Origin of the sequence: Chryseobacterium polytrichastri, assembly GCF_900142445.1 — a bacterium.
GTDB lineage: Bacteria > Bacteroidota > Bacteroidia > Flavobacteriales > Weeksellaceae > Chryseobacterium > Chryseobacterium polytrichastri.
On sequence record NZ_FRAV01000038.1, the window covers coordinates 1 to 49,709 of the forward strand.

A 49,709-nucleotide genomic window follows, 5' to 3' on the forward strand; every position below is an offset into this window, starting at 1 on the left:
TACAAAACAAAAAACCAAAGCAAAAACATTTTTGCTTTGGTTTAATTAATTATTTTTATCCTATAATCTGTATCGAATTTTTAGGACCAGACAATTTATATAGAAGTGTGTTTTCTAAGATTCTGCAAATCCGTTTTTAATGGCAAAGACTGCCAAGCCAACTCTGGTTTTTAAGTCTAATTTTTCACAAAGTTGATCTCTGTAGCTTTCTACAGTTCTTGGGCTGCAGCACATTCTGTCTGCAATTTCTTTATAGCTTAATTCTGTAACAGTGTATCGCAAAAATTCTTTTTCACGATCAGAAATTCTCACACCGAATTCATTCTTATCATTATTCATGTTAGAAAAAATGATCTTTGAAGCCCATTCTGGATAGAAAAACCCTTCTGAGTTTAACTTTGTAAGTGCTTCTTCTAGGTCTTTTGGGTGGGTGTTTTTTAGCAGATAACCTTTTGCTCCGTTTTTAACCATTTTGATGACGCTTTTATCATCACCTTGCATGCTGAGTGCCATAACTTTGATATTCGGATGATTTTGTTTCAACCAAAGTACAGTTTCAAAACCATCCATAATAGGCATACTGATGTCTAATAGAATGATATCTGGAATGGGGTTATTATCTTCAAACTTTTGAATCAGATCTTTTCCATTTTCGGCAACGTAAATAACTTCAAAATCTTTGAAATTACCTATAATTCCTTCTAAAGCTTTTGCGATAAGCAAATGGTCATCAACAATAACTATAGTTTTTTTCATGCTTTCTTTTTTAAAATAATAGTAAGGGTAGTACCGATGTTCTTTTTACTTTCAAGGCTGAATTTTGCCCCGATAATTTCGGCTCTATTTTTCATATTCGTTAATCCTATTCCGTTTGAAGTAATCTTTGATCTGTCAAATCCTACACCATCATCTTTGATTTTTAATTCCCAAAAGGATTCATCAGATATATTCAGATCAATGAAAATGTTTTTACAACGGGAATGTTTTATGCTGTTTTGTATAAATTCCTGAGTGATTCTTAAAAGCATATTTTTCTGAACGAAATCTAAATCCAGGTTTTCAAAATTATGCTTAAAACTCACATTGCACTTTTTAAAAGAGTTGGTATTGTCCACTTCTTCCTGAATTAAAGTTACAATTTCTTTTTGACTGATATTATCATCCGTTAAGGTCTTAGATAAGCTTCTTAAATCTTGTAAAGATTGATTGATGATTTGTGAAACCTGATCTATTCTTTCGCTTACTTCCGGAACTTTATTTTCGTACAAAAGTTGTTGTGTGTAAAGACTTACCAAGGTTAATTTTTGTCCAATATTATCATGAAGTTCACGACCAATTTGCTGCATTGTAGCATGTTGGATTTCCAATTGGGTAGCCAGAAGTTCTTTCTGGTGAATTTCATTTTTTATTTCCATTTCATTGATATATTCTTTTTTGCGCTGTTTGTATTTTCGGATATAAATCATCACGGCCACCACAAACAGCACAAAGAATATATTGAATAAAATAATCGTTATTAAGAGCTCTGTTTTCCCCATATGAATGATACTGAAAATAGAATATACATAATAATTCCTGAGATTAAGAAGTAATTAAAATAAATGTTCCAAAGTTCCATATATTTAGTCAGGAGGCTAAAGAATGCCCAAAATGGAAGGGTTCCTATATAAAATAAAGTAACTCCTAAATTAATATAGAACATTTTATTTTTACTAAAATTGAGAATGTCTGAAGAATTAACTTGTCTATAATACTCCATAATCACAAGGATCATAAGCATTAGGCAGCCCAGCGTATAATTAAATGAAAGAATTATTTTTCTTGGTACAAAATAAAATTCGTTGGGAATAAAGGAGAGCAGATATATGGAGGACATTATATAAAATAATTTGGGCCTTTTTAATGATTTTGCAGCATAAAGCCAATAGAAAAATAAAAATTCAATTGGAATTACAAAATAGTTGAAAAATTTTGGTTTATTATATTCTACAAAATTCCCTCCCCATTTCCCAAATAACTCACAGAAAAACATAAGTATAAGATAAAACGAAAAGTACTTCCAGTAATGGTCTTTGGCTCGTCTATAATACAATATAGAGATAAAAGCGGCAAGCCCTTCCACCAAAAATAAAGAATTCTGTAGTACTTTTTGAAATTCAGTCATTGTATATGCTCCTGTAAATATATTTAAATTTTAAAATGATTCTCCTATTTGAATTTCTGGCGGAGCAAGCGATCCGTGGTTCTGAGAAAAGACAGGACCTACTGGTTTTTTAGCCAATGCCATTACCTTTTCTTCTTCTCCAATATTGTTATTTTGATTGTAACTGGTAGCATCCAAAGGATTAAAGTCATAATTTAAAAGCTCTCCTTCTTCGCTTTTTCTTTTTAAAGTAGGAATCATTACAAGAGTGTGCTTTCCTGCATAGGTTTTTTCAATGGCAGTATTTTCCATTATATCCCAGTTTTTTAGTTCCGGATAGGCAGCGTAGTAAAATCTAACCCCTAAATTATTTACTGTAATTGTTGTATCTACTTTTTGAACTTCGTTTTCAATATCAGAAATGAATTTTTTCAATGTTGCCAAATCGAAACAGATAGAATGTGCATCCTCCATTTCCAGTTTAGTGTTGATGACACCGAGTTGGTTGTTTCGGTAATTGTCCACTAATTTTTGAACGAAATCTGAAGACATCGTGTTTGGGCCTGGAGCACGCTTGCCAGCCTCCTCATTAAAATCAGGTGTTGTTTCCATAATGTTAGCTTTTGTAGTATAATAATAGTTAGTAATGCAAATTTCGCATTTTTTTTAGGTTAAATAGCACGTATTTTTCCTATTTATTTTCCGTGTTTTCACGGATTGTTATTTTTGGTTTAAATTTTTATGTATTTGAGTGTTTTTAGTGAAAATAAAAAAGCGATGGAAAAAATTCCATCGCTTGATTTTCTTAAAGTTAACTTGTGTTAAATACATGGGTATTTCCTAAAATCTCTGCATGTGTAATCTACTGTACAGCAAAGACCTGGTGGGCATGACCAATCAATTGCACATTTAGGAGGGTACTCAATGGATCCCATGATTTTGCTTAAATCATTTCTCTTTAATTTTTTCATAGTAATACTTGTTTTGATTAATAAATTGTTTTGGTACGTAAATATAAGTAACTGTTTCTATTATTATGCCTCACGACTTGTGTTTTTATTGGCGCAAAAAAAATAAGTGCCGTAGATTGGGTCTACAGCACTTATTACAAAAATAATATATATGAAAAAAAACTATTTATTTTTCTGCAGGTCTGAAAACTAAACCTGTTTCCTCAAAATAATCTAACGTGATTCTATCGCCTTCATTTACCGTTCCCGCTAGAATTTCTCTAGATAATTTGTTTAATACTTCCTGTTGAATAACTCTTTTCAATGGTCTTGCACCAAATGCAGGATCATATCCTTTATTCATCAGATAATCTACAGCGTCTTGAGTGGTTGTCATGATAATGTTTCGTTTTGCTAGCATATCATTGTATCCTCTCAATTGATACTGAACGATTTTTCCAATTTCTTTTTTTCTTAAAGGTTGGAACAATACAGTCTCATCAATTCTGTTTAGGAATTCCGGACGTAAAGTTTGTTTCAACAGATCAAAAACTTCAATTTTAGTTTTATCAACAATTTGATCTTGGTTTTCTTCTGTAATGTTTTCAAAATTCTCCTGAATGATGTGCGAACCTAAGTTCGATGTCATAATGATAATTGAGTTTTTGAAATTCACAACTCTACCTTTATTATCTGTCAAACGACCGTCATCCAAAACTTGTAACAAGGTGTTGAATACATCTGGATGCGCTTTTTCAATCTCATCTAGAAGTACAACAGAATAAGGTCTTCTTCTCACAGCTTCCGTCAATTGCCCACCTTCATCATATCCAACATATCCCGGAGGAGCACCAACAAGTCTAGACACGCTGTGTCTTTCCTGATATTCACTCATATCAATTCTTGTCATATTGTTTTCATCGTCGAATAAGAACTCGGCCAACGCTTTTGCCAGCTCGGTTTTACCAACACCGGTTGTTCCTAAGAATAAGAATGAACCAATTGGCTTTTTATCATCACTTAATCCCGCTCTGTTTCTTCTGATAGCATCTGCAACTGCAGTAATTGCTTCCTCTTGTCCAACAACTCTGTGATGAAGTTCGGTTTCAAGGTGTAATAGCTTTTCTCTTTCAGACTGTATTAATTTGGTTACAGGAATTCCTGTCCATTTTCCAATCACTTCAGAGATGTTATCTGCGGTTACTTCTTCTTTAATTAATTCGTTCTGATGGTTTTGCATTTCCAATTCAAGTTTCTGCAAAGCATCTTCTTTTTCTTTTATTTTTCCATATTGTATCTCAGCTACTTTTGCGTAGTCACCTGCTCTAGAGGCTCTTTCCGCTTCGTGTTTCAGAGATTCAATATCTTTTTTGATCTGGGTTAAATCCTCAGATTTTTGTTTTTCTTTTAACCATTTAGCATTAATTTCGTTTCTTTCCTCAGAAATTTTTGAAATATCTTCTTTTAAATGGTCTATTTTTGTTTGATTGCCTTCTCTTGAAATAGCGGCCAATTCAATTTCCATCTGCATCAGTTTTCTGTCTAAAACATCCAGTTCTTCAGGTTTTGAATTGATTTCCATTCTCAATTTAGCAGAAGCTTCGTCAATAAGGTCAATTGCTTTATCCGGTAAGAATCGGTCTGAAATATATCGTTGAGACATTTCTACTGCTGCAATAATCGCTTCATCTTTGATTCTTACTTTGTGGTGAGCTTCATATTTATCTTTGATACCACGAAGAATAGAAATTGCCGATTCAGTATCTGGTTCTTCCACCATAACTTTTTGGAAACGTCTTTCAAGCGCTTTATCTTTTTCAAAATATTTTTGATATTCATTTAAAGTGGTTGCACCAATTGCTCTTAATTCTCCTCTTGCTAAAGCAGGTTTCAGAATATTCGCAGCATCCATTGCACCTTCACCACCTCCGGCTCCAACCAATGTGTGGATCTCATCGATGAAAAGAATGATCTGTCCGTCTGATTTAATCACTTCATTGACCACAGATTTCAAGCGTTCTTCAAATTCACCTTTGTATTTTGCACCGGCAATTAAGGCTCCCATATCCAATGAATATAAGGTTTTGTCCTGTAAGTTTTCAGGAATATCACCTGAAATGATACGGTGAGCAATTCCTTCAGCGATAGCCGTTTTCCCAACACCCGGTTCACCAATTAGGATTGGGTTGTTCTTTGTTCTTCTTGATAGAATTTGCAACACTCTCCTGATTTCTTCATCACGACCAATCACAGGATCAAGTTTTCCTTCCGCTGCGAGTTCGTTGAAGTTTTTAGCGTATTTATTTAAGGATTGATACGTTTCTTCTGAACTTGCAGAAGTAGCCTTGCTTCCTTTTCTTAATTCTTTAATGGCGCCTTCCAAAAGACTTTTGGTGACACCCATATCTTTCAACATTTTAGAAACTTCTGAACTTGTTTCTAAAAGAGATAACCATAAATGCTCAATCGTTACATATTCATCGTCCATTTTTTTGGCGATGTTCGGGGCGTCCAATAAAACTTTATTGGCAGATTGTGAAAGATAAATGTTTCCTCCTTCAACTTTAGGAAGTTTTTCTAAATTCTCACGATTGCGCTCTCTTACCAAATTGGCATCTGCTTCAGATTTTTTTAATAAGAAAGGCGAAATATTTTCATCCGTCTGGAAAATTCCTTCCAAAAGATGTTGAGGTTCTATGCTTTGATTACCAAACTCCATAGCAACTTGTTGTGCTGCCTGGATGGCTTCTTGTGATTTTACTGTATATTGATTTAAGTTCATATTTTTATATTTTTTGTAATGGTTAAGTTCGGATTAATTTTTCTAAAAACATCAAGAAACTAAATTTTAAGGCTCAGTTTCTTAATGTTATCAATTATTTATCATTTAATTCGATTAACTTATCGCAAAAAGTATTCTATTATTGAATTTTTAAATATTTAGGACATAATTTCCGAATTGTGTATTTTTAAGGCGAAAGCAGAAAGACAAAATTTCCGATTCGCAATAATTTGGAGTAGATTGATGGAAAAATCGTCATATTGAGTTGAAACTATAAAACTGTAAATGGTAAATAAGTATAAATGAAGGTTATTATTTTGAACGAAATGAGGTGAAATGAAGAATTATTTTAAATAAAACCTAGCGTCAAAAATCATAACATGAAAATCAACATATTAAAATCAAAATAATTACTTTTGCGTTTACCTGATGGAGTTAAAAGAAAAACAAAGAAAAATATTAGACGTTGCTGTAGAACTTTTCAAAGAGAAAGGGTATATGGGCAGCTCTGTGAGAGACTTAGCAACAAAGCTTAATATTAAAGCGGCTTCTTTATATGGCCACATTCGTTCTAAAGAAGAAATTCTGGAATGGATTTGTTTTGGTATTGCTCAGGAATTCTTTGATGAGCTTCAAGTGGTAAAAAGTACAAACATTCCTCCAAAAGAGAAATTGAATTTATTTATTGATAAACATTTATCGGTCGTACTAGAAAACCGTGATGTTACTCATATTTACTCTAATGAATGGAAGCATTTGGAAGAGAGGCTTCCTGAGTTCATCGAATTAAGAAAAAATTACCAACAAGAAGTTGAACAATTAATTTCTGAGATCTATAAAGCTGAAAAGTGGGAACTCAAATCTCCTAATTTTACCACAAGATTTATTCTTCATACCCTAAATACTTCTTATTTCTGGTTCAAAAGAAATATAGACTCCACGACTGAAATTACTGAAGAAATTAGAGAAAAAATTCTTTTCGGACTTTTAGGAAATCATAAAAAGTAATTTTTAATTCTAAATAAGCTTTGCATAAAAGTTTAAGCAAAATCTTTTTAATCTCAACCGTTATTGTCAAACTATACTTAGATTCCACGCTTCCCTGCGTTTCGCTTTGAATGAAAACCCCAACATAAATTTTTTATTAATCTAAACTCCAATATTTAACCTTTTTATTTAACCACAAAAGGAATAAAAGATTAGATGATATAATATAAAACTTATCATTAAACTGAAAAAAAGAAAACATTAGCCTTTAAAAATCTTTGCCTATTGAGCGGAGTCGAAATATTATTCTTTTGAGAACTTTTTAGCCATCTATTAACAATTGTAAAATTAAATTTAAAATTAGTTTAAACAGATTTTTAGGGTGGAAATTATTTAGAATCATTCAAAATATGACGAAAGTCATAAAAATTTTGTCAGCTCCCAAATTCTTTTTAAATTTACACCTAACAAATGTTAGTTAGTTATGGATGTGGATTTTTCAGTTGAATACTTAGAGCTCGACCAATTGAGACAGCTACAGTCGGAAAGACTGGTAGATTTGGTGGGCTATCTTGAGGAGAAGTCGGATTTTTATAAAAGAAAATTTGATGAATTAGGAATATCGCCACAGGAAATAAGGACAATTGAAGATGTTTCAAAACTACCGATTACCTACAAACAAGATTTAAGAGATCATTATCCGTTTGGATTATTTACCGTTCCCAAAAATGAATTGCAAAGAATTCACTGTTCAAGCGGAACAACAGGAAAACCAACGGTAGTAGGATATACGAAAGAAGATGTTGATTTATTCAGCGAAGTGGTGGCAAGATCATTAAATGCAGCCGGAGCAAAACCAGGAATGCAATTACATAATGCTTATGGATACGGAATTTTCACGGGTGGACTTGGACTTCATTATGGAGCTGAAAAACTAGGAATGAGCGTTCTTCCAATTTCTGGAGGAATGACCACGAGACAGGTAGATTTAATTATGGATTTTAAACCTGAAGTGATTTGTTGTTCGCCCTCTTATGCATTAACAATTGCTGATGAATTTGCGAACAGAGGAATTTCTGCAGATGAGATCAGTTTAAAATATGCTGTTTTAGGTTCAGAACCATGGACGGAAATTATCAGACATCATATTGAAGAAAGGCTTGGCGTTCACGCTACCAACATTTATGGATTGAGTGAAATTATTGGTCCCGGAGTTTCAATGGAGGATTTTGAGGAAAAAGGAGGTTCTTATATTTGGGAAGATCACTTTTATCCTGAAATTTTAGACCCGATTACCAAACAGCCCGTTCCTTTCGGGGAAGAAGGAGTTTTGGTGATTACGACTTTAACCAAAAAAGCAATGCCGCTTTTACGATATTGGACGAACGACATCACAAGTCTTTATTATGAAGAAAACTCAAAAAGAACAATGGTGAAGATGAAGCCCATTCTTGGGAGAGCTGATGATATGCTGATCGTACGAGGCGTAAATGTTTACCCGAGTCAGGTTGAAGAAGCTTTTTCTCATGTAAAAGGAGTAGTTCCCAATTATTATTTAACACCCATTGAGAAAGAACAAATGTGTGTGGCATTGGATATTGATTTGGAAATTGACGATGAATTTGTGAAAGCGCAACAAATTGAAATAAATACCGATGATTATGCTATTTTTGTCGGAAACTTTGGAAAAAGTATAGAAAACGAAATAAAAAAACGAGTAGGGATCACCACGAAAGTGAAGGTTCATGCTCAGGATAGTTTGCCTAAGTGCGAAGGTGGAAAAATTAATAGAATACTAAAAACAAAATGAATTCATTTTATAAATTAAAAACGGTAAGGGTTCAGAAAGATACCAACGATGCTGTAAATGTAGCCGTTGAAATTCCTGATGAATTGAAAGATAAATTCAGATTCAAACAAGGGCAGTATCTTAACTTCCGAATGATGATCAACGGAAACGAAGAGAGACGTTCTTATTCTATCTGCAATGCTCCGAGTGAAAAAAGCAACACGTTGGAAGTATTGGTTAAGCTTTTAGAAAATGGAAAAGTTTCAGGTTATTTCAACGAACATCTTCACATGGATGAAGTTCTTGAAGTGATGCCCCCGATGGGCGGTTTTAATACGTCTTATCACCCGACAAACGTAAAAACATACGTTGGTTTGGCGGCAGGAAGCGGAATTTCTCCGGTGTTATCAAACATTAAAGAAAGTCTTTACCAGGAACCGAATTCAAATGCCTATTTATTCTACAGCAACAGAAGCATGAATCATGTGATGAAAAAGGCTGAGATTGATAAGTTGGTTGAAACTTTTAATGGAAGACTGAAAGTTGTTTATTTAGTAAGCCGTGAGCAACATGAAGATCCGATTTTTGAAGGAAGAATTTCTCCTGAAAAACTAGATCAGTTGTTTGAAAGATATGTAGATATTGATGTTAAAGAATCTACATTCTTCATTTGCGGACCTTCAGAAATGATTAAAGGCATTGCTGATTATTTAAAGAAAGATAAAAAAGTACCTGCTATTCAGGTTTTGTTTGAATATTTCACCGCTCCGGACGAAGAAAATTCTGAGGAAATGAGCGATGAATTCAAAGCTATTGCCAATTTAGAAAGTATGGTAACGGTTATTATCGATGATGATGAATATTCGTTCCACCTTAATTCTAAAAAAGAGAGTATCTTAGATAAAGCATTGAAAGACAATCTTCCTGTACCTTTTGCTTGCAAAGGAGGAGTTTGTTGTACGTGTAAAGCGCAAGTATTGGAAGGAGAAGTTTTCATGGAGAAAAATTTCGCGCTTACCGAAGACGAAGTAGCAAGAGGATTTGTTCTTACTTGTCAATGTCACCCAACAACCAATGTGGTGATGCTTAATTATGATGTTTAATTTTTAATGAATTTTTTTCATTATTAAAACTAAAAAAAGATGGACTTAGAAAAATTTGTTCAATACGTTCACGACGAAAATAAAGTAGAGCCAAAAGATGTAATGCCCGATGATTACAGAAAATTATTGGTTCGTCAGATTTCACAGCACGCCCATTCTGAGATTGTCGGAATGTTGCCGGAAGCTAACTGGGTTTCAAGAGCGCCTTCATTGAGAAGAAAAATGGCTCTTTTAGCTAAAGTTCAGGATGAGGCAGGTCACGGTTTATATTTATATTCTGCAACCGAAACTCTAGGAAACGGAACCATTAGAGCTGACAGAGATGCTACTTACGATGATATGTTGGAAGGAAAAGCAAAATACTCAAGTATTTTTAATTATCCAACATTAAGCTGGGCAGATATCGGAGCGATCGGTTGGTTGGTTGATGGTGCTGCAATTATGAATCAGGTAATGTTGATGGGGAATTCTTACGGTCCTTATTCAAGAGCGATGGTGAAAATCTGTAAAGAAGAGTCTTTCCACCAAAGACAAGGTTACGAGATTTTAATGGCACTTTGTCGTGGTACAAAACAGCAGAAAGAAATGGCTCAGGCTTCGTTAAATCGTTTCTGGTGGCCGGCTTTAATGATGTTTGGTCCAAATGACGACAGTTCGCCAAACTCTAAAATATCTATGAATTATAGAGTGAAAAGAGAAAGCAACGACAGTCTTCGTCAGAGATTTATCGACGTTACGGTTTCTCAGGCTGAATTTTTAGGATTAACCATGCCGGATAAAGATCTTAAATGGAATGAGGAAAGACAACATTATGATTTCGGAGAACTTCCTTGGGATGAATTCATGGAAATCTTAAAAGGAAACGGACCTTGTAACAAAAAGAGATTACAGACAAAAGTGAAAGCGCAACAAGAAAACCTTTGGGTAAAAGAAGCAGCGATTGCTTTTGCGGAAAAACAACAAAAAGAAGTAATATAATATTTAATTTAAACCATTAAGATTTGTTTAGGAGTTTAATTAAGATAAATCATTCTGATTTTAAATCTAAATGCGAAGCTAAACTTAATATTCTTAACAACTTAATTGTCCTTAATGGTTCAAAAATTAAAGTTTAAAATAATTCAAAACTTAGAATTTAAAATTTGACTATGGCAAATTTAGATATGTGGGAAGTGTTTATTCAAACTAAACCGGGATTGTCTCACAAACACGTTGGAATAGTACAGGCGCCAACAGCAGAAATGGCTTTGCAAAATGCAAGAGACGTTTATACAAGAAGAAAAGAAGGGACTTCCGTTTGGGTAGTGCCAAGTAAATATATTGTGACTTCAGAAGGAGTAGATAAAGAGGCATTCTTTGATCCGGCTGATGATAAATTGTACCGTCACCCGACGTTCTACGATATTCCTAATGATGTAAAAAACATGTAATGAGCGCACTATTCAATTATTTATTAAAGTTTGCAGACGACAGTTTCATCATGGGACAAAGGTTGTCTGCGTGGTGTGGTGAAGGTCCTTACTTAGAGGAGGATATTGCATTGACAAACATTGCATTGGACGAACTTGGACAGGCCAATAACTTTTATGTGTATGCTTCAAGAGTTGCAGATAACGGTAAAAGTGAAGATGATTTGGCATTTTTAAGATACGAGCATGAATATGTAAACGCACATTGGGTTGAACTTCCGAATGAAGATTACGCGCAGACCATTCTTAAAGTATATGTTTTCTCGGTATATCAGAAGTTGATGTACGAAGCGTTGTCAAATTCGGCAGATGAAGAACTTTCTGCTCTTGCTCAAAAATCATTGAAAGAAGTAAGATACCACTATACGCACGCTGCATCTTGGATGAAAATTTTCGCTCAGGGAACAGAAGAAAGTAAAGCTCGTTTAGTGAAATCTCTTGAAAATATTTGGGAATATACAAAAGGTTTATTTGCAAAAGTGGAAGGAGAAGATGATTTAATTGCTTTAAACATCGCTCCAAATGTGGATGCTCTTTATGAAGATTTTCTTGCAATTACCCAAAAAGATTTTGGAGATTTCGGTTTAGAATATCCGGCTAATCCTTTTATGCAGCCAAAATCCAGAACAGGATATCATACAGAATACTTTGGATTTATGCTTTGTGAATTGCAGTATATGCAGAGAGCGTATCCGGGTTGTACTTGGTAGATTTTTGAATTTATATGAAGAAGTTTATAATTTTTTTATTGTTTAGCCTTGTTATTATATCTTGCCAAAAGAAGAATGAAAAGATTAAAGTAATTAAAAATATTAGAGATGTTGAGGAAATGTTTCAATTGAAAAATTATAAGACTCAGGTCAGAATGGCAAGTAATGATTCTACTGATCATATAACTGCTCAGCTAGGGGATTTTACTTTGTCAGGTGACATTGATACTAAATTGAATTGCAAAACTGGAATTTGGAGTTTGAAGAATCGAACTGATTCGAAAGAAATTCAAATAGATTATATAGCTTTTGATAAAAATGATGTCTTTAAAAATCAAATCGTTTTTAAAGAACATAATAAAATTGATTCTTCTGCGAGTAAATTTTATATAACAAAAGACAAAAATCCCAAAGAATTGGTGCTAAAGTTTTTCTCACCCAAAATGCAAGATGAGCTTTCAAAGGAAGCAAAAGTTGGGTATAGAATTTATAGAGGTTCAAAAAGGATTAAAGATGATTCTATTACCTATAAAGATGTTAAGGAAGGAAAATATCTTTCTAAGATAAATTTTACCTTTAAAAAAGGTGATAAAATAGTAGGATCTTTTAGTGAGTTTGTAACATCAAAAAACTCTAGAAGTAAGGATAGCCTTATTATGGGAAATAATACAATATATTTTATAGAAAAGATTGAATAATTTATTAAACATATTAACACAAGTTCCCGATCCGGAAATTCCGGTAATCAATATCGTGGAATTAGGTATCGTAAGAGAAGCGAAAATTACGAGCGAGAATTCTTGTGAAGTAACAATTACGCCCACTTATTCTGCCTGTCCCGCTATGTTTACCATTGAGGAAGACATCATGAAGATCATGAAAGAAAACGGTTGGGATGCGAAAGTAGTCACCAAAATGTTTCCGATTTGGACAACAGATTGGTTGACAGATGAAGCGAGAGAAAAACTTCGGGTGTACGGAATCTCACCTCCTGAAAAAGGAGCCGACGAACATCATATCGGGAAACCGAAAAAATGTCCACGTTGTGGTTCTATGCATTCAAAACAAATCAGCAGATTTGGGTCTACATTATGCAAGGCTTCGTATCAGTGTTTAGACTGTTTAGAGCCTTTTGACTATTTTAAATGTCATTAAAATGATACATTGCTACGTTATTTAATATTGTTAAATTAGAGCAGTGTAATTTTTTAATTCTTTAATCATTAAATTTAAAACCATGTATACACAACTTGATATTGAAACGCATTTTGATGGAAAACTTAAAATTGCTTATCTCAATCAACCAGAATCTTTAAACGCCCTTACAAAACCATCTTTAGCAGATCTAAAAGATTTTATTAAAGAATGCAGTGATGATGATACCGTAAGATGTGTCGCAATTTCGGGGAGAGGAAGAGCTTTTTGTTCCGGTCAAAACTTAGATGATGCTTTCGTACAAGGTAGCGAACACCATGATCATGATATCATCAGAAAAATTGTGGTAGATTATTACAACCCTTTGGTTACAGAAATTACACGTTGCAGAAAACCTGTGGTAGCATTGGTAAACGGTCCTGCAGTAGGAGCAGGTGCTATGTTGGCACTGATCTGTGATTTCGTTCTTGCGGTTGATAAATCATATTTTGCTCAGGCATTTTCAAATATTGGTTTAATTCCTGATACAGGCGGAACATATTTCTTACCAAAATTATTGGGAAGACAATTGGCTAATTATTTGGCTTTTACAGGGAAGAGACTATATGCTGACGAAGCTAAATCTTATGGATTGGTGGCTGAAGTTTTCAATGAAGAAGAGTTTTCTCCAAAATCAATGGAAATTCTTGAGAAAATGTCAAACATGCCAACTGCAGCTATTAAATTAACCAAAAAAGCATTTGCTCACTCGTATACCAATACATTGAAAGAGCAATTGGAATTAGAAGGTGATTTACAGCAGGAAGCTGCTGAAACAGAGGATTTCAAAGAAGGAGTAAGTGCCTTTTTAGAAAAAAGAAAGCCTAATTATAAAGGAAAGTAAAAAATTAATATAACAATGTACCAATGTAGCAGTTTAACAGTGATTGTTACATTGTTGCATTGATACACTGTTACATATGGAAGTAGGAATTATCGGTGCCGGAACGATGGGAATCGGCATTGCACAAGTAGCCGCAGCGAATGGATGCAAAGTTTGGGTCTATGACGCCAATGCAAAACAAGTAGAAATGGCAACCTTAGGTTTGGAAAAAACATTAACCAAATTGGTTGATAAACAGAGAATTTCGGCAGAAAAAATGACTGAAATTTTGGCTAATATTTCCACCGCTACGGAATTGAAGGACTTTAAAGATTGCGAATTAGTAATCGAAGCTATCATCGAAAACAAAGAGATTAAAACCAAAGTGTTCACAGAATTAGAGAAACACGTTTCAGAAAGCTGTGTCATTGGTTCCAATACATCATCTATTTCCATTACCTCTCTTGGTGCGGAACTACAAAAACCGGAGCGTTTCATCGGAATTCACTTCTTTAATCCGGCTCCTTTGATGCCTTTAGTTGAGGTTATTCCATCTTTACTTACAGAAAAATCATTAGCCGAAAAAATCTATAACCTCATGAAAGATTGGGGAAAAACCCCTGTTATTGCTAAAGATATTCCTGGTTTTATCGTCAACAGGATTGCCCGTCCTTACTATGGGGAAGGATTGAGAATTGTTGAAGAAAATATTGCAACGATAGAGCAGGTTGATGAAGCGATGAAAACAATCGGAAACTTCAAAATGGGTCCTTTTGAATTGATGGATCTGATTGGGGTGGATGTAAATTTCTCGGTAACTACAACGGTTTACAAAGAGTATTTCTACGATCCGAAATACAAACCTTCTCTTCTTCAACAAAGAATGTCTGAAGCGAAACTTCACGGCAGAAAAACAGGAAAAGGCTTCTACGATTACAGTGAAGGTGCTGAAAAACCTATTCCTCAAAAAGATGATGCATTGTATCAGCAAATATTTTTAAGAATTATTTCAATGTTAATCAATGAAGCGGTTGAAGCCAAAAGATTAGGTATTGCCAACGATGAAGATATTGAACTGGCAATGCAGAAAGGCGTAAACTATCCAAAAGGATTATTGGCTTGGGGAAAAGAAATTGGTTATTCTAAAATTTCTGAAACCTTACAAAATCTTTACGAAGAATATCAGGAAGAGAGATACAGACAAAGTCCGTTACTGCGTAAAATGTAACAATATACCAATCTAACGATGTAGCAATTGTGCTGTCATGCTGAGCGTGTCGAAGTATTTTATTGGTAAACTGTTACATTGTTAAATTATTAAATTATTACAATAAAAGATGGATATAGACGGATTCAGAGCCGAATTAGAAACAAGGCTTTTCATTGAAAAAGAATATATAGTTCAGGAGTTTTCTATGATTGATGATGATCAGGAAAAGTTTGAGTTATTGGGCAGATTTAATGATAAATACAAAGAGCTGATTAAACGGTTGGCTCTTGAAAATGGTATTGATTTAAATGCTTCTTATCAAAATGAACCTAATCCGTCAAACTCAGAGAACCTTTCATATGAGCAAATAATTCTAGGCAAAACCATGAGTATTTATGAAAAGTTGGCTGAAGAATTATATGACAAAATAACAAGCATAGATTAGAAATGAATCCAAGACAAGTTGCAGATTATATGTTCGAGCAGGATTATTTTTCCCAGTGGATGAATATCAAAATGATCGAAGTAAAAGAAAATTATTGTTTACTAGAAATGCCCATTAAAAAAGAAATGTTGAATGGGTTAAAAACGGTTCACGGAGGTGTAACGTTTGCTTTTGCAGATTCTGCATTGGCATTTTCATCCAACAGTTCTGGAGATGCGGCGGTTGCTTTAAACTGTATCATCAATTTTACCAAAGCCGGTAAAGAAGGAGACGTTTTCAGAGCAGAAAGTATCTTAGAAAACAATACCAGAAAAACAGCTGTTTACGATATTAAAATTACCAATCAAAACAACGAACTGGTTGCTAAATTTGTCGGAACAGTCTACAAAATTGGAAAAAAAGTAACAGAATTGTAATACACCAAATTAAAACTCACAAATCAATTAAATGAAGCAGTTTTTTTTATTATTTTTTGGTTTATCAACACTTTTAATAAGTGCCCAAAAGCAAAAAATGAACGAAGGTTTAAAAAAAGAACTTGATGAAATCATGAGATTAGATCAAGGCTACAGAATGCTTTTTGATACAGAAATCACTCCTGAAAAAAAAGATGAAATACTGAAAGATCTTCATATTGATAAGGAGGAGTTCAGAAAAAAGGATTGGCAACTTGTTGCAGAACAAGATAGTATAAACCTACATAAAATTGAAAATATCATTTCAAAATACGGGTACCCTGGTAAAAGTTTGGTAGGAGAACCTACCAATCGAGCGGTGTGGTATGTTATTCAGCATTCTAAAAAGATAGGAAAATACCTACCCATAATAAAAGAAGCCGGGGAAAAGAAGGAAATACCATTTACGTGGGTTGCTATGATGGAAGATCGGTTTTTGATGCATGAAAATAAAGAACAAATTTATGGAACTCAGGGTGCTGGAGAAATGAAATTAGATAAAAGTGGGAAAGAAGTATTTTTCAATTTTGTTTGGCCCGTGAAAGATATCAAAGATGTTAATAAAAGAAGAAAAGAGGCTGGTTTTGACTCTACTTTTGAAGAAAATATAAAAAGAATGTTTGGTCAAGATTTCAAATATGAACCCTATACCATACAACAAGTGCTACAACTGAGAGAAGATTTCAAAAAATCATCACCAAAAAATAAATAAAAGTAATTGAACTATAAAGAATTTGAGAACCATTTTTAATGCTGTATTTTCTTCTCAAATTGGACACATTTTCAAATTAAAAATATTATGAACAACGTATATATCATAGATTACATCAGAACTCCTATTTCAAAGTTACAGGGAGGTTTATCAGAAGTTAGAGCCGATGATTTGGCAGCAGTTGTCCTTAAAGAAATTGTTGCAAGAAACCCTGAGGTTCCTGTTAATGAAATCGAGGATGTTATTTTCGGATGTGCTAACCAAGCGGGTGAAGATAACAGAAACGTAGCAAGAATGGGACTTTTATTGGCTGGACTTCCCTATAAAATTGGAGGAGAAACGGTAAATAGATTATGCGCTTCTGGAATGTCAGCGGTAGCAAATGCTTTCCGTTCAATTGCTTCAGGAGAAGGTGAAATTTACATTGCGGGTGGAGTAGAGCATATGACACGTTCACCTTATGTAATGTCAAAACCGAGCGCAGCTTTTGGTAGAGATAGCCAGATGTTTGATACCACTTTCGGATGGAGATTTGTTAATCCAAAAATGAAAGAATTATACGGAGTTGACGGAATGGGAGATACTGCTGAAAACTTAGCAGATATGCATAACATCAGCCGTGAAGATCAGGATAAATTTGCTCTTTGGTCTCAGCAAAAAGCAACCAAAGCCCAAGAGAGCGGAAGATTAGCGGAAGAAATTGTAAAAGTTGAAATTCCACAAAAGAAAGGCGATCCAAAAATTTTCGATAAAGACGAATTCATCAAACCAACTTCTTCAATTGAAGGACTGGGGAAACTTCGTCCGGCTTTCAGAAAAGAAGGAACGGTAACGGCAGGAAATGCTTCAGGAATGAATGACGGAGCAGCAGCTCTTATTTTAGCAAGTGAAGAGGCTGTAAAGAAATATGGATTGAAGCCAAAAGCTAAAATTTTAGGATCTTCCGTTGCAGGTGTTGAACCAAGAATTATGGGAATCGGACCTGTTGAAGCGACTCAGAAATTATTGAAAAGATTAAACCTTTCTTTAGACGATATAGATGTTATTGAACTGAATGAAGCGTTTGCCGCTCAATCTTTAGCGGTAACTAGAAGTTTAGGTTTACAGGATGATGACGCAAGAGTAAATCCTAACGGAGGCGCTATTGCGATTGGTCACCCCCTTGGAGTTTCGGGAGCAAGAATCATCGGTTCTGCAGCAATTGAACTTCAAAAGCAAGATAAAAAATATGCATTATGTACGCTTTGTATCGGTGTCGGACAAGGTTATGCAATGGTGATTGAGCGTGTCTAAAACGATATCTAAATTTTTAGCGTTAAGCAAATTTTTCAATTTGTAGCATAAAAGTTTACAGTCTTGAATTTTTGTTTCTTTTGTTTCAAGACAAAAGAAATTAATAATAAAACTAAATAAAATGAATATCTACTCATATCACGGCATTCGCCCTATCATAAAGCCTTCTGCATATATTCACCCTCAGGCGGTGATTATTGGAAATGTGGAAATTGGCGAAGAAGTTTATATCGGTCCCAATGCGGTAATCCGTGGCGACTGGGGTAAAATTATTATTAAAGACGGAGCCAATGTTCAGGAAAACTGTACGCTTCATGTTTTTCCGGGGATTGAAACCATTTTAGAAGAAGGTGCGCACATCGGTCACGGTGCAATTATTCATTCAGGACACATCGGTAAAAACTGTTTGGTGGGAATGAATTCAGTAGTGATGGACAAAGCCGTAATTGGTGATGAATGTATTATCGGAGCGTTGGCTTTTGTTCCTGCGAACTTCAGATGTGATGCAAGAAAATTAATTGTGGGAAGTCCTGCAAAAATCATTCGTGATGTTTCTGATGAAATGATTAAATGGAAAACAGAAGGAACAAGATTATATCAGGAGTTGGCTAGAGAAGGAAAAGAAGCTATTCTACCTTGTGAGCCATTTACAGAATATGTTGAGCAGATTCCGACAAAAATTGTTGATTACAGCATTTGGGATGATGTGAAATAATTACCTATAACTAAACCTCATAGGTTTTCAAAACCTATGAGGTTTGAATAATAAAACGCACAAATGAAGAAAAAAAATGTCAAATACAGAAAGTTTTGAATATGGCTATGTGTATCATATTTATACTCATGCAAACGGCAAAGATTTAATTTTTCGAGAAGATGAAAATTATAAATATTTTTTAAGCAAGCTTTTAAAATATATTATTCCAATAGCTGAAATATATGTGTATTGCTTAATGCCAAATCACTTTCATTTATTAATAAGGTTTAAAGATTCAGACCAAGTGTCAAATGAGGATGAGCATAAATATTTAATGAGGCAGTTTAGTAATTTATTAAATGGTTATGCAAAAGCATATAATAAGAAATACAATAGAAAAGGATCACTTTTTCTTGATTTTTTAAGACGTAAAAGAGTAGATGATGAAAAGTATTTGATTAAATTATTACATTATATTCACAATAACCCGGTCAATCATGGGTTTGTTGAAAATATTAATGAATGGAAATATTCATCTTATCATTCTTACATTAATTTCACTAAAGAAAGTAAAATTGAAAGAGAAGAAATGATGCAATATTTTGAGACAATAAAAGATTTTGTAGAATACCATAAATCAAATGTTGAGTATGATTTTCTAACAATTGAATAAAATAGAGTTCAACTCAAACCTCATAGGTTTTTTAAAACCTATGAGGTTTTGAAAGGACAATTAACAAATAAATAAAGTATGATAAAAAAGCTTCTAATTTTCTGCAGTATTATATTTATATCCCAATCTCTGGTTTTAGCCCAAAATGGAAATGTAAAACCCTTAACTATTGGAGAAATCAGAACCATAAAGTCTAAAGTTTTAAACGAAGAAAGAACATTAAATATTTATCTTCCGCTAGGATTTGATAAAACGAAATCTTATCCGATCATCTATCTTTTGGATGGAAGCATGAATGAAGATTTTATTCACGTTACAGGATTGGTGCAGTTCTTTAATCAAATGTATGCAATGCCGGAAACGATTGTGGTGGGAATTGCCAATATCGATAGAAAAAGAGACTTTACTTTTCACACCGATTTAAAAGATTTACAGAAAGATTATCCTACGACGGGGCATTCAGATAAGTTCATCAATTTCCTTGAAAAAGAATTAAAACCTTATATCGAAAGTCAGTTTAAAACAACGGATAAATACTTATTCGGTCAATCTCTTGGCGGACTTTTAGCAACAGAAATTTTGTTAAAAAAGCCTGAAATGTTTAATAACTATTTTATCATCAGTCCGAGCTTGTGGTGGGATGATGAAAGTCTTTTGAAACAGGCTCCTCAATTATTATCCAAAATTCCGGATACTAAAAAATTCGTTTATGTTTCTGTGGGAAAAGGCGAACATCCGGTGATGGTAAAAGACGCAGAAGATTTCTATGATGTTCTAAAGAAATCAAATAAGAAAAACTGGACGGTAGAATATAAAATGATGGAAGGCGATAATCACGCAACGATTCTTCACAGAAGTTTGTATGAAGGGTTGGTGAAAATGTTTCCGTATCAGGAACCGAAATAAATCAATGCTGAAATGATAAATGTTTTAAAGAAATATTGGTTTTTAATATTGATCATTTTAATCATAGTTAATGTTTTTGGATTTCATTTGTTAGGAGAATCACTGGGAATTTCAGATGCTTTGGAACATCTTGAATCAGATGAAGTAATTAAAAATCTTAAGCGCAAAGATTTCTTTTACACGGTATTTATTGATTTCTTTTTAATAATAGATTTTTGGATAATTCTTTTTGTGCCTTATCTGGTTATTAGAAATATTGTTGGAAAAATTAAATGTAAGTAAAAAGTAAAAAACTATATGGAAAAGTTAAAAAACTATATTCACGGAGAATGGATTGAAGGTACCGGAAACGGAATTCCTTTATACAATGCCGTGACGGGAGAGCAAGTTGCTGTTTCAGATACTGAAGGGCTGAATTTTGAACAAGCACTTGATTATGGTAGAACGGTAGGGTACAAAAATTTGTCTTCAATGACTTTCTACGATCGTGGAGAAATGTTGAAAAAAGTGGCGCTTTACCTTTTAGAAAGAAAGAAAAAATATTACGAATTATCATATAAAACAGGAGCGACTCACGCAGATTCTTGGGTTGATATTGAAGGAGGTTTTGGTACGTTCTTTACGTATTCAGGATTGGCAAAGAGAATGCTTCCCAACACTCCGTTTTGGGTAGATGGGGAAACTCAGAAAATTTCGGCAAACGGAACTTTCTTAGGAACTCACATTTTAACGCCAAGTGAAGGTGTTTCTGTACAAATCAATGCATATAACTTTCCTGTTTGGGGAATGTTGGAGAAATTATCAACTTCATTGTTGGCGGGTGTTCCATCTATTGTGAAGCCATCTCCTTTTGGTTCTTATTTGACCAATGCAGTTTTTCAGGATATGATTGAAAGTGGAGTTCTTCCTGAAGGGGCCCTTCAATTGGTTTGCGGGGAGCCGGGAAATATTTTGGATTATGTTCAGGATGGAGATTCTGTATTGTTTACAGGTTCTGCAATAACAGGTAGAAAATTAAAATCTTTGCCGTCTGTTTCAGGGAATTCTGTTCGTTTCAATATGGAAGCAGATTCCTTGAACTGTTCAATTCTTGGATTGGATGCAAAACCGGGAACTCCTGAATTTGATTTGTTCATTAAAGAAGTTCGTACAGAAATGACAACAAAAGCGGGTCAGAAATGTACAGCCATTAGAAGAATCATAGTTCCTGAAAAACTAATTGGGGATGTTCAGAATGCTTTGTCTAAAGCTTTAGATCAAACTAAAATCGGAAACCCATTAAGTAAAGATACAAGAATGGGCTCTTTGGTTGGGAAACAGCAATATGACGAAGTTGTAAGAAAAATAAATATCTTAAAAACTGAAAATGAACTCGTTTATGATGGGAAGCATGAGCTTGTAGACGCAGACTATGAAAATGGGGCATTTATGAGTCCTAAATTGTTCTTAAACGATTCTCCATTTACAAAAAACATCTCTCATGATGTTGAAGCTTTCGGTCCGGTTTCTACTTTGATGCCTTACAAAGATGCTGAAGAAGCTGCAGCGTTGGCAAAAAGAGGAAAAGGAAGTTTGGTAGGTTCTATTGTTTCTCATGATGAGAAATTTGTGGCAGAAACTTCTTGGAAAATGGCTTCTCAACACGGTAGAATTTTCGTGTTAAACAGAGATAATGCAAAAGAAAGTACTGGTCATGGTTCTCCACTTCCGACATTAATGCACGGAGGTCCTGGTAGAGCAGGAGGAGGCGAGGAAATGGGTGGATTGAATGGTCTTCATTTCTTCCTTCAAAAAACAGCAATTCAAGGTTCTCCGGATATTTTGACGGCGATCACAAAAGTATATCAGCAAGGAGCAGAGAAAAAATATGCAGACAAACATCCTTTCCAGAAATATTTTGAAGATGTTGAGGTTGGAGATTCGTTGGAAACAGCAGGAAGAACGGTTACTGATGCAGACATTGTGAATTTCTCTAATGTTTCTTGGGATCATTTCTACGCACATACAGATGCTACGAGCTTAACAGGAACTATTTTTGATAAAACGGTAGCGCATGGATATTTCATCCTTTCTGCAGCGGCTGGATTATTTGTTTCAGGGAAAAAAGGACCAGTTATCGCGAACTACGGATTAGAAAATTGTTCATTCTTCAAACCTGTTTATGCGGGAGATACGATTACGGTTTATTTAACAGCTAAAGAAAAAATCAACAGAGGAGTAAAAGGAAGAAATATTCCTTCCGGTGTGGTAAAATGGCTGGTTGAAGTGGTGAATCAAAGAGAGGAAGTAGTTTGTGTAGCGACCATTTTAACGTTGGTAGCAAAACATTCTCCTTTTATTGATCTTAAAAATGTTCAGAAAATTGTAAAAGGTTTAACTGAGTCAACTCAACCAACCTGGGGTAAAATGTCTCCTCAACAAATGATAGAACATTTGGAACATGGTATTTTGGTAAGTTTAGGCGAGCCTGAAGCTGATAAATGTTTCACTCCTGAAGAACAATTAGAAAAATGGCAGGATTCTCTTTATAATCACAGAAAGATGCCGAAGGATTTCCCAGCGCCATTCTTAGCTGAAGATGAAAAGTTACTGGAATTAAGACATAAAAACCTAGATGTTGCAAAACAGTCTTTCCTAGATAATTTGAAGAAATTCTCAGTGTATTATAAAGAAAACCCACAAGCTGAACACATGAATTTTGTATTCGGAAAACTAAACAAAGAAATGTGGGAACTGATGCACAAAAAACATTTTACCCATCATTTTGAGCAATTTGGATTGATTTAATTCAATATAAAATATAGATTTATAATCCCTTTTGGTTTTTACTGAAAGGGATTTTTTTAATACTTTTAATCCTTGTCAAGGTTCCAAACCTTGACAAGGATTAAAACAAAACACACAAATGACAGACATTAGAACTACTCCCATTGAAGCAGATCGTTTTTACCATATTTATAATCGTGGAATTAACGGTGAAAATATTTTTAAATCCGATCGGAATTATTTATTCTTTCTTAGTAAAATTTCTGAATTTCTTACTCCGGTTTGCGATGTTTATTCTTATTGTCTTATGTCTAATCATTTTCATCTTTTAATTAAGATAAAATCTGATTTTGAATTGGAGAGCCTTGTCAAGGTTCCAAACCTTGACAAGGCTTCTGTAGGGCTTCATTCACCACAAAATATTTTTTCAAAACAATTTGCTAGAATTTTTAATTCTTATTCACAAGCTTTTAATAAAGAAAACAATAGACATGGAGCTTTGATAGAATCTCCATTTAAAAGAAAATTGATTACTTCAGATGAATATTTAATTAATACAATTATTTATATTCATCAAAATCCACAGAATCATTTTATTACGAGTGATTTTTCAATATATAATTTTTCTTCTTATCAATCCATTTTAAGTCATTCTAAAACTTTATTGAAAAGAGATGAGGTTATTGAGTTGTTCGATGATAGAGAAAATTTTATAGCATCGCATAAAAAAATGATTGATTTTGAGTTTTAATTTTGCTTCTGCTTCTGAAGTCAATTGCAAGTTTCCATCCTTGTCAAGGTTCAAAACCTTGACAAGGATTGTTAGTGCTCAGTACAAAATATTAGTTAAAGAAATGTTTTTAATTAAAAATGATAATTACTTTTACAGTAAAATCAGAATCTCATTTATTTAAAACAAAATATGGAACTACAATTTTTCAAAGACTTTGACTTTACCGATTTCTGGAGTGAAAGCAGTTATTCAGTAAGAGATTATATCGAAGAATTTCCCGATGATGAAATGATTACATCAATTGAAAATGAATTAGGCTATAAACTTCCTGCTTCTTATATCGAATTGATGAGAATTCAGAACGGAGGATTAGTAGACAAAAGCTGCTTTCCTACAACAGAAGAGAATTCTTGGGCAGATGATCATATTGCAATTACCGGAATTATGGGAATCGGAAGAGAGAAAACATATTCTGTTTGCGGAGAACTCGGAAGCCAGTTTATGATTGATGAATGGGGATATCCTGCAATCGGAGTCTATATTGCAGATTGCCCTTCTGCAGGGCATGATATGATCTTACTTGATTATTCGAAGTGTGGAAAAGACGGCGAGCCGGAAGTGGTGCATGTAGATCAGGAAGCTGATTATAAGAAAATTTTTCTGGCAAAGGATTTTGAAACATTTATTAAAGGATTAAAAGACGAAGACGAGTTTGATGCCGAGTAAATAAGCTGTATTTTTAAAACTTACAATTAAATCATAAATAGTGAAAATAATGAACGAAAACTGGATGCAAAAGTGGGAAGAAGTGAAAAATATTATGGTTTGTCCTACAGACCTGGAGACCTATTTTACTTCCGATGAAATTCTGGGACAGAAAATGGAGACGATGGAAATCGGAAATGTTTCTCTTCCTTCCGGAAAAGTGGTGGTGAGAGATCCGTTGGTTTCTCTGAATGCGAATCAATCACCTTATTTTATTCAGGCTCCGAAAGGAAACTTTCCTGTGACGATTGCTGTGGTGAAATCTGAAGATTGGGGAGACAGATATGCTGTTGTGAAAGTGGAGTTTACCAAAGAAAAGCCTGTTGTTTACAGAGAAGCCTTAGTTGGAATTGAAGAATTGGAAGGCGTAACCGAAGATGATTATTTTGGTTTCGGAGTGGATGCTGGTTTAGGTTGTATTACCGATAAAGAAGTACTTCCTTTTGTAGATGAATTTATAGATGCAACAGATGTAGACAACGTTTACGATGATTATTTTGCCGAAATTTTTGCACAAAGCTATAAAGATCATCCGAACAATCAGAGAGAAGCAGGAGACTGGATTAATTGGACGGTTCCCAATACAAATTATCAGATTCCGATGTTTGCAAGTGGTTTTGGTGACGGTAGCTATCCTGTTTACTTTGCTTATGATGCCAATGAAGAAATTTGTGGTTTATACATTCAATTTATTGATGTTGAATTGGCTTTAAGTGATGAAGGAGACGAGGACGATGTAGACTATGTAGACGGCGATGATGATGATCAACCTGAAAATTTCGTTTTTCTTAAAAACTAAATATGAATAAAACTTTTGCTGATCAAGTTGTTCACTTCAATAAAAATCTGGAATATGCAGGAAATCTTCCTGAAGGTTTTCAAGTATTGAATCCGTATTTAGATAATCCGGAAACGATGGAAGTCATGCAAAAGTTTTATCAAAAATATTATAACGATTCCAACAAAAGAAAATTCATTATTGGGATCAATCCAAGTCGTCATGGAGCAGGAGTGACGGGCGTTCCGTTTACCGATACCAAAAGGTTGGAAAGTATCTGTGGAATTACAATGCAGTCTGCTCATACGCATGAGATTTCGTCTGTTTTTATGTATGATATGATTACAGCATACGGCGGTGTAGAAGAATTCTACAAAGATTTTTATATCAATTCTCCATTTCCTCTAGCCATTGTAAGAAAAGCAAAAACCGGTTGGTTGAATGCTAATTATTATGATGATAAAAAGCTATTCGAAGACGTGAAAGATTTTATGATTGATTCTTTAAGGAAACACATCAACCTAAATCTAGATACTTCGGAAGTTTTTATTTTAGGAAAGAAAAATGCAGACTTTATTTCCAAACTCAATAAAGAAGCAAAGCTTTTTGATAGAATGACGGTGTTGGAACATCCCAGATATATTCAGCAATATAAATTGAAAGAAAAAGAGATGTATATTGATAAGTATATTGTAGCATTAAAAAATGAGGTGGAATGAATTCGTTTCCGGAAAATCTAAAATTTAAATATAATTGGAGAAAATATCAGAAAAATTTTCTGGATAATGTTGACGAATATCTTACAGATAACCATCTTCATATTGTAGCTCCTCCAGGCTCTGGGAAAACGGTTTTGGGATTAGAGGTAATGATAAGACTTAATAAACCCACATTGATTGTTGCGCCAACTTTAGCCATCAGAAATCAGTGGATTCAAAGATTTGGAGAGCTTTTTCTCAATACAGAAATTATTCCTGATTGGATTTCTACTGATATCAAAAATCCCGGTTTTATTACCGTTACTACTTATCAGGGAATTCATGCTGCTTGCAATACTATAAAAGACAACATTAATGAAGAGGCTGATGAAATTTCTTCTCATTATACAATTTCAGAACTTGTAAAGAAATTAAAAAAACAGAAAGTGGGAACCTTTATTTTAGACGAAGCCCATCATCTTAAAAATGTATGGTGGAGAAGTTTAATAGATCTAAAGGCTGAAATTAATCCGACGATTGTTGCGCTTACTGCAACGCCTCCTTTTGATGTTTCAGGTGCGGAATGGCAAAAATACATTCAGTTGAATGGCGCTGTGGACGTAGAAATTTCAGTTCCGGAATTAATGATAGAAGGAGATTTATGTCCGCATCAGGATTTGGTCTATTTTACGTTACCGACGCAAAAGGAACAATTGAAAATTGAACAGTACCATATTCAGGCGAATGAATTTTTTGAAGAAATTAGAAATGATGATGTTCTTTTAGGAACCATCGAAAATCATTCTGTATATCAAGATCCCCAACTGCATTTAGAATGGATCTATGAGAATGTTTCTTCTTATACTTCAGGCTTGGTTTACATGAACTTCAGAGGGAAGGAAATTTCGGAACTTCATTTTGAAATCATCGGCGATGAACAAAAATTTATCCCCGAATTTGATTTCTTTTGGTTTGAAGAGTTACTTGATTTTTATTTATTTGTTGACGGAATCAATTTTAAAGATTCCGAGGAATATCGCACGGATCTTGAAAATAGATTAAGGAGACATGGTTTTCTAGACAAAAAAAGAGTTGGTTTTTTTGATAATAAAAATGTATCACAGATTCTTAATTCCAGTATAGGAAAACTTCAGGGAATAAAAGATATCGCCGACTTTGAATATTCTGTTTTGAAGGAAGATTTGAAAATGGTGATTCTTACAGATTTCATCAAAAAAGAATACCTAAGTACTGAAAGAGAAAATACCTTCGATCTTGATAAGATGGGAGCTATTTCTATTTTCGAAAAATTAAGAAGAGAAAATTCCCAACAAAAAAAGGTTGGTGTTTTAACGGGAAGTATAGTAATTATTCCTAAAACCTCTCTTGGATTATTTAATGATCTTTGCCTTAAAAAAGGGATTTCAAAAGTTTCTGTTTCTGAGCTTTCTTATGATGGCGAATACTTTTTAGTAAATCTTTCAGAGTCTGTAAAACATGATATTGTGCACATTGTTACAGAAATTTTTCAGAGCGGTGAAATTCAAATTTTAATAGGTACAAAATCGCTGTTAGGGGAAGGTTGGGATGCTCCTAAAATGAACACTCTCATCTTGGCAAGTTTCGTAAGCTCATTCGTTCTCTCTAACCAAATGAGAGGTAGAGTAATAAGAACACAGAAAGATAATCCTGAGAAAACCGGAAATATTTGGCACCTGATATGTTTTGATGAGCATAGCGAAAATGGTGGGCAAGATTTTGATATTGTAAGAAAACGATTTAAAACATTCGTTGGTATTTCAAGTAAAGACAATCCTACCATTGAAAATAATTTTGAAAGATTACATATCAAGACTATTGAGAATAACCGTGGAATTTCTTTAATTAATCAAAATACATTTGTTTCTGCCGGGGATAGGAAAAATCTTTCTAAACGATGGAAAATAGCCCTAGATAAAGGAGATATCCTTGTGGAAGAAATACAGATTCCTTTTGAAGAGCTGAAAGATAATGAGAAAATTAAGATGAAGTCTCTTGGCAAAATGATCACAAACCTATCAGGAGCTGCTGTTTCTGCTTTTGTGATGTTTTGGTGGGATTTGTTGATGGGAATGTTTCGATCTGCTAAATCTATTAGTTCTGTAACGAGCTTTTCATGGTTTGCATTTTTGTTCGGAGCCGCTGGATTCTTGATATATGGAGGGAAGTTTTACAGGGCAACAAAGCAATATCTTAAATACAGAAACATAGCAAAGCATATTGAATTAATAGGAAATATTGTAGTAAAGGGATTAATCAATGAAAGAATTATAAGAACACCTCTTGAAAAACTGAAGGTCGTAAGTTCTGCGGATCATTACAAAAATACAGTTTGTCATTTGGAAGGTGGAAGTAATTATGAGAAGTCTCAATTTATTCAGACGTTACAGGAATTAGTTTCTCCTGTTGATAATCCCAGATATTTGTTGGAGAAAAAAGAAAGTTTCTTGTTTGTAAAGAAAAATAGCTATTATCCACTACCTGAAGTCTTTGCTAAAAATAAAAGAAGTGCAGAGTTTTTCAGTAAAACTTGGAGTGAAATGATGGAAGCTTCTGATTTAATTTTTACCAGAACAATTGAAGGTAGAAAGATACTGCTTACATTAAGATTTCAATCATTAATGAAAAGAAACGTAAGAATTGAACATCTTCATAAATGGACCAGATAAAATGAGAATCTCCTGAAATATTAGAATCACAAGATGGCACATGAATTTTGTATTCGGAAAATGAAATAACGAAATGCAGAAAGTGATACATGAAAAAATGATACATCAGTTTGAGTATTTTAGATTATTCTAGTGAAATAAATTAACAATATAAATACGGAGGTTTGATAAAAAAAATTGCATTTTTTTATTATTGATAAGAAAATTTCATACTATTTGTAAACTGAATTAGAATGTTATACGTTTTAATATTTAGTTCAAAATAAATGGTATTTTTAAACTAAAAACATGGATGAAAATTGGCTTAAGAAATATGAAGAAATAAAAGATCTTCTTGTTTCCCCTAAAGACTTAGAATTGTATTTTACTTCCACGCAGATAGGTTCTGTAGAAATGGAAGTGATGGATGTCGGAAATGTTTCTTTGCCCTCAGGAAAAATAATAATCAGAGATCCAAATGTCCTTTTAGAAGAAAATGAACGTCCTTTTTTGATACAAGCTCCAAAGGGAAATTTTCCTGTAAAATTGGCAGTTATAAAAACAGAAAATTCCGGAAGCAGATATGCTGCGGCTAAAATTCAGTTTACGGATAATCAACCAATGATTTACCGTGAAGCATTAAAGGGCGATGAAGATATTGAAAATTATGAAAAAGGTAATTTTTTCGGATTCGGAGTAGATACTGGGCTGGCTTTTATTACAGATGCAGAAGTGTTTGCTCATTTTTTTACATTTAGAGGTGGTGATATTCCGGATGATAAATTCTTTGATTATACAACGGAGCTATTTGAAAATAGTTATCAAAAAAATCCACAAAACCAAAGGGAAATTGGAGATTGGATCAATATGAATATTCCCGAAACACCTTATCATATTCCAGTATTTGCAACTGGTTTTGGAGATGGTGGCTATCCTGTATATTTTGGATATGATTCGCAAGATCAAATCACCGGATTGTATATTTATTTTATTGATGTTGAATCACTTTTTTAGTCTTAAAAAATAAAGATCCCTTGAAGTAATCAAGGGATTTTATCACAATTGTGTAATTAGAATCTTCGTGGTACAACATGCTTATGTTAAAATTTTCATGGTTATTAGTTTTTTAACTATACTATAAGCTATTTTTTTATGATCTTATAAGATTCTGAGGGTGTTTTTATGATATAAACTCCACTTGGAAGTTCGGCAATGTTTGTTTCATTGATTCCTTTTTTAAGGTCTAGACTTTTTACAAGTTTGCCTTCTTGGTTATAAACTTGAGCTTTAGTATTTTCTTCAGTTGTCATCGAGAATTCACCACTTGTAGGGTTTGGATAGATGCTGGTCTTATCTTTTACTTTAGCATCATTTGTTCCTAAGACAATACCGGAATCTTTTACCCAAGTAAAGGCATCAAATCCAAGATAGCGATAGTCTCCACCGATGGTAAGTCGAAGCTCATCCACAATAATATTGGAATAGTTTTGTCCATTCAGATTAGTAAGATCAATTAGGGTATATCCATTTGTCGTTCCCAAAGATGTTGCAAAACCTGTACTTTTAGTTTGGGTAAATTTGGTTATACCATTTAATCTTCCGGTAACTGTAAGAGTTCCTGAAGCATTTTGATTGATAAGATAATTAGCTAGAAATACCCAAAATCTATTTACTTTAAACAAGTTTGAAGTTGTTTTTATACTAAAAGAAACATTCGCATTCGCATCTGTTGCATATCCTGTATTATCAATGTACCTATTGTCATTTGATGTGCCATTCCAACCAGTATTGGGATAGTTAGCAATATCAAAAATGGAGGCAGGAGCATTATGCGAGATAATATTGAAAATTACTCCATTATCCGTAAAACTTGTACTTCCACTGGATTCAGTTTCGAAAACTTCTGTACTTGTCTGCGCAAAGGTAAAAAGGGAAATGAGCAGACTACAGATCGTGAAAAAAGTAGTGCTTTTCATGATGTTAATTGTTTAGGTTGTTTATAAATTTAACTTTATGGTCTTGAAGGGTAAATACCTTCAACACAAATGATATAGTTTAATCCTAAGTAAGGAGGCATATTGTTAATAGGCAAATTCTGACCAATAAATGAAACAGATTTTGCATTAATAACAGTATCAGGGTCACCGTCTACATAGCTTGGTATTGGATGAAATTCTCTTCCGTTTGGTGTTCCGGTAATTGCTAACGAAGAACCAGAAGAAGGTGTTATAGAATTTGCATTCGCATTTGCTACTTTTACTTGGCTTATAAAGCTTGGTAAGTTTGAACTCAAAAGAGTAGTTTGTGCAGAACCCGACATCTCACCAAGGTCATATGTTTTTCCTGTGTTTGAACTTCCCGATCCAATAGGGTAACGTCCGTTAAGATTAGGGAGCGCGAAAGTAGATTGTCCATCACCACCATAGGTAGTTCCTATTAATGAATAAAGTGCAGAATTGTTTGCAATGCTTAATAAAGCTCCGTTGCAGAATAAGAAACCTCTAGGGGCAAAGTTTCCTGCGAATAATTTGATAGTGCCCATTAATTCTTCCATGATTGTATAGTTTTTTCAGTTATTGATTTTTTTAAGTGCATTATAGATTGTAAAGCTTATGGTCTTGAAGGATAAATACCTTGTACACAGATAATGTAGTTTAATGCTAAGTAAGGAGGCATATTGTTGACAGGTAAATTCTGACCCGTAAAAGAAACAGATTTAGGATTGATAGCCGTATTAGGATCACCATCTACAAAACTTGGGATAGGGCTGAATTCTCTTCCATTCGGTGTTCCTGTGATTGCAATTGATGAAGTTGCAGAAGGAGTGATGGAGTTTGCATTAGCATTTGCTACTTTTATCTGGCTTATAAAGCTGGGTAAGTTTTGCTGAAGAAGAGTTGTTTGTGTAGTTCCTGCCTGTACTCCTAAAGGATAGTATTCGTTCGCGTTTACATTACCTGATCCCAAAGGATAACGTCCTTTTAAATTGGGTAAAGCGAAGGTTCTTATACCATCACCACCATAGGTAGTACCTAAAATTGAGAAAAGGGCAGAATTGCTTTGGATTTGCAATAAGCTTCCATCGCACATTAGATAACCTTTAGGGGCAAAGTTTCCTGCAAAAACTTTAATTACTCCAATCATTTCGTCCATGATATTATTTTTTTCAGTTTTAAATGTTCTTACTCTTTTATAAGGCTTTTCAGATTCCGCCGGTTGTTGGTGTTTATTAACAAGTCAAAGGAACGATATATATAAAACGATAGGTAGAGTAGAAAATACCAAATTGGGTACTCCGTATTTTTACTGAATGGATAGCGGATTTTATGAAAGAATACTTATTTTAATTTTCATTAAAAGCTTCGTATTTAGTATTTTTGTAAGAATCTAATTATAATTAAAAAATGAACGAATTCGTAGTTTCAGAACTGAAAAACAATATCGCCGAGATCACATTCGGAACTCCAAAAAGTAATTCTCTTCCCGGAGCAATTTTAGAAAAGCTGGCTCAGACCATTTTAGATGAAGGTGCCAAGGATGAGGTAAAAGCTATTCTTGTGAAAAGTGAAGGAGAGAAAGCTTTTTGTGCAGGTGCAAGTTTCGACGAGCTTTTGTCTATTGACGTGCTGGAAGCATCAACAAAATTTTTCGGTGGCTTTGCTAAAGTTTTAAACGCGATGAGAAATTGTGGCAAAATTGTAGTGGTAAGAGTTCAGGGAAAAACAACAGGAGGTGGAGTAGGCCTTGCTTGTGGTGCTGATTATTGTTTCGCAACAAAAGATTCTGCTCTGGCGTTAACGGAAATCAATTTAGGAATTGGGCCATTTGTAATTGGACCTTATGTTGAAAGAAAAATAGGAAAATCTCAATTTTCGGCAATGGCGATTGATGCAGATTTCAGATCAGCAGAATGGGCAGAGCAACATAATGTGTATCATTCGGTTTCAGAAAATATCGAAGAGATGGATGCTAAGTTGGAGAAATTTATGCAAACGTTAGCAACAAGAAGTAGTGATGCTTTGGCTTTAATTAAAAAAGTATCTTGGGAAGGAACAGATCATTTTAATGAATTAATGCCTGCAAGAATTCATATGAGTGCAAGTTTGATTCTTGAAGATTCTGCAAAGAAAAATATTGAATCTATTAAAGAGAGATTGAGAGCAAAATAGGTATTAATCTTTTAAATATATATAGCCGTTGAAATTTTCAGCGGCTTTTTATTTTACTAAAATATTTCTTCATTTTAGAAAAAAAAGTTTGTAGATCAAAAATAAATTCTAACTTTGTAATTCAAAGTTCTTTATATGGATTCAAAAAACTATCACGAAGATCTGTCACATATTCGTTCCATGATGGAGCGTTCTTCCAGATTTATTTCATTAAGCGGATTATCCGGAGTGGTTGCTGGTTTGGCTGCACTTATTGGTGCCGGTTATGTGTATGTTGTTTTTCAGAGAGAGGGGATTGACTATTTTGATGGTAACAGAAATATATTTAGCCCGGCTCTAGTTCGCGAATTGGTTATTATTGGAACTTTGATTCTGTTTGTCGCTGTTCTCAGCGGATATTTTTTTACTGCTAATAAAAGTAAAAAGAAAGGACTGAAAATTTGGGATGCTACAACCAAAAGATTGTTGTTCACTTTTAGTGTTCCTTTGGTAACGGGCGGAATGGTGTGTTTAGCTCTTCTTTATCACCATCTCTTTGTTTTAGTAGCCCCTGCAACTTTGATTTTTTATGGACTGGCTTTGGTAAATGCGGAAAGATATACTTTAACGGATGTAAAATACTTAGGCTACTGCCAAATCGTTTTAGGGCTACTTTCCATATTCTTTTTAGGATGGGGATTGTTGTTTTGGGCGCTTGGCTTTGGAGTTTTACATATTGTGTATGGATTGATTATGCATAAGAAGTATAAATAGCGAGATGGGAATTGGTTTTGTAATACTTATACATCTGATTGTAATATTTATTGTAAGCATTATAATTGCCGTAGTTGGGAGTATAATTACTTATTTTATAAGTAATAAACAAAAAATTGGAAGGAAGATTTCCTTTGCGGTAGTCTCTCCATTTATAGGATTATATACATTATATTTTTGTGGAATTATTGGTTCATCAATTGTTTCTGAATATAAAAAAGTAGATATTGGTATTGGTGATGCTTGGTATGTTCCTCTAGAAAATAATCATCAATTGATATTTATTGATTTACCGAAATATGCTTTTATTGGAAAAGAAGATAATGGACAATTGATCTTGTCGGAAGTAGTTGAAATTGAAGAAAATGGAAGACTTGTTTTTGGAAAAACACTTAATAATAAGTACTTTTCATATAATACAAAAACAGATGAGGTAAAAGATTTTAATAACGAAAAAGAATTAATAATTGCAAATTCTGGTAGAGCGATTAAATTAACAAATGTATACGATTTCTATGCTGTGAAAAGGGATGATATTGCAGGAAATTGGTTTATTGCTGTGGGAATTTTGTCATTAATTATAAGTATTACTGTTTTGTATATACTAAAATTAATAATGGCTATTTAGCTTAAAACTAAGGATTAATATTAAAAATATATTTAGAAAATGATCAATATAAATCAACTCAACAAAGAATTCGAAAGCCGTGTAAGATTGGGCATTATGTCTGTTCTCATGGTGAACGATTGGGTTGATTTCTCAGAAATGAAGAGTCTGCTGGAAATTACAGATGGTAATTTAGCCAGTCACAGCAATGCGTTGGAAAAAGCTGCTTACATAGAAGTGAAGAAAGAGTTTGTGGGTAAAAAGCCTAAAACATCATATAGAGTCACCCAAAGTGGGAGAGAGGCATTTACAGAACATCTAAATATGTTGGAAAAATTAATAGGGAGGTAAGCTCTATATTTTTTTATCTTTTTGCTTTGTAATTCAAAGTTCTTTGCGTCTGATGGAATTAATAATTAATAAAATGAATAACTCAACAATTAAAAATATAGGGAAATATACGTTCTGGACTACTTTTCTTTTAGGAAATATATTTCTTTTCGGTTTTATATTTAGTCATATCATAGAATTTGCAATAGCGTCACTGTTTTTTTTAAGTATTGGAAGTTTAATCAATGCAGTAATATTTTTTGGACTTCTTATTTACGGTGGATTTTATCAAAATCAGTTTGTTGTATGCTTGGAATCAGCTTTAATCATTCTATTAAATATTCCTGTATTACTCTTTTACTCATTCCTTTTTTATAACTAATTAAAATAATAAACTAATGAAAAAATTACGTGTTCAATTTTTGCTTTTCATGTATGAAAATTCTCAAAAGCAATACCGGAAATACTTTAAAAAGAAAAAGAGACAATGGCAGTTTGATGAAAAACAGTTGTTAAGTTTTAAAGAAGATTCATTAGGGAAAACATTAGGTGATTTTTATCAGGCTCATGGTTTTAGAATGATTCCTAAAATGGAAAACCACGATGTCTATCATCTCATTACAGATTACAGCACCAATATTCAGGATGAAATTGCCATGCAATATCTGCTTTTCGGAAACGGAAAAAGAAGTGCTTATTTATTAGGGGTTTTGCTGTTGGGAACTTTTGTCTTTCCGGAATATTATAAAACCTATAGAAAAGCCTTTCAAAAAGGTCGAAATATGAGGTCTTTTCACAATTGGGATTTTGAAAATCTTTTATGGCAGAATTTTGATCACTTGAAAGATTTTATTCAGCAAAAACAATCCCCGGTATATTACTAAAAACCAATAACCAAATACTAACATCTAATTTTTTTATTATGAAAACACATCATTATATACTACTCACCACCTTATTATTTGTAATCTTATTTTATGACGAAAGTGTGGGATTGAATCTAGGAATTCTGGGAATTATTTATGCTTCCCTTACCTTATATAAAACGCCTGAAAGAAACAGAACTCGAACATTTCTTATTCTTTTTGTAACGAGCATTCTTTCCAGTATTGCATTTGCTTGGTATGGAGATTTTCCATCATTTTTGGCGATTGCAAGTTCACTTTTACTGTTATCTTACAGATCAAAGAACAGAAGGCTAAAAATACTTTTCCTTATTCCTGTTTTTGTGGTCAACTGCTTTACGTTTCTTTGTCGATTTTTCAATTTTGATAAATGGTTACCGAAAAGAAATATCCCAGGATTATGGCAGAAAGCATTAGCTTTTGTATTGATTCCGCTTGTGCTGTTGGCTATTTTCTTTGGAGTTTATTCTGCTGGAAGTGATCATTTTGCGAATTTGTTTAAGAATATTGAGTTGGACATTAACTTTTGGCAATTTGTATCAATCACCGTTTTAGGCTTTTTCTTTGCATTTAATTATTGGAATTATTCGGTTGAAAAGCTGATTTACAAACAGAATCATTTATTAGATGATAATTTCAAGGAAGAAAATAAAATTCAGAGATCAACCTATTCTTTTCTGGATCTGGATGCTGAAAGAATGAGTGGAGTTATTTCTTTCTTTTCATTAAATATTTTATTGATATTCTTTATTGCCACCTATAATTATGAACAGTTTTTTGAAGCAGTAAAGACACCAAATCAACTTTCTGCAGAAACACACGAAAGAGTAAATGCAGTAATTGTTTCAATCGTATTGGCAATTTTGGTGATTATGTTTTATTTTAAATCGAGTTTTAATTTTGATCCTAAAGCCGGATTGCTTAAAATTTTGGCCAAAATATGGATTGTATTAAATATAATTCTTGTTCTTTCTGCAATGATGAAAAACTATGAATATGTTATTAATTCTGGTTTTACATATAAAAGATTGGGGGTTTTCGGATTTTTAATTTTATCATTAATTGGTTTGATTCTGACATTCATTAAAATTCAAATGAAAAAAAGGAATGCCTTCTTATTTAATACAATGATTGGATATGTGTATGGAACTATTTTAGTGTGTAGCTATTTTAATTGGGGTGGCTTCATAACTTCTCAAAATATAAAAAGCAATCATTTTGATTATTATTACCATAAAACTGCGGTTAATTTCAATGAAGAATATCTGCTAAAATATGCCAGAGAAAATCATTCTGAAGGCATAGAGAAAGATATTATGGAAAGAGTAAGATTTTATCAGAAAGAAAGCTTTCTGTCAAAGGTTATTTATTATCAAACAATTAAATGATTTATTTGAAAATGATGAAAAAATTAAAGAATAACCAAAGGTTTGAGATAACAATCTTATTGATATTGATGACATTATTTTGTTTCAGCCTTTCAGTTTTTAGATATTATTTAAGTGATACAAAAGTGTTTTTCTTTCTGAACTGGAATTTGTTCCTAGCATGGATTCCGATTATAATAAGTAGCTTTTTATTGATATTTCACATTAAAAGTAAAGTTGCATTGGCTTTTGCTATTGTAGTTTGGATATTATTTTTTCCTAATTCACCCTATATTCTGACCGATCTTTTTCATTTAAGAACAAGAAATTCAGTGCCTATTTGGTATGATCTTATAGTTATTCTTTCATACGCTTGGGCAGGATTGATTTGTGGTTTTATAAGTTTATTGGATATCGAAAAAATGCTTTCATCCTATTTTAAAAGATCAACAATTAGTATTATTGCTGTTTTGTTTCTGTTTCTAAGCAGTTTTGGAGTGTATCTTGGAAGATTTTTGAGATGGAACAGTTGGGATGTTTTGAACAATCCTTTTGGGTTATTTAATGATATTGCTGTGAGATTTGTTTATCCGTTAGACTATACAAAAACGTGGGGAGTTACTGTTTTAATGGGAATCATGCTCAATTTTATGTACTTCATGTTGAGAGCTATTAGAAAGGATACTTTTAGTCCTGAAAAATAACAAGCTAAGCATTTTTTAAGGTTTTAATATACTTTATGGAACAATTTTAGCTTCTGAATAGCATCATGAGCAATTAAAGCTCAAGTGTATCATTTAAAAATAACTATTATGAAAAAATCCTTATTGTTGATCCCATTGATTATTATTTCTTGTAAAAAAGAAGCAACTATTACGGAAACTCCGAATAAAGATTCAATGATGGTCACAGAAATGCCAGAACCCAAAGTAGATTCTGTAGCAATAAGAAAAAAAGATTCTATCATCAATAATTCTCCGGTCACAAAAGAAGTACTGCGTTCGGGGGTGATGAGAAATACGAAGAAAGGCCAGATTATAAGAACGGCAGATGCTTCCCAACTTCCGTTTACACTTGGTGAAGAGTTTACGAAAGATAACCAAGAACTGATTTTAAAAATTACAGATTACGAAAAATCTGATATCAAGGCTAAAATTGTAACCAATCAAAAAGATTTTAACATTAGATTTAACCAAATAAAATTGCCTAATGGAAAGTATGACGGCCCTTTTGGAAGAGAGCTTACGCATGAGATTTCAGGAAAAGGGGAGGTTTGGCTTATTATCGGAAAAAGTAATATGGCTTCTGGAAATGAAAAAGGTAGTTTTAAGGTAAGTGTAGAATAATTTTTGGTACAATTTCTGTAAGTTATCCTGCAAAAGAATTACTATTATGAAAAATATGTTTTTAACAGCCATTGTGGCTTCTACAGCTCTTGTAAGTTGTGGAACTGTTCAGTCACTGGTTCAGAATACATTTCCTTATACAACTAATGTTTTAATTTCTACCGGAGTTCCTGCTGATAAAGAGGTTTCTTCTACGGCAACTGCTACCAATGTACAGACTTGGGTGGGAGGAAATAATAATGCGAAGATCAAAGATGTAAGAATTTCTGATGCTAAAATTTCTGTAGTTTCTCCATCCGGAGGAAATTTGAGTGCCCTTAAATCTATAAAAGTATATGTTTCTTCAAGCGGTACAAAAGAAAGATTAGTGGCATCACGTTCTCCCATTTCTACAAATGCAGCAAGTTTAAATCTAGATCTTAATGATACAGGATTTTTAGATGAAGTGGTAAAAAGTTCAGGTCTTACAGTAAGAACGGTTTACGAATTGAAAAATCAGACAAGTTCAGATATGAACTTAAAAATCGCACTTAATTTCAGCAGTGTTCCTGCGAAATAGTTTTTATAAAAGTTTATTGTAACAAACACGTCTCTCAAAATTTTGAGAGACGTGTTTTATTTTATGATAATCCGTAATTTTATATAATTAAAAATATTCAAATTATTGTTTAATAAACTTCTCAACAACTCTTCTTTGGCCATCTGTGGCATTGATAATGTAGGTTCCTTTTGGAAGTTCTGAGATATTTAATTTTCTATCAGATGAAGTTGAGTTTTTCAGAATAGATTGTCCCGCCATATTAATAATTTCAAAATCAACATTTTTATTTTCCTGGCTTCTTACTGAAATATAATTCGACGCAGGATTAGGATAAATCTCAATTTTTAATGGAGTTACATTTATACTACTTCTTGCAGAGAGCGTAGGATTCTTTTCTAAATGCTCTATAGCTGCTTTAATATTTGGAAGCGGACCAATTTTGGTTGTTAAATTTCCACCTTGAGGTATTCCTGTTGTCACCAGAAGGTTTTTCATAGCTGCCGGAGTTAAATATTGTCCTGTGGTCTGACGATAATAAGATTGAATTAAAATAGCTGCAGAAGATACAACGGGTGTAGCAGAGCTTGTTCCACTGAAAAGTGTATATGTTCTGTTGGTATCTCCATCATAAGTTGCCCAGCCTCCATAACCTGCGGCCAAAACATTTTGCCCCCAACCTTGTACATCCACTCTTGCGCCATATGTACTGAAACTTAATTTTGAATGGGCAGTAGTATTGGTTCCTGCTCCAACAATAATAGCCCCGCTATTACCTCTTGCATTATAAGCCGAGTAGAAAGAAGAATCAAGATTTTCATTACCATTTCCTGCAGCTGCAATAATGATGATTCCGGAATCTGTTGCTGCTTTTGTCAGGTCCCAGATAAGATTGTTATATTCTGCAGCAACATAATTGGAGTTTTGACCTCCCGTTTGCATTTCATACAAAACAATATCTCCTGCCTGGGAAGCGTTAATAGCTCTTGTCACGGCTGCAACTCTGTTATATGAAGTGGTTGTCCATTCTAGAAACCCTTTCATTTCAGTAGCATTATAAGCGCTTCCTGAAAGTCCGATATTGTCTTTTGCTGAACCTAAAATACTCATTACGGCAGTTCCATGATCCAGCCAGTTGTAATTTGGACTGCTTGGAGTTGTAAGTGCTGCATTTGGAGTAACACCAGCTTCTAATTGAATAGTATTTCTGTTAACCAACATTTCATGAGTTTTATGAAAACCATATTCTACATCACGTACTCTTACATTTTGCCCTGTAATTCCTCTTGACCATGCATAATTTACATTAATTCCAGGATTGTCAAATAAATAAGTTTGAGAAGCTTCTAAATTTGGTGTAATCACAAAAGTAGCTGTTGAAGGAGGTTCAATAGGTTCATTGCTCAATATTGAAGCATATTCTATCTCAGGAAATTTTTCAAAACTTTCTGCCAATTTTAAAATATCTTCATTGTCTTTTACTGTAGTTTCAACTTTGAAAATTCGTTTTAACTTTTCAATTGATTCTCCAGAGTTCTTAATTTTTTTACTGCTTTCAAGCATTTCGTTCAGTTTTTGATCACTGAAACCGAGATCATTCACAAATGAAATTCTATTTGATTCTACAAATTCTTTGAATGCAGGATTTTTTCTTAAAGTATAATTAATAATATCAACAGCATTAGCATTTTTAGAAAAAGAAACATAAAGGCTGTGTGAATTTGAGTTTTTCTGTAGTTGAAATTGCCCCTTTCTGTTTTGCCCAAAAGAAAGGAAGAAACAGAAAATAAATAAGATAAAGATTCTTGTTTTCATAAGTATTTTTTTTATTTCTACAATTAGGGAATAAATATAGTGATTTTAAGTTTTGGTTTTAAAAAAAGCGTCTCTCAAAATTTTGAGAGACGCTTTTAAATTATATTAAGATCAAAATCTTATTTAAAATCTACCAATTCTACATCGAAGATTAACGTTGCTCCGGGAGGAATTACACCACCAGCTCCGCTATCTCCATATGCTAAATCAGAAGGAATATAAAATCTGTATTTAGCACCTTTGCTCATCAATTGAATACCTTCAGTCCAACCTTTTATAACTCCTGAAACATTTAGTTCAATAGGTTTTCCTCCTTGTTTTTCTGTAGAATCAAAAATAGTTCCGTCCATTAATTTTCCGGTATAGGCTACATTAGCAGTACTTGATGCAGTAGGTTTTGCTTTTCCGTCACCTGGTGTCAGAACTTCATACTGTAAACCACTTGCTGTAGTTGTTATTTTTTTGTTTAGCTTGTTTTTCGCAAGAAATTCTGCTCCTTTCTTTTTATTTTCTTCAGCTTTCAACTTATCCTGAGCTTGTCTTTTCTCCCCTTGTTTTTGCATGAAACCTTGTAAGAAAGTTCCCATTTCTTCTTTTGGAAGTAATCTTGGCTTATCCGAAAACTCATCTTTAATAGCCTGAGACAAAAGATCAGGATCTACAGTAAATCCTTGCTTTTTAAGGTTTTGGGCAATGTCAAGACCGATGTAATAAGATGCTTTTTGATCGTCTGTATAAGATTTTTGAGCATAAGCAGTGTTGATTCCTGCAAGAAGAACTAAAGTAGCTAACGTTTTTTTCATTTTCTGTTATAAATTATATATGTTGTAAATTTAAGCTTTTGTAATGGAATTTGTTTTTAATCTGATGTAATATAATTGAGCTTCAATAATATTCTACGGATATGGCCTGTTATATATTTGTTATTATTGGTGAGCCAGATTATTGAAATGTTTTTCTCCGGAATCATAATTAAATTTGATTTAAATCCTCCTTGGTCTCCTCCATGTTCGATGACATTAACTTTTTCTTCCGTTTTTGCGTAATAGTAAAAACCTGGATGTATAAACCAAACTCCGGAATGATAAAAAGGCTCCTTCTCTTTCCAGTTTTCGGGACTCCATGCTGTTTTTGAAGATTTGATAATATTGCAGTTTGCAAATTTACATTCATTAATGGCTTTTACATATTTTTTAAGATCTTCAATAGAGCTCCAAACTCCGCCATTTCCAGCAGCAGTGAAAGTTGGATATTCACCATAATCGTACTCTTTATATTTACCATCTTTTAGAATGTATCCGTGAGCAACATTTTTGTTTGGAAAACTCCCATCGGTTATTTTGCTATTGTTCATTCCGGCGGGTTTGAAAATGTTTTTTTCAATGAAGTCTTGCCATTTTCTTTTACCAACTTTTTCAATTATCAAGGCTAATCCGTTGTAAGCAGGATTTGAATATTCAAATTTTGAACCGGGTTCGAATTCTAATGAATCGGAGAAAGTTAGTGGTTTGAAATTTTCATCATCTTTTGCAGTTAAGAAAAAAATGCTGTCTTTTTCAACATGTCTTAGATCTGGAATCCCAGAAGTATGGGTAAGAAAATGTTTCAGTTTTATCTTTGATGCAATTTCTTTGTTTTTAAAATCAGGAAAAAAAGTAAGAAGATTATCATTGGTAGAAAGCAGTTTTCTGTCTTCAAGCAATAAGATTCCGTAGGCTACAAATGTTTTAGTTATCGATCCAAGATTGGAAACCGTTTTTGATGTAAACTTTTCTTTTGTTTTAAGATCTGCCAATCCAAAAGAATTTTCATACAAAACTTTATCATTTTGCTGAATGAGAATACTTCCTCCTGGCTCATTTTCTTTAAATACTTCTGAAAAAGCGGAATCAAGTTTTACTTTTAGAAGCTGATCGCGATTTTGACCTAACAAAAAAGATGAAGCTATAATACAGAATATTAAGTAGGTTTTTAATTTAAAAATCATTGATTAACTTTTGGTTATAGAATCCATCACAATCGTTACGGGACCGTCGTTGATTAATGAAACTTTCATATCTGCTCCAAAGATTCCGCTCTCAGTTTTTAGTCCTGATTTCGATATTTCTTCTTTAAAATAATCAAAAAGAGGAATAGCCTTATCTGGTTTTGCCGCTTTAATGAAGGACGGACGGTTTCCTTTTTTGTAGTCAGCAATTAATGTAAACTGACTGATACAAAGAATCTCTCCAGAAATATCTTGTACAGAAAGGTTGAGCTTTCCATCTTCATCACCGAAAATTCTAAGATTTAAAATTTTCTGAACAAGCCAATCTGCATCTGAATTTTCATCATTTTCATCAATACCTACCAATAGCATTAATCCTTTACCAATTTCTCCTACAATTGTTCCGTCTACTTTTACACTTGCTTCAGAAACTCTTTGAATAACAGCTTTCATATTTAATAATATATATTTAAAACATTACTTGCTGAATCATAGTTGTATAGGTATGTTTTTGGTGGAACGTTAGCAACGGCCGTTGGCTGTCCGGTAAGCAAAATCCATTTTGCATTGTCTTTTGGACACACAATGCTGATATCATCTTTCACCTCAAGAGTGGTATTGGAATCTGGGCAAATATGGGGTGCATTTCTGTCATAAACCTTAAAGGTCGTACTAGAAGCTCTTACTACAATTAATCCTCTGGTACCCGAACTTTGCTCATCAATGTATTTCCAGCCTCCAACTTGGTTTAAAGAATAGTAGGCAGGAAGGTTCAGGTTTAATATTACACTGATGGGAGCGTTCGGAAAACAACTGACTGTGTCTTCTCTTGTACCACAAGAATTTATAGTTAAAACACTGAATATCAGCATTGTGAAAATAGATAGTATTGAGAAACTTTTTTTCATTTCAATTTAAATTTTTATATATTTGTAAAAGTTAAACGATTACAACAACAAAACATTGTCCGGCAAATGTCGGATTATTTTTTTATACTAAAACTAAATTTTGAAAATTATGGCAAGCTATGTAACAAAGGAGGGTTTAGAGAAAATGAAAGCTGAGCTGGAACAGTTAGAAACTGTAGAGAGACCCAAGATTACTCAACAAATTGCAGAAGCTAGAGACAAAGGAGATTTGTCTGAAAATGCAGAATATGATGCGGCTAAAGAAGCACAGGGAATGTTGGAGATGAGAATTTCTAAACTTAAGGATGTTGTTTCTTCTTCCAAGATTATAGATGAAAGCCTATTAGATACTTCAAAAGTTTCAATTTTAACAACAGTGAGACTTAAAAATAATGGAACAAACCAAGAGCAGACTTTTAAATTGGTACCAGATAATGAGAGTGATTTAAAAACTGGAAAAATTTCAGTGAACACTCCAATTGCAAAAGGTTTACTTGGTAAAGTTATTGGGGATACTGCAGAAATTGTTTTACCAAACGGTAACAAGTTATCTTTCGAAGTATTGGAAATTACTCTATAAAACATTAATATCTAATTCTAATAAGAATGAGTACAATATTCACAAAAATCATTAATGGTGAAATTCCATCATATAAAATTGCAGAGAATGAAGATTTTGTTGCTTTCTTAGATGCGATGCCATTGGTGAAAGGACATACTTTGGTAGTTCCTAAAAAAGAAGTTGACCTTATTTTTGATTTGGACAGCGAAGCGTATAAAAACCTTTGGGGGTTTGCTCAGGAAGTTGCCAAGAAAGTCAAAAATGCGATTCCTTGTATAAGAGTAGGGGTGGCAGTTGTAGGATTAGAAGTTCCTCATGCGCATATTCATTTGATACCATTAAATAAGGTGGAGGACATGAATTTTAAAAATGAGAGATTAAAATTAACAAACGAAGAATATACAGAGATTCAAAACTCAATTATTAATTCTTAAAAATAAGTGAATCGTAAAGAAGCAATTTTTTACGATTTTCTTTAACATATATATAATAGTATAAGATGAATTCAAACCAGTGTTCTTTCTGTGGTAGAAAAAGAAGTGAAGTTCAAATGCTTATTTCTGGCCAGAACGGTTTTATTTGCGAAAATTGTATAGAACAGGCTCACCTAATCGTAAAAGATGGAGGTTCTAAAGTAGAACAGTCTCCTGCAGAAAATATTGATGAGCTTAAAAAGCCTAAAGAAATTAAAGAATTTCTTAATGGATATGTAATAGGACAAGATCAGGCTAAAAAGCAATTGTCTATTGCAGTTTACAATCATTATAAAAGATTGCTTCACGCTAAGAACGAAAACAGAGAAGTGGAGTTAGAGAAATCTAATATCATCATGATTGGTGAGACCGGTACCGGGAAAACTTTATTGGCTAAAACAATTGCAAGAGAGTTGAACGTTCCGTTTTGTATTGTAGATGCAACAATTTTAACAGAAGCAGGATATGTAGGGGAAGATGTAGAAAGTATTTTGTCAAGACTTTTGATGGTTGCTGATTATGACGTGGAAAAAGCAGAAAAAGGAATTGTATTTATTGATGAAATAGATAAGATTGCAAGAAAATCTGATAATCCTAGTTTAACAAGAGATGTTTCTGGGGAAGGAGTTCAGCAAGGTTTGTTGAAATTATTAGAGGGAAGTATTGTGAACGTTCCGCCACAAGGAGGAAGAAAGCATCCTGACCAAAAATATATTCAGGTAAATACTCAAAATATTTTATTTATTGCCGGTGGAGCTTTTGACGGTATCAAAGAGATTATCGAAAGAAGAATGAACAAGCAGGCGATAGGTTTTAGCTCTGAAAAGATCAATAAAGTAGATGAGGATGATTATGTATTAACAAATATTAATGCAATTGATCTTCGTACTTTCGGATTAATTCCCGAACTTTTAGGAAGATTTCCAATCATCACTTACCTCGATAAACTCACAAAAGAAGTAATGGTTCGTATCATGAAAGAACCAAAAAACTCAATTGTTAATCAATTTGTGGAACTTTTTAAAATGGATAACACGAAATTGGAGTTTACAGATGGTGCCATAGAGAAAATTGTAGAGGAAACAATGGAGAAGGGACTGGGTGCCAGAGGACTTAGAGGGACAACAGAAAAAGTACTCGAGGACTATATGTTTTCAATAGGAGAAGAGAAAGAAATCGTATTGACTGAAGATAATATTTTTGTTAAAAAATAAAAAATATTTTTTTCCTAGAAGAAAAAAATATACCTTTGCGGGTGAAGATTGTATTAACACACAAATATTTACATACAATGAGAAAAAGTTTATTTGCTATTGGTTTATTAGCAGCTGGGTTTTCTGTTCAGGCGCAGAATGTTCTACTACACGTAGATGACACAGCTACTACGTACGTGAGTAAAGGTACACTGGTTTATTCTGGTGGAGGCGTACAAATGAGAGGAACGGGTGTTGTAGAAAATCACGGTAATTTTATGGTGAGCGGAACAAACACTGATTCCTTTAAGACAATTACTACTGGAAATGTAGACAAAACAGAATCTAATGCAGGAGGGAACTTCGTTAACAAGCTTAATGAGCCTACTGCGTATAATCAACAAAACGCTAACGATGGCGGTACAACACCTCCCGTATACACTTATGGACAGCTATATATTACTGGTGTCCCACAAAATAATATAGTTGGTATTGTTGATGAAGAAATGAGACAAGTTAATCAAGGAGATTACCAACAAATGGGTCTTCCATTTTTTAACAAGACTGTTGCTTCTTTAGGTACAGAATTTGGAAAAACATTTACTAATGTAAGAGGTTCTAAGAATGATGTTGAATATTGGCACAATACTGATGTAAAAGCTGTACATTTTGGAGATTTAAATCTATATAAGTTTGGAGGCGCAGCCCCTTCTTATTATTATTACATGATAGGCGCTCAAGGTCTTGACCTTACTAATACTAAAACTGTTAAAGGTGTTCCTGTTTCAGATGTAGGAAATCCTTATCCTAGTGCTCCCACATTACAGAATGCAGGAGCTAATGTAAATTTTGGTTCATTTGGACAAGGACATAATAGCTTCAATGAGGCATATAATACTTATGTTACGGATGAATTCAATACTGCAGGAGGAAAATGGCAAGGGAATTGGGGCAAGAATATGTACCAATTTGCTAATCCATACCTTACAAATTTAGATTTAACGAACATCGCAGTTAATGAAGCTAATGGTGATGGGATTAATCTAAGTAATATTTATGGAGTTAGAACAGATGTAGGTGGCGTTACCTATAATAATGGAAGTGGTAGTGCTGCTTCTAGTTATAAAGTAGTTACTTATAACTCTGGGGTTCCTACTGGAGATACAGGGTCTCTAGTAATTAGACCGTTTGGAGCATTCACGATTAAGCTTAATGATAATGCTAATAGCGATGCTTTCAATTTTAATAATTTAAGACGATTTAATTATTATGGTAGAGCATCAACTACACCTTACAATGTTACTGCTAATAAAAATGGAGCATCTGGAACTGTAAAGCAGTTAGGAGTTATTGCTCTTGATGCTAATGGAAAAGAGTTAGATAGAACCTATTATGTGGTTTATCCAAATGGTACTACAGGACATACTACCGCTCAAAAGACTCAATATGCAGCAAGTACCGGCAATCTTTTAGGTACTTTTGAAGAGTCTTCTACAGGAGGAATTGACCCTAATTATAGCTCTAATTATTGGTTATATATCAATGAAGCGAATGAAAATGATTTCAAGGGTAAAAATATTAGTTTGATGAATTATAGTTCTCAAATTAAATCTTACAAATTTGAAATTAGAGAAAATGCGGAATTAGTTTCTAACGGGACTCATCAGCTTTCAACTGGTACTGGTTTCTATTACAAAGCTCCGAATGGAAGTGTAATGCAAGCAAAACAAGGTGAAACTATTCCTGTAACGACTAATGCTTCACCATATGATTTGTACTATGGAGAACCTAACCGTGATGTTTTAGCTAGTAAACCGACAGCTACTGTTAATTCTTCTAGAACTATGGTAGTTTATAACCCAGAGATTACTAACTATATTGTTAGATTTGATCCAAATTGGAAAAAAGCAGATATTGAAGTTTATGATATGAGTGGTAAATTGGTTATCTCTAAGAAAGCAGTAAATACTTCTACGGATTTCGTAATTGAATTAGACAATTCTATTAAAAATTCTTATGTTGTAAAAATTGTTTCTGATAAAGGAGAAACTGTTAATACCAAAATCTTAAAATAAAATATATGAAAACTATAAATAAACTAGTAAGTGCTTTTTTTCTTTTTATTGCATTTATGGGAAATGCACAAAAGACAATTGTTATAGATGACCCAACAGTACAAGGGGTTGGTCCAGGGGTTCCTTCACCAATCGATATGTATGTTTATGTTTTAGGGGCTGTTGCAATATTATTTATTGCATTCTATACAAAAAAGTATAAAAGTCAAAAAATATAAAATTTTATTAAAATATTTTAAACTCTCTGATTAATCGGAGAGTTTTTTTATTTTTACATTATGAAAAAGATTTACGTACTATCGGCAGTATTAACTGCATTCTTTTTACAGGCTCAGTTTACTGTTACAGTACAGACGCCTGCAGATTTTAAGGAACAAGATGCTATTCTATATACTCTAAACGGATCAAAGGATATCATTGCTTCTAAAGAGCAGAGTAAAAATAATGTGTGGACTTTTAAATATCCTACAAGTTATTCAGGTATGATGAAAATCTATTTTCCGAATACGAATAATACCTTTAGTTTTATTTCAGAAAATAAAAATGTAAGTGTTAAATTAGTAACTGAAAATAATAAAGTTAAAGATATTATTTATCAAGATGAAGCCAATGACTTAATGAGTAAATCGCAGGAAGGTTCTCAGAAGAAAGAATTGATTTTGCCGGCTCTGACACAAATTAAAGAATATTATAAAGAGAATACTGATTTTGGAAAAGCTTTAAGAACAGAAATAAATAGGCTTTCTGGAGGACTTAATTCTGTTGATCAGGCTCAACACCCTTTTATTTATTACTACAATACCAATTATAGCAAGTTTTTGTCTGCTGATAGCTCAAAAAAAGTTACTCAGGATGATATCGTAAACTTTCTAGATAAATCTAGTGATCTTCTTGAAACATCATCGTTATTAAGACCAATACTTGTTGCTTATTTAAATACAGGAGGCAATACTAATGTAGGGGCTTCGGTAGACAAGCTTTTAGATACTTTAAAGGTAGAAACTCCACGTGGACAAACCGTTTTATCAGAACTGATTGATATCTTTGACGTATACGACATGAATGAGTTTAAGATTAAATATCTTAACCTTGCTAAAGGTCTTAAATGTACGATTAATGACAGGCTGGCTTCAACTATTAAGTCTAATTCGAATGTTGAGATGGGAGCTACTTTCCCGAACAATAAATTCCAATCTCCTGTTAACACAACAGCGAAATCTATTTATGATGTAAAAGCAGATAAGAAGGTGATTGTATTTTGGTCTTCTACTTGTTCGCACTGTGAAAGTGAACTTCCAAAATTATTGGAAAAATATAATGAATTAAAAGGCAAAAATATTCAAATCGTAGGACTTTCTTTGGATACAGATAAAGATTCATACAGCAAAAAAATAAGTGTGTTTCCATGGATTAATGATTCCGAATTGAAGGGATGGAACAGTAGTTATGTAGATACATACAATGTTCATGCAACTCCGACGTATTTTATTTTGGATGCTAACAATAAGATAATCAGCAAACCAGATCACGTAGGTGATGTTTTGGAATATTTTAAGATAAAATAATTTTGGTAGTAAGTAAATATTTTCTATATTTGCACCACCAAAACGGCGAGGTAGCTCAGTTGGTTAGAGCGCAGGATTCATAACCCTGAGGTCACGGGTTCAATTCCCGTCTTCGCTACAATAGCGAGAAAAACCGCAACATTACGTTGCGGTTTTTCGTTTTTATATAGAATAACTTTTTAATTCTTTTCCAATTGAACGGATGGATATATTAGGGGATCAGTTCCAAAAGTTGGGGACTACGCAAAAAGTTGGATCAGTTCCAAAACTTGGGGACTACGCAAAAAGTTTAGATAATCTAAAAAGGAAAAACGATTTATCTCGCACGCCTCTAAGTTGTAATCTGAA

52 protein-coding genes and 1 tRNA gene are annotated in these 49,709 nt (G+C 33.4%); 41 read left to right on the forward strand and 12 right to left on the reverse strand.

Annotation, left to right across the window (positions count from 1 at the left end):
- Positions 1-114: 114 nt before the first annotated feature.
- The 4 genes from BUB80_RS18775 to clpB all read right to left on the reverse strand — a co-directional run bounded on the left by BUB80_RS18775 (position 115) and on the right by clpB (position 5,875).
- The gene (locus BUB80_RS18775) at positions 115-756 is read right to left on the reverse strand and encodes a response regulator transcription factor (RefSeq protein ID WP_073296267.1); all 642 of its coding nucleotides are present in this window, start codon (positions 754-756) and stop codon (positions 115-117) included.
- Positions 753-1,538, reverse strand: coding sequence for a sensor histidine kinase (locus BUB80_RS18780; RefSeq protein ID WP_073296270.1), 786 nt, complete (start codon positions 1,536-1,538; stop codon positions 753-755). The genes BUB80_RS18775 and BUB80_RS18780 overlap by 4 nt, the downstream gene beginning before the upstream one ends.
- Positions 1,539-2,194: 656 nt before the next feature.
- Positions 2,195-2,755, reverse strand: coding sequence for a hypothetical protein (locus tag BUB80_RS18790; RefSeq protein WP_073296277.1), 561 nt, complete (start codon positions 2,753-2,755; stop codon positions 2,195-2,197).
- Positions 2,756-3,280: 525 nt separating this feature from the next.
- Complete coding sequence (gene clpB / locus BUB80_RS18795; protein WP_073296280.1) at positions 3,281-5,875, reverse strand: ATP-dependent chaperone ClpB; 2,595 nt, start codon at positions 5,873-5,875, stop codon at positions 3,281-3,283.
- A 429-nt stretch (positions 5,876-6,304) separates the two neighbouring features.
- Here clpB and BUB80_RS18800 point away from each other — a divergent pair, with 429 nt between their 5' ends.
- From BUB80_RS18800 to BUB80_RS18920, 25 genes are all read left to right on the forward strand, one after another.
- On the forward strand, positions 6,305-6,883 hold the full coding sequence (locus tag BUB80_RS18800; protein ID WP_073296284.1) for a TetR/AcrR family transcriptional regulator: 579 nt from the start codon (positions 6,305-6,307) through the stop codon (positions 6,881-6,883).
- 469 nt (positions 6,884-7,352) lie between these two features.
- The gene (locus BUB80_RS18805) at positions 7,353-8,672 is read left to right on the forward strand and encodes a phenylacetate--CoA ligase family protein (RefSeq protein ID WP_083547275.1); all 1,320 of its coding nucleotides are present in this window, start codon (positions 7,353-7,355) and stop codon (positions 8,670-8,672) included.
- Positions 8,669-9,754 (forward strand): 2Fe-2S iron-sulfur cluster-binding protein, encoded by a 1,086-nt coding sequence (locus tag BUB80_RS18810; protein ID WP_073296290.1) that lies wholly within the window; start codon positions 8,669-8,671, stop codon positions 9,752-9,754. Before BUB80_RS18805 ends, BUB80_RS18810 begins: the two co-directional genes overlap by 4 nt.
- Positions 9,755-9,793: 39 nt before the next feature.
- Positions 9,794-10,732, forward strand: a complete 939-nt coding sequence (gene paaA, locus BUB80_RS18815; RefSeq protein WP_073296292.1) for a 1,2-phenylacetyl-CoA epoxidase subunit PaaA — start codon at positions 9,794-9,796, stop codon at positions 10,730-10,732.
- A gap of 170 nt (positions 10,733-10,902) precedes the next feature.
- Positions 10,903-11,184: a 1,2-phenylacetyl-CoA epoxidase subunit PaaB gene (paaB, locus tag BUB80_RS18820; protein ID WP_039364405.1), complete on the forward strand. Its 282-nt coding sequence runs from the start codon at positions 10,903-10,905 to the stop codon at positions 11,182-11,184.
- The gene (paaC, locus tag BUB80_RS18825; RefSeq protein ID WP_073296295.1) at positions 11,184-11,933 is read left to right on the forward strand and encodes a 1,2-phenylacetyl-CoA epoxidase subunit PaaC; all 750 of its coding nucleotides are present in this window, start codon (positions 11,184-11,186) and stop codon (positions 11,931-11,933) included. The genes paaB and paaC overlap by 1 nt, the downstream gene beginning before the upstream one ends.
- Positions 11,934-11,947: 14 nt before the next feature.
- Positions 11,948-12,631 carry a hypothetical protein gene (locus tag BUB80_RS18830; protein ID WP_073296296.1) on the forward strand — a complete coding sequence of 228 codons (684 nt, stop codon included), beginning with the start codon at positions 11,948-11,950 and terminating at the stop codon, positions 12,629-12,631.
- Positions 12,624-13,088 carry a 1,2-phenylacetyl-CoA epoxidase subunit PaaD gene (gene paaD, locus BUB80_RS18835; RefSeq protein WP_073296299.1) on the forward strand — a complete coding sequence of 155 codons (465 nt, stop codon included), beginning with the start codon at positions 12,624-12,626 and terminating at the stop codon, positions 13,086-13,088. Before BUB80_RS18830 ends, paaD begins: the two co-directional genes overlap by 8 nt.
- Before the next feature lie 82 nt (positions 13,089-13,170).
- A complete protein-coding gene (locus tag BUB80_RS18840; RefSeq protein ID WP_073296302.1) occupies positions 13,171-13,971 on the forward strand; it encodes an enoyl-CoA hydratase/isomerase family protein in 801 nt (266 codons plus the stop codon).
- A gap of 76 nt (positions 13,972-14,047) precedes the next feature.
- Entirely contained in the window at positions 14,048-15,178 is a 1,131-nt protein-coding gene (locus tag BUB80_RS18845) for a 3-hydroxyacyl-CoA dehydrogenase NAD-binding domain-containing protein (RefSeq protein ID WP_073296305.1), read from the forward strand.
- A gap of 109 nt (positions 15,179-15,287) precedes the next feature.
- Complete coding sequence (locus tag BUB80_RS18850; RefSeq protein WP_073296308.1) at positions 15,288-15,605, forward strand: hypothetical protein; 318 nt, start codon at positions 15,288-15,290, stop codon at positions 15,603-15,605.
- Between the two features lie 2 nt (positions 15,606-15,607).
- Entirely contained in the window at positions 15,608-16,021 is a 414-nt protein-coding gene (locus BUB80_RS18855) for a PaaI family thioesterase (RefSeq protein ID WP_073296311.1), read from the forward strand.
- A 97-nt stretch (positions 16,022-16,118) separates the two neighbouring features.
- Positions 16,119-16,772 (forward strand): DUF6624 domain-containing protein, encoded by a 654-nt coding sequence (locus BUB80_RS18860; RefSeq protein WP_139262782.1) that lies wholly within the window; start codon positions 16,119-16,121, stop codon positions 16,770-16,772.
- 87 nt (positions 16,773-16,859) lie between these two features.
- Complete coding sequence (gene pcaF / locus BUB80_RS18865; protein WP_073296316.1) at positions 16,860-18,065, forward strand: 3-oxoadipyl-CoA thiolase; 1,206 nt, start codon at positions 16,860-16,862, stop codon at positions 18,063-18,065.
- 121 nt (positions 18,066-18,186) lie between these two features.
- Positions 18,187-18,780: an acyltransferase gene (locus BUB80_RS18870; protein ID WP_073296319.1), complete on the forward strand. Its 594-nt coding sequence runs from the start codon at positions 18,187-18,189 to the stop codon at positions 18,778-18,780.
- A gap of 76 nt (positions 18,781-18,856) precedes the next feature.
- Positions 18,857-19,435 carry a transposase gene (locus tag BUB80_RS18875; RefSeq protein ID WP_073296322.1) on the forward strand — a complete coding sequence of 193 codons (579 nt, stop codon included), beginning with the start codon at positions 18,857-18,859 and terminating at the stop codon, positions 19,433-19,435.
- 78 nt (positions 19,436-19,513) lie between these two features.
- Positions 19,514-20,341 (forward strand): alpha/beta hydrolase, encoded by an 828-nt coding sequence (locus tag BUB80_RS18880; protein WP_073296324.1) that lies wholly within the window; start codon positions 19,514-19,516, stop codon positions 20,339-20,341.
- Between the two features lie 12 nt (positions 20,342-20,353).
- Positions 20,354-20,623, forward strand: a complete 270-nt coding sequence (locus BUB80_RS18885; RefSeq protein ID WP_139262785.1) for a hypothetical protein — start codon at positions 20,354-20,356, stop codon at positions 20,621-20,623.
- A gap of 15 nt (positions 20,624-20,638) precedes the next feature.
- On the forward strand, positions 20,639-23,128 hold the full coding sequence (gene paaZ / locus BUB80_RS18890) for a phenylacetic acid degradation bifunctional protein PaaZ (RefSeq protein ID WP_073296328.1): 2,490 nt from the start codon (positions 20,639-20,641) through the stop codon (positions 23,126-23,128).
- A 118-nt stretch (positions 23,129-23,246) separates the two neighbouring features.
- Positions 23,247-23,858, forward strand: coding sequence for a transposase (locus tag BUB80_RS18895; protein WP_073296331.1), 612 nt, complete (start codon positions 23,247-23,249; stop codon positions 23,856-23,858).
- A 171-nt stretch (positions 23,859-24,029) separates the two neighbouring features.
- Positions 24,030-24,566, forward strand: a complete 537-nt coding sequence (locus tag BUB80_RS18900) for an SMI1/KNR4 family protein (RefSeq protein WP_073296334.1) — start codon at positions 24,030-24,032, stop codon at positions 24,564-24,566.
- Between the two features lie 49 nt (positions 24,567-24,615).
- On the forward strand, positions 24,616-25,404 hold the full coding sequence (locus BUB80_RS18905; protein ID WP_175549631.1) for a DUF4241 domain-containing protein: 789 nt from the start codon (positions 24,616-24,618) through the stop codon (positions 25,402-25,404).
- A gap of 2 nt (positions 25,405-25,406) precedes the next feature.
- Positions 25,407-26,102, forward strand: coding sequence for an SMUG2 DNA glycosylase family protein (locus BUB80_RS18910; protein ID WP_073296340.1), 696 nt, complete (start codon positions 25,407-25,409; stop codon positions 26,100-26,102).
- Positions 26,099-28,789 carry a DEAD/DEAH box helicase family protein gene (locus BUB80_RS18915; protein WP_073296343.1) on the forward strand — a complete coding sequence of 897 codons (2,691 nt, stop codon included), beginning with the start codon at positions 26,099-26,101 and terminating at the stop codon, positions 28,787-28,789. Before BUB80_RS18910 ends, BUB80_RS18915 begins: the two co-directional genes overlap by 4 nt.
- A 288-nt stretch (positions 28,790-29,077) precedes the next feature.
- A complete protein-coding gene (locus BUB80_RS18920) occupies positions 29,078-29,782 on the forward strand; it encodes a DUF4241 domain-containing protein (RefSeq protein ID WP_073296346.1) in 705 nt (234 codons plus the stop codon).
- Positions 29,783-29,910: 128 nt separating this feature from the next.
- Here the strand turns inward: BUB80_RS18920 and BUB80_RS18925 are convergent, their stop codons facing one another.
- Genes BUB80_RS18925 through BUB80_RS18935 form a run of 3 tightly spaced genes read right to left on the reverse strand, consistent with a single transcriptional unit; the run spans position 29,911 to position 31,921 of the window.
- Positions 29,911-30,744, reverse strand: coding sequence for a T9SS type A sorting domain-containing protein (locus BUB80_RS18925; protein WP_073296349.1), 834 nt, complete (start codon positions 30,742-30,744; stop codon positions 29,911-29,913).
- Between the two features lie 35 nt (positions 30,745-30,779).
- Positions 30,780-31,322, reverse strand: coding sequence for a phage tail protein (locus BUB80_RS18930; protein ID WP_073296351.1), 543 nt, complete (start codon positions 31,320-31,322; stop codon positions 30,780-30,782).
- A 56-nt stretch (positions 31,323-31,378) separates the two neighbouring features.
- The gene (locus tag BUB80_RS18935) at positions 31,379-31,921 is read right to left on the reverse strand and encodes a phage tail protein (protein WP_073296354.1); all 543 of its coding nucleotides are present in this window, start codon (positions 31,919-31,921) and stop codon (positions 31,379-31,381) included.
- A gap of 251 nt (positions 31,922-32,172) precedes the next feature.
- Here BUB80_RS18935 and BUB80_RS18940 point away from each other — a divergent pair, with 251 nt between their 5' ends.
- From BUB80_RS18940 to BUB80_RS18985, 9 genes are all read left to right on the forward strand, one after another.
- Positions 32,173-32,937 (forward strand): enoyl-CoA hydratase/isomerase family protein, encoded by a 765-nt coding sequence (locus BUB80_RS18940; RefSeq protein WP_073296357.1) that lies wholly within the window; start codon positions 32,173-32,175, stop codon positions 32,935-32,937.
- 135 nt (positions 32,938-33,072) lie between these two features.
- Entirely contained in the window at positions 33,073-33,690 is a 618-nt protein-coding gene (locus tag BUB80_RS18945) for a hypothetical protein (RefSeq protein ID WP_073296360.1), read from the forward strand.
- A 4-nt stretch (positions 33,691-33,694) separates the two neighbouring features.
- Positions 33,695-34,318, forward strand: coding sequence for a hypothetical protein (locus BUB80_RS18950; protein WP_073296363.1), 624 nt, complete (start codon positions 33,695-33,697; stop codon positions 34,316-34,318).
- A 39-nt stretch (positions 34,319-34,357) separates the two neighbouring features.
- On the forward strand, positions 34,358-34,648 hold the full coding sequence (locus BUB80_RS18955) for a winged helix-turn-helix domain-containing protein (RefSeq protein WP_054511899.1): 291 nt from the start codon (positions 34,358-34,360) through the stop codon (positions 34,646-34,648).
- Between the two features lie 377 nt (positions 34,649-35,025).
- The gene (locus BUB80_RS18965; protein WP_073296366.1) at positions 35,026-35,511 is read left to right on the forward strand and encodes a Coq4 family protein; all 486 of its coding nucleotides are present in this window, start codon (positions 35,026-35,028) and stop codon (positions 35,509-35,511) included.
- A gap of 38 nt (positions 35,512-35,549) precedes the next feature.
- Complete coding sequence (locus tag BUB80_RS18970; protein ID WP_073296371.1) at positions 35,550-36,920, forward strand: DUF4153 domain-containing protein; 1,371 nt, start codon at positions 35,550-35,552, stop codon at positions 36,918-36,920.
- A 14-nt stretch (positions 36,921-36,934) separates the two neighbouring features.
- On the forward strand, positions 36,935-37,603 hold the full coding sequence (locus BUB80_RS18975; RefSeq protein WP_083547284.1) for a DUF1361 domain-containing protein: 669 nt from the start codon (positions 36,935-36,937) through the stop codon (positions 37,601-37,603).
- A 108-nt stretch (positions 37,604-37,711) separates the two neighbouring features.
- Complete coding sequence (locus BUB80_RS18980; RefSeq protein WP_073296374.1) at positions 37,712-38,245, forward strand: hypothetical protein; 534 nt, start codon at positions 37,712-37,714, stop codon at positions 38,243-38,245.
- A 46-nt stretch (positions 38,246-38,291) separates the two neighbouring features.
- On the forward strand, positions 38,292-38,804 hold the full coding sequence (locus BUB80_RS18985) for a hypothetical protein (RefSeq protein WP_073296377.1): 513 nt from the start codon (positions 38,292-38,294) through the stop codon (positions 38,802-38,804).
- Positions 38,805-38,906: 102 nt separating this feature from the next.
- On the opposite strand, the gene BUB80_RS18990 is transcribed toward BUB80_RS18985, so the two are convergent.
- From BUB80_RS18990 to BUB80_RS19010, 5 genes are all read right to left on the reverse strand, one after another.
- The gene (locus tag BUB80_RS18990; protein ID WP_073296379.1) at positions 38,907-40,598 is read right to left on the reverse strand and encodes a S8 family peptidase; all 1,692 of its coding nucleotides are present in this window, start codon (positions 40,596-40,598) and stop codon (positions 38,907-38,909) included.
- Positions 40,599-40,717: 119 nt separating this feature from the next.
- Positions 40,718-41,401, reverse strand: coding sequence for an FKBP-type peptidyl-prolyl cis-trans isomerase (locus tag BUB80_RS18995; protein ID WP_073296382.1), 684 nt, complete (start codon positions 41,399-41,401; stop codon positions 40,718-40,720).
- A gap of 56 nt (positions 41,402-41,457) precedes the next feature.
- Entirely contained in the window at positions 41,458-42,585 is a 1,128-nt protein-coding gene (locus BUB80_RS19000) for a serine hydrolase domain-containing protein (RefSeq protein ID WP_073296385.1), read from the reverse strand.
- A 3-nt stretch (positions 42,586-42,588) separates the two neighbouring features.
- Positions 42,589-43,038, reverse strand: coding sequence for a D-aminoacyl-tRNA deacylase (dtd, locus tag BUB80_RS19005; protein WP_073296387.1), 450 nt, complete (start codon positions 43,036-43,038; stop codon positions 42,589-42,591).
- Between the two features lie 2 nt (positions 43,039-43,040).
- Positions 43,041-43,493, reverse strand: a complete 453-nt coding sequence (locus BUB80_RS19010) for a hypothetical protein (RefSeq protein ID WP_073296390.1) — start codon at positions 43,491-43,493, stop codon at positions 43,041-43,043.
- A gap of 109 nt (positions 43,494-43,602) precedes the next feature.
- Here BUB80_RS19010 and greA point away from each other — a divergent pair, with 109 nt between their 5' ends.
- From greA to BUB80_RS19045, 7 genes are all read left to right on the forward strand, one after another.
- A complete protein-coding gene (gene greA / locus BUB80_RS19015) occupies positions 43,603-44,073 on the forward strand; it encodes a transcription elongation factor GreA (RefSeq protein ID WP_073296393.1) in 471 nt (156 codons plus the stop codon).
- 26 nt (positions 44,074-44,099) lie between these two features.
- Positions 44,100-44,489, forward strand: coding sequence for an HIT family protein (locus BUB80_RS19020; RefSeq protein ID WP_073296396.1), 390 nt, complete (start codon positions 44,100-44,102; stop codon positions 44,487-44,489).
- Between the two features lie 65 nt (positions 44,490-44,554).
- A complete protein-coding gene (gene clpX, locus BUB80_RS19025) occupies positions 44,555-45,742 on the forward strand; it encodes an ATP-dependent Clp protease ATP-binding subunit ClpX (protein WP_073296399.1) in 1,188 nt (395 codons plus the stop codon).
- Positions 45,743-45,819: 77 nt separating this feature from the next.
- Positions 45,820-47,796, forward strand: coding sequence for a T9SS type A sorting domain-containing protein (locus tag BUB80_RS19030; RefSeq protein ID WP_083547272.1), 1,977 nt, complete (start codon positions 45,820-45,822; stop codon positions 47,794-47,796).
- A gap of 5 nt (positions 47,797-47,801) precedes the next feature.
- Complete coding sequence (locus BUB80_RS19035) at positions 47,802-48,014, forward strand: signal peptidase (RefSeq protein ID WP_073296402.1); 213 nt, start codon at positions 47,802-47,804, stop codon at positions 48,012-48,014.
- 60 nt (positions 48,015-48,074) lie between these two features.
- Positions 48,075-49,361 (forward strand): TlpA family protein disulfide reductase, encoded by a 1,287-nt coding sequence (locus BUB80_RS19040; protein ID WP_073296405.1) that lies wholly within the window; start codon positions 48,075-48,077, stop codon positions 49,359-49,361.
- 44 nt (positions 49,362-49,405) lie between these two features.
- Positions 49,406-49,479: transfer RNA gene (locus tag BUB80_RS19045), tRNA-Met, on the forward strand.
- Positions 49,480-49,709: the final 230 nt, after the last annotated feature.

Coding starts and splice junctions, on each gene's coding strand:
- BUB80_RS18775 (WP_073296267.1), bottom strand. CDS start 756: ATGAAAAAAACTATAGTTATTGTTGATGACCATTTGCTTATCGCAAAA.
- BUB80_RS18780 (WP_073296270.1), bottom strand. CDS start 1,538: ATGGGGAAAACAGAGCTCTTAATAACGATTATTTTATTCAATATATTC.
- BUB80_RS18790 (WP_073296277.1), bottom strand. CDS start 2,755: ATGGAAACAACACCTGATTTTAATGAGGAGGCTGGCAAGCGTGCTCCA.
- clpB (WP_073296280.1), bottom strand. CDS start 5,875: ATGAACTTAAATCAATATACAGTAAAATCACAAGAAGCCATCCAGGCA.
- BUB80_RS18800 (WP_073296284.1), top strand. CDS start 6,305: ATGGAGTTAAAAGAAAAACAAAGAAAAATATTAGACGTTGCTGTAGAA.
- BUB80_RS18810 (WP_073296290.1), top strand. CDS start 8,669: ATGAATTCATTTTATAAATTAAAAACGGTAAGGGTTCAGAAAGATACC.
- paaA (WP_073296292.1), top strand. CDS start 9,794: ATGGACTTAGAAAAATTTGTTCAATACGTTCACGACGAAAATAAAGTA.
- paaB (WP_039364405.1), top strand. CDS start 10,903: ATGGCAAATTTAGATATGTGGGAAGTGTTTATTCAAACTAAACCGGGA.
- paaC (WP_073296295.1), top strand. CDS start 11,184: ATGAGCGCACTATTCAATTATTTATTAAAGTTTGCAGACGACAGTTTC.
- BUB80_RS18830 (WP_073296296.1), top strand. CDS start 11,948: ATGAAGAAGTTTATAATTTTTTTATTGTTTAGCCTTGTTATTATATCT.
- BUB80_RS18840 (WP_073296302.1), top strand. CDS start 13,171: ATGTATACACAACTTGATATTGAAACGCATTTTGATGGAAAACTTAAA.
- BUB80_RS18845 (WP_073296305.1), top strand. CDS start 14,048: ATGGAAGTAGGAATTATCGGTGCCGGAACGATGGGAATCGGCATTGCA.
- BUB80_RS18850 (WP_073296308.1), top strand. CDS start 15,288: ATGGATATAGACGGATTCAGAGCCGAATTAGAAACAAGGCTTTTCATT.
- BUB80_RS18855 (WP_073296311.1), top strand. CDS start 15,608: ATGAATCCAAGACAAGTTGCAGATTATATGTTCGAGCAGGATTATTTT.
- BUB80_RS18860 (WP_139262782.1), top strand. CDS start 16,119: ATGAACGAAGGTTTAAAAAAAGAACTTGATGAAATCATGAGATTAGAT.
- pcaF (WP_073296316.1), top strand. CDS start 16,860: ATGAACAACGTATATATCATAGATTACATCAGAACTCCTATTTCAAAG.
- BUB80_RS18870 (WP_073296319.1), top strand. CDS start 18,187: ATGAATATCTACTCATATCACGGCATTCGCCCTATCATAAAGCCTTCT.
- BUB80_RS18875 (WP_073296322.1), top strand. CDS start 18,857: ATGTCAAATACAGAAAGTTTTGAATATGGCTATGTGTATCATATTTAT.
- BUB80_RS18880 (WP_073296324.1), top strand. CDS start 19,514: ATGATAAAAAAGCTTCTAATTTTCTGCAGTATTATATTTATATCCCAA.
- BUB80_RS18885 (WP_139262785.1), top strand. CDS start 20,354: ATGATAAATGTTTTAAAGAAATATTGGTTTTTAATATTGATCATTTTA.
- paaZ (WP_073296328.1), top strand. CDS start 20,639: ATGGAAAAGTTAAAAAACTATATTCACGGAGAATGGATTGAAGGTACC.
- BUB80_RS18895 (WP_073296331.1), top strand. CDS start 23,247: ATGACAGACATTAGAACTACTCCCATTGAAGCAGATCGTTTTTACCAT.
- BUB80_RS18900 (WP_073296334.1), top strand. CDS start 24,030: ATGGAACTACAATTTTTCAAAGACTTTGACTTTACCGATTTCTGGAGT.
- BUB80_RS18905 (WP_175549631.1), top strand. CDS start 24,616: ATGAACGAAAACTGGATGCAAAAGTGGGAAGAAGTGAAAAATATTATG.
- BUB80_RS18910 (WP_073296340.1), top strand. CDS start 25,407: ATGAATAAAACTTTTGCTGATCAAGTTGTTCACTTCAATAAAAATCTG.
- BUB80_RS18915 (WP_073296343.1), top strand. CDS start 26,099: ATGAATTCGTTTCCGGAAAATCTAAAATTTAAATATAATTGGAGAAAA.
- BUB80_RS18920 (WP_073296346.1), top strand. CDS start 29,078: ATGGATGAAAATTGGCTTAAGAAATATGAAGAAATAAAAGATCTTCTT.
- BUB80_RS18925 (WP_073296349.1), bottom strand. CDS start 30,744: ATGAAAAGCACTACTTTTTTCACGATCTGTAGTCTGCTCATTTCCCTT.
- BUB80_RS18930 (WP_073296351.1), bottom strand. CDS start 31,322: ATGGAAGAATTAATGGGCACTATCAAATTATTCGCAGGAAACTTTGCC.
- BUB80_RS18935 (WP_073296354.1), bottom strand. CDS start 31,921: ATGGACGAAATGATTGGAGTAATTAAAGTTTTTGCAGGAAACTTTGCC.
- BUB80_RS18940 (WP_073296357.1), top strand. CDS start 32,173: ATGAACGAATTCGTAGTTTCAGAACTGAAAAACAATATCGCCGAGATC.
- BUB80_RS18945 (WP_073296360.1), top strand. CDS start 33,073: ATGGATTCAAAAAACTATCACGAAGATCTGTCACATATTCGTTCCATG.
- BUB80_RS18950 (WP_073296363.1), top strand. CDS start 33,695: ATGGGAATTGGTTTTGTAATACTTATACATCTGATTGTAATATTTATT.
- BUB80_RS18955 (WP_054511899.1), top strand. CDS start 34,358: ATGATCAATATAAATCAACTCAACAAAGAATTCGAAAGCCGTGTAAGA.
- BUB80_RS18965 (WP_073296366.1), top strand. CDS start 35,026: ATGAAAAAATTACGTGTTCAATTTTTGCTTTTCATGTATGAAAATTCT.
- BUB80_RS18970 (WP_073296371.1), top strand. CDS start 35,550: ATGAAAACACATCATTATATACTACTCACCACCTTATTATTTGTAATC.
- BUB80_RS18975 (WP_083547284.1), top strand. CDS start 36,935: ATGAAAAAATTAAAGAATAACCAAAGGTTTGAGATAACAATCTTATTG.
- BUB80_RS18980 (WP_073296374.1), top strand. CDS start 37,712: ATGAAAAAATCCTTATTGTTGATCCCATTGATTATTATTTCTTGTAAA.
- BUB80_RS18985 (WP_073296377.1), top strand. CDS start 38,292: ATGAAAAATATGTTTTTAACAGCCATTGTGGCTTCTACAGCTCTTGTA.
- BUB80_RS18990 (WP_073296379.1), bottom strand. CDS start 40,598: ATGAAAACAAGAATCTTTATCTTATTTATTTTCTGTTTCTTCCTTTCT.
- BUB80_RS18995 (WP_073296382.1), bottom strand. CDS start 41,401: ATGAAAAAAACGTTAGCTACTTTAGTTCTTCTTGCAGGAATCAACACT.
- BUB80_RS19000 (WP_073296385.1), bottom strand. CDS start 42,585: ATGATTTTTAAATTAAAAACCTACTTAATATTCTGTATTATAGCTTCA.
- dtd (WP_073296387.1), bottom strand. CDS start 43,038: ATGAAAGCTGTTATTCAAAGAGTTTCTGAAGCAAGTGTAAAAGTAGAC.
- BUB80_RS19010 (WP_073296390.1), bottom strand. CDS start 43,493: ATGAAAAAAAGTTTCTCAATACTATCTATTTTCACAATGCTGATATTC.
- greA (WP_073296393.1), top strand. CDS start 43,603: ATGGCAAGCTATGTAACAAAGGAGGGTTTAGAGAAAATGAAAGCTGAG.
- BUB80_RS19020 (WP_073296396.1), top strand. CDS start 44,100: ATGAGTACAATATTCACAAAAATCATTAATGGTGAAATTCCATCATAT.
- clpX (WP_073296399.1), top strand. CDS start 44,555: ATGAATTCAAACCAGTGTTCTTTCTGTGGTAGAAAAAGAAGTGAAGTT.
- BUB80_RS19030 (WP_083547272.1), top strand. CDS start 45,820: ATGAGAAAAAGTTTATTTGCTATTGGTTTATTAGCAGCTGGGTTTTCT.
- BUB80_RS19035 (WP_073296402.1), top strand. CDS start 47,802: ATGAAAACTATAAATAAACTAGTAAGTGCTTTTTTTCTTTTTATTGCA.
- BUB80_RS19040 (WP_073296405.1), top strand. CDS start 48,075: ATGAAAAAGATTTACGTACTATCGGCAGTATTAACTGCATTCTTTTTA.